Raw genomic sequence first — 57671 nt, forward strand, 5'->3', positions numbered from 1 at the left:
ACATATCACCGACGTCGCCGACAAGCCCGGTTGGGTCGATTGACACCAGTAGAGTACGAAGCAATCATAGAGCCAGCTGCACTCGCAGCATGACACTCACGCTGTCACCCTTCTTTGCATCAGTCCCGTCTTCCCGTGACGGTGCCGGGAATGTCGATCGACAGGCAGTGCTCATCCGGGCTAATGGGCATCACGACCGCGGCAAAGCAGGTGCTCTTCGACGGCCAGGAGGTCGTCGTCGGCGGTGGTGTCGAATCGGTCTCGCTCGTCCAGAACGACAAGATGAACATGTTCAGGGCAAAGGATCCGTGGCTCGAAGAGAACGTGCCCGGGATCTACTATCCGATGCTGGCCACCGCCGAGGTGGTGGCTGAGCGCTACGGCGTCAGCCGGGAGGCGCAGGACGAATATTCGCTGAGTTCGCAGCAGCGGACCGCGGCCGCGCAGGAAGCCGGCCGGTTCGACGATGAGATAGTGCCGCTGCCGACGACGAAGGTCGTCGTCGACAAGGAGACGAAGGAGACTTCGCGACATGACGTTCTTCTCGAAGCCGATGAGGGCAACCGTCCCACGACGACGCCGGAAAGTCTGGCCGGGCTGAACCCGGTTCTCGACCCTGGTGTGGCGTCAAAGGTTCCGAGCATCACCGCCGGAAACGCGTCTCAGCTCTCCGACGGTGCTTCCGCTTCGGTGGTCATGTCGAGCGATGAAGCCAGCCGGCGCGGACTCGAGCCGCTGGGCATCTACCGCGGCATGGCCGTGGCCGGCTGTGCGCCCGACGAGATGGGCATCGGTCCTGTGTTCGCCATCCCGAAGCTGTTGAAGACGCATGGCCTGTCGATCGACGACATCGGTTTGTGGGAACTCAATGAGGCCTTCGCCGTGCAGGCTCTGTACTGCCGTGATCGGCTCGGGATCGACCCGGAGAAGTACAACGTCGACGGCGGCGGCATCTCGGTTGGTCATCCGTATGGAATGACCGGCGCCCGCCTCGTCGGGCACGCTCTCATCGAGGGACGTCGTCGCGGAGTGAAGTACGTCGTCGTGACGATGTGCATCGGCGGTGGCCAAGGTGCAGCAGGTCTGTTCGAGGTCTGCTGAGGCATTCATTCAGTCAGTCAGCAAGAACTTTGCAAGGGTCGATCGCTTGAAGCGGAGAGACGGTGCGGCTGAAACTGCGTGGCAGTGCGGCTGAGGGCGAAGGGCCGACGATATTCGGGTCGATTCTGATCTGAATGCCGTCGGCCTTTCCTGAGTCCACCATCGGTATGGAGCCGGACTTCTTGGTGATGTTCAGCCGGTGTTGTGTGGAGGTCGCGGCATTGTTGTGCGTATGACGAATGCCCTGGGCAGCCGTGCAGAGACCGCCTTACAGGAGTCATCTCAGAATGGTGGGGACGCCGCCGGAGTTTCGGCTGATACCGCCTTGCGGGAGTCATCTCAGAACGGAGGGGGCTCACCGGAGTCCCAGAACCAGTCGCGCAGTTCGGAGCTGTCGTCCACTGCTTGCGTGGCGCCAGGTGCTTCGCCGGCATTGCACGTCGCAGTCTTGGGTGTGAATGCGCAGAGATCCTCGGCATCGAGTTCCCTCCAGCCTGGGGTTCCGTCGGCCGCGGCTGGTTCAGGGCATTTCCGCGCCTGCTTCCGATCGCCGGGGACAGGGTGAACATCGTCTGCATCGACGCTGCGGGCAGGTGGGGCCTCAGAAGCAGAACGACGCTCGGCGGCCGGTGCATCCTCATCGGCAGACAGACGCTCGGCGTCCGACTGATCCGGACTGAATCCTCGACCTGCCTGCGACTGGACACTGCCGAAGCCCTCAAGGAACAGCCGGGCATGTTCAACGCTGATGGGGTTATCCGGGGAGACGACCTCAACAGTGACGCCCTTGCGGAAGACGTACTCAAGGTGTCCAGGCTCGGACATCCGCACATCGAAGTTGCCGTTGGTCTTCTGCAGGTGGTGGGCTTTGCACAGGCAATGGAGGTTTCCGAATCGGGTGAGACCGCCTTGGCTCGGGTCGGAGTGATTGAACGGATCGATATGGTCGATCTCTGTGATCTCAGCAGGTTGAGTGCACCCGGGAAAGGTGCACGTCACGAACTGAGCGACGAGGGTTTTGCGAACGCTGTTGGGAACTGCGTAGGACGTTGCCCTTGCATCGACAGGCGTTCCGGTTGCCGGGTCGGTCAGTAGCCGGGTCCATGTGGTGGAGTAGCCGGCGACTCGCCGAGCCATATCGGCTGGGATGGGTGACCCGTCGGGGAGCATTCCCGCCAGATCGCACACATCGACTGAAGGCAGCGGTCCGTCAGACGCTGTCGGCTCAGCAGAGGCGGAGGGCGTTCGAGTTGAATGGGCGCCTGTAGGTACAGGAGCTGGCATCGTCGCGTTCCTGGGCACAGACTCTGGTGGCGTTGGGGCTGTGCTCGGCGAGATTGAGTCGGTTGGCGGTGGAGTCGGTGGCCCGGTAGGCGGAGGGGCAGGTGGCTGACCGGTTCGCGGCGGCGGATCGTCCTCATTCGACTGGAACTGGCTGAGCAGAGTCAGCAAAGGAACAGTGATGAAGGTGCTGGCCTGATTCGCCAGCCAATACTCGTTGGTCGGCATGTCGAGAAGGAACTCGAAGCTGATGCGGCGCTCGCCTGTATCGAGGATGGGATTGCCGAAAGCGTCTGCAGCGCCAGATACAGCGGCTTCGGTTCCTTCTGCGGCGGGGCGAGCTCCGCTGGCACGCGAACCGATGAGTGCCGAGAGGGCCGCAGATGCGTCGCAAGTCGTGGTGCGACTGCTGAGAATGGCCTCGAGGATCTGGGATTCGAAGATGCGGTCGGCCGGTCTGGTGGGCGCCCGGCGGCTGCACTCATCCGCTGGGGTGCTCGTTGCACGAGCGGACTCACCACGCGGTGCGGATGCCCAGCGGCTCGACTCGCTCTGCGCGGAGTCAGCCGAACCTCTTGGCACAGATTGCGCCGGTTCTTCGTACCCGCTCTTGTCCAAGTCGTCGAATACACGCTCGATATAGTCGAGCAGTGCTTCGCCTTCGTGCATCGGAGTGCCGTCAGGGCCTGCGAAGAGTCCGTCGAGTGAGAAGTCGGTGCTTGTCGCCGTGGCATCGGACTCGTTCGTGCTGATGATGCGCAGCTTCAACTGAGGGCGCGTGCGAGTGAGAATGTCGAACATCAGTGCAGAGACCGAGCGCTCCTCATCAAAGCAGTCTCCCGCCTGCAGCTGACTCGAGAATGCACTGGTGTTGTTCCTATGGACGGCCCGTGCGAAAGCGTCGAGCCTTCTGAAGCAGGCTTGAAGTTCCGGGGCCGGCCCGGTCAGCGTGAGGTAGGCAGTTCCATCATCACCGGTGCTGTAATCGACTCGACGACGCAGGGCGACGCTTTCCAAAGTGTCCTCGGGAGGCTGAATCACGGAGATCTGCAGGGCGATCGAGCGTTTGAACGTCTCGATCGTGATGTCGGCGCGCCTGTGGGCCAGATAGTCGTCGAACTCCGGCAGGTGCTCGAAGTGCAGGTCACGACACGCACGAGTCACACAATCGACGTGCTCAATCGTGAAGTCTCCATCTATGCAGCGCTTGAGGAACTTCGGCAGCCCGTGGGTGAGCGTCATCGACGAGGTCATGTGCCTGAGCGAATTGCTCGTCGTCGCGCCGAGGAGACCCGAATAGACGCCGGTTTCGGTCGGTTCGATGTTGCTGCGCAGCCATGTGAAGAATGTCAGTTTCGGGTCATAGCCGGGAAAATCAGGCAGGGGAGCGGGGGCGGCCAGCAGCTCCACGGCTAATTTCCGCACGCGACGCAGGCGACGTCCTGCCGCACGGTTCTTCTTTCGTCCCTTGCCTTTTCCGAACTTCGTCCCGGTTTCGGCTTCGACCTGGGCCAGAGCCAGTGACCAAGCCAGTGATTCTTCGCTGGTCCAGGTTCTGCGCGACGAGAACGAGTCGTCGGCGAGTCCAGCGCCAGTGGACACCCTGTCGGCGAATCCAGCGTCAGTGGACACCTTGTCGGCAAGTCCAGCGCCAGTGGGCATGTCGTGAGTCGTTATGGCTGTAGACACTTCGTGAGTCGCTGTGCCTTCGGTTGCCTTACCGGCAGCAGCGGCGCCTTTGGGTTCCTCGTCGCCGTCTGATTCAGCTTCGTTTTCGTCTGTTTCAGATGGACGGTGGCGGGCGGCGGTCTCGGTGAATGGCGCGAACTCATAGACCGAGTCGGGCTGACTCCCTTTGAGCCCGAGAGCGTAGGCAACGTCCTGAGCGACGACATGACTGGTGGCGACGAAGGAATTGATCTGTGCGAGGCTGCTCTGAGCATAGGCGCCCAGCAGAGCGACGAGCTCATTGTCCTCGGCGATTTCCAAACGACGCCCATGAGCCCGGCGGAATTGGGACAGGGTCTGGTGATCTGCTTCCGTTGTTGGAGCAGCAGGCAGGCTTGATGCCCGTCCGTCGTTGTCTCCGATGTCCTTCATCGGTCTTTCACCTCTCCACGCCTCTGTGGAAGTTGATCGTTGGGGAAGGTGCCTAACTCAATTATACGGTCTGACGATAGGAATCGATGTCACAATCCGATTACAAATAGAACGGAAATGAAGATCACGTCAATGCGTACTGATTGATGCTCTTCCGGATCAGTATCGATCTCTTTGTCCTTTGACTCTACAGTTCGCTACTGACACGACATTGCTGCCGGCTCCGCCCCTGCCCTACCGATCAGCCGGTCCCAGACCCGCAGGGCGAGTTCGTTAGAATCGAGGGCGTGGCAGCGATCGACAAAGACATTCTCTGTTTGGCCCTTCCCGCGCTCGGAGCACTGATCGCCGAACCCGTTTTCCTGCTCACGGACACGGCTATGGTCGGCCACCTCGGTGCCGGTGCGTTGGGATCGCTGGCGATCGCGTCGACGATCCTGCAGACGGTGCTCGGCCTGATGATCTTCCTCGCCTATGCGACCACTCCACGCGTGGCGAAGCGGATGGGATCGGGGGACCGTCCTGGCGCGATCACCGCAGGATTCGACGGGATCTGGCTGGCGCTGGGCACCTCGGTGCTGATCATCATCATCGGACTGCCCCTGCTGAGCACAATGATCGAGGCATTTGGGCCCGAGGCGGAGACCGCTGCCGGTGCCCACTCCTACCTGGCGATCTCGTGGTGGGGTCTGCCGTTCATGCTCATGGTCATCGCGGCCACCGGACTGCTGCGCGGACTCCAGGACACGAAGACCCCACTGGTCGTCGCGGCAGCCGGGTGCATCGCCAACATCGGCCTCAATGCGATCTTCATCTACGGCCTCGACATGGGAGTCGCGGGATCGGCGATGGGTACGGTCATCGCGCAGGCAGGCATGTGCGCGGTCTACCTCACCATCTCAATCCGCGCAGCCCGCCGCCTCCACGCCAGCATCCGCCCTGATTGGACAGGCGTGTTCACCTCGGCGAAGACCTCCGGATGGCTGCTGGTGCGCAATGCCTCACTGCGTGCAGCGCTCATCCTCCTCGTGTTCCTGGCCACGGCGATGGGCACGACGGACCTCGCCGCGATCCAGGTCGCCCAGAGCATCTTCTTCGCACTCGCGCTCGCCCTCGACTCGTTGGCCATCGCGGGTCAGGCGATGATCGGTCTCGAACTGGGTGCGAAGAACACCGAGGCGGTCATCGCGATCAACCGCCGCCTGTGCCTGTGGGGGATCGTCTTCGGCATCGTCGTCGGCATCGTCCTGTTCGCAGGCTCCGGAATCATCCCACGCGCCTTCGCCTCCGACCCCGCGGTGGTGTCGGCACTCGCCGCCCTCCTGCCGGTGCTGGCGCTGAGCATGCCGATCGCCGGGTACGTCTTCGTCCTCGACGGCGTGCTGATGGGAGCCGAGGACGCGAAGTACCTCGCTCTGGCACAATTGGTCGCTGTGATCGGATACGCGATTCTGCTCATCCCGATCATCAGCATCTGGCCCGGAGCTCCCGGACTCTGGGCCGGCTTCTGCATCGGATTCGTCGGTTTCCGCGCCCTGACCCTGGGCTGGCGAGTACGCAACCGGGCGTGGATCGAACGCGCCGTCGAGAAAGGAATCTCATGAACGCTGCCCACTCTGACGCTCATGATTCACAGAACTCCTCCGCCGAGGCGACCGACACCTCCCTGCGCGGACGGATCCGTCCGCTGCCGGCCGAGACCGACGACGAGACCTTCCTGCCGTTCCTCGACCTGTGCTTCAACTGGTCGATGGACAGACCCCGCATCGACATCGACGAGCTGGCCCACCGCAGCGATGCCGTCTTCTACTTCCGCGACTGGGGTCGCGACGGAGACATCGCCGTGGCCGCGCACGCCGAAGCTGATGCGCAGTCGCCGATCATCGGACTCGCCTGGGTGCGTCTGGCCGATATCGCCGATGTCGTCGGCAAGGTCGATGAGGGTGTCAGCGGAGACTTCGCCGCGGCGTTGGGCAAGACCGGCGCCGAGGTGGTCCGCAGTGAGGTCGTCCCCGACGGTTCCGCTGAGGACTCGGCAGACAGGCATGACCTGGCACCTGCCGATGACGGCGCTCCCTTCACCGGCTATGGCTGGGTGGCAGCGGACATTCCCGAACTCTCCGTGGCCGTGCTGCCCGAGCATCAGGGGCAGGGGATCGGCGGAGCACTCGTCGACACCGTGTGCACACTGGCACGGATGAGCGGATTCCCGGCGGTGAGCCTGTCCGTCGAGGACGGCAACACCGCCGCGAAGCTCTACACCGACCACGGCTTCGTCTCCGTGGGACGCAACGGAGACTCCGACGTGCTCGTGCGCCGACTCAAACGCGACTGATCCTCTCCTTCGCCGGATGTGCGGGGGTCCTCCGCAGGGTGCGCGGGCATCCTCCACGGGGAGCCCTGGCATCCTTCACCGGGTGCGCGGGCACGAATGTCCGTGATAGATGTGAGGGATCGACCGCGCACGGTCGACCAACTGATTTTCAATGACGAGGAGCACGCCCATGGTCACAGTTCTCACCCACGCCACGGTCTTCGACGGAACCCGCTTCCTGCCCGGAACCCGGGATGTCGTCATCGACGGTGGACGAGTCACCTCGGTGGCGGAAGGAGGGCAGGGATCACATGACGCCGCAGACGACCACATCGACTGCACAGGTAAGACGATCATTCCCGGAATCATCGACTGCCACGTCCACCTCACGAGCTCCGGGGCAGCTGCCAGCTCGAACTTCCACGACCCGTTCTCGCTGCAGTTCTTCCAATCCGTGGCGAATATGGAGGCCACACTCAAAGGCGGAGTCACAACCGTGCGGGATGCCGGCGGCACCGACCTCGGCGCGAAAATGGCCGTGGAGACCGGCGTGGTGCGCGGTCCGCGAATGACGATCGCGGTCAACATCATGTCCCAGACCGGTGGGCATGGAGACTTCCACCTCGTCTCCGGAGCGGACTCTCCGTTCCTGGCCCCGCACCCAGGCAGGCCCTCCGGGGTCGCCGACGGACTCGACGGCGTCCAGCGCACAACCCGCGAACTCCTGCGAGCCGGAGCCGACCACATCAAGATCTGCTCGACCGGGGGAGTGCTCTCACCCCGGGACGACCCGCGCCACTCCCAGTTCACGGAAGCGGAGATCGCCGTCATCGTCGCCGAGGCGGCCGCCCAAGGTGCGTCCGTCATGTCCCACGCCCAAGGTGCACCGGGGATCAAGAACGCTGTGCGCGCCGGCGTCCGATCGATCGAACACGGCATCTACCTCGACGAGGAGGCCATCGACCTCATGCTCGAACGCGGCACCTACCTCGTCCCGACCCTCCAGGCCCCGCAGGCCGTGATCAAGGCCGCCGAGGCGGGGGCGGGCCTGCCGCCCTCCGTCGTGGAGAAGGCCCGTCGCGTCATCGAAGCCCACCGCGAATCGATCGCCCGGGCCCACGCGGCGGGAGTTCCGATCGCCCTGGGCACCGACGCCGGAGTCGGTCCGCACGGCGAGAACCTCGAAGAGATCAGCCTGCTGGCCGAGGTGGGACTGACCACTGCAGAAGCGCTCGCCGCCGGAACGTCCGTCGCGGCCCGCCTGCTCGACGACAACCAGGTCGGTCACCTCAGCGAAGGCGGACTGGCCGACCTCGTCGTCGTGGACGGCGACCTGCGCACAGCAGACGTCCGCGGAATCGAGTCCCGAGTCAACGCTGTCTACCTCGAGGGCGAGCTCGTCTGATTCGCATCCGCGCCGAGGCGGTGCCGGGCATCTCTCGGCACTGCCTCGTGCGCGTGCGACGGCTGTGGCGGCAGAGACGGCCGCAACCGCAGAGATGGCTGCGACTGCAGAGAGTGAGATCCGTCTCGACCGATCGCCGGCTGAGGGAAACCTAACCTTACGGGTCTATGATAGGAGGGACCGAACCGTGAAGCCGCAGCACGTCAGTGCAGCGGGAATGCCCAGAAGGAGTGCGCCTCAACGATGAACCCGCTCGACTGGTCGTTTCCGATCGCCGTGACTTGGCTGATCATGTTCGGCATCATCATCTGCCGAGCCGGCGGCACCTTCCTCCTCGGCCGCTTCGCCCGCAAGGGAATCCGCAAGTTCGAGCGGGTCGAGAAGATCATGGCCGGACCGAAATACCGTCGTGCCGAGGATACGATCGACCGCTTCGGGGCGCCCGTCGTGGCGCTGAGCTTCCTCACCGTCGGACTGCAGACAGTGGTCAACCTCGCCGCCGGAACCACGGGGATGCGATACCGCCGCTACGTCCCGGCGCTTGTCGTCGGCGGATCGCTGTGGGCGCTCATCTACTCGACCGTCGGCTTCCTCGGATTCAAGGCGGTCGCCAAGGCCTACCAGGCCGAACCGGGACTGACCATGGGGCTGGGCCTCGTGTTCGTCGTCGCGATCGTCAGTCTGTTCATCGGACTGCGCAAGGATCGGTCCCTCGCCGAGGAGGCGGCCCCCACCTCGGCGAACTGACCGTCCCTCTTCGACTTCGTCAGCCTCACCCCGATTCGAGTTCCTCCTGTTGCCCTGTCTGGGGCAGTCAACGCCACTGTTCCGGACTTCCTCTGTCCGTCTGACAGCCCCTGGTCCGAAACGCTGGGCTGAGTTCAGTAGAGTGGAACAGCGTCAGCGTCGACATGACGAGACTGCTCGTCGACAGTGAGTAAAGGAGTCCCCGGATGGTCGTGGCCTGGTGGAGCATCATTCCGTTCGTTCTGCTGCTCGGGTGCATCGCAGTGCTCCCGCTCATCCCGGCCACGGAGAAGATCTGGGATCGCAACCTCGTCAAACTCATCGTCGCCCTCGTCCTCGGCGTGCCGATCGCTGTATGGTTCCTACTCAGCGGAGAGTCGACGACGGTCATCCACGCGCTGCTCGAGTACTTCCAGTTCATCATGCTCATCGGCAGCCTGTTCGTCGCCTCGGGCGGAATCTTCCTCGTGGGCGACATCAAGGCGACACCGCGGAACAACACGATCTTCCTCGCCGTCGGCGGAGCGCTGGCCTCGTTCATCGGCACCACGGGTGCGGCGATGTTGCTCATCCGCCCGATCCTCAACACGAACCAGGACCGCCGGCACCGCACCCACACGGTCATCTACACGATCTTCATCGTTGCGAACTGCGGTGGACTGCTCACACCGCTGGGTGACCCGCCGCTGTTCCTCGGCATGCTGCGCGGCGTGCCCTTCGAATGGACGTTCGGGCTCTGGCCGTACTGGCTATTCGTCAACGCCCTGCTGCTCGTCAGCTACTTCGCCCTCGACACGAAGATGTATGCGAAGGAACCGGCCGAAGCCTTGGCAAAGGACGCCGAATATGCGACGAAGCTCGGCCTGCGCGGCGCCAGCGGTCTGCTGTTCCTGGCGATCATCATCATCGCCGTCGCCTTCATCCCCTCGGTCGATATGCATGCCATCGAATCAGGGCATGCGACCACTTCGGACTATGTGCCGTGGCGTGAGGTCGTCATGTTCGTCTCTGCAGTGACCTCGTTCCTCGTCGGTGACCGCGGTGCCCGGTTCAACCTCAACAAGTTCACGTGGACGCCGATCCTCGAGGTCGGGGCACTCTTCATCGGCATCTTCCTGACCATGATGCCGGCCCTGCAGTACCTCAGCCAGATCGCTCACAAGATCCCGCTGAACGAGATCTCCCTGTTCATCTTCACCGGCGGTCTCTCCTCCGTCCTCGACAACGCCCCGACCTATGTCACCTTCTTCGAAATGGCCGCTCAGGTGCAGGGAGAGCCGAGAGTGGCCGGTGTGCCCGAGACCCTGCTCATCGCGGTCTCGCTCGGTGCTGTCATGGGTGGGGCCATCACCTATATCGGCAACGGTCCGAACTTCATGGTCAAGTCCGTCGCGGATTCGGCGAACGTGGCGATGCCGAGCTTCGGCGGCTACGTGTGGTGGTCGCTGCGCCGCCTGGCACCGATCCTCGCCTCGATGGTGCTCATCTTCATGACGGGCTCACTCTGGTGGATCCTGCTCGGAGTGCTCGTCGCACTCGTCATCCTCGGACAGGCAGGGCGAGATCTGCGCGCAGCGAAGGTCATGAAAGCAGACTGAACGGCAGTGCCCGGGACAGGTGAGCCACGCAGCCCGCAAGCCGCCGTCGGAGTCGGCCTCTACTTCACCGGCAACGGGGCCGTCTTCGCAGCTCTCCTGCCGTGGTATCCGCTGCTGGTCGACCGACTCGCACTGAGCTCCTGGCAGTTCGGGCTCGTCGTCGCCTGCTTCGCAGTCGGATCGCTGCTGTCCTCGGCCCTGCCCGCCGCGCTCATCGCCCGCTTCGGGGCCCACCGTGTCGTCATCGGCGGGACGGTGATGCTCGGTGTGGCCGCCTCGGCGACGGCCTGGTCGGTCAACGGTGTGATGATGGCGGTCTGCCTCCTCCTGCTGGGATGCTTCGATGCGATCGTCGATGTCGCTCAGAACGTCGTCGGCATCTCCGTCCAGGAACGGGCGGGTCGGACGATCCTGTCGTCGATGCATGCGCTGTGGAGCCTCGGCGGCCTGGTCAGCGGAGCCGCCGCGACCGCGGCCGCCAGCGGCGGTGCCGATATGCGGGTGTGGATGGCGCTGATCGGCATCGCCGCCGTGCTCATCACGATCGTGGGACGGCGTCTGATCGGCGGCTATGCCTCGCCGAGGCGGGTCGCCGATTCTGATGCGAACTCAGAAACCGATCTGGAATCAGAAACCGATTCCGAAGCCAGGGGACTGACCGACTCCGACTCTTCCCTCGATGGGAACGGGCGAGACCGAGCCGCGGGGCGTTCGAAACGGGCGATCCTCTCGGCGGCGCTGCCCTTGGCGATCGTGGCGATCTGCGGTGCCGCGGTCGAGGACATTGCGAACAACTGGGCGGGGCTGGCAGCGGTCGACTTCGCCGACGTTCCGACCGCCTCGGCGGGGATCGCCTTCAGCATCGTCATCGGCAGCCAATGCCTCGGACGCTTCAGCGGGGACCTGCTCGTGACCAGGTTCGGGGCCGGACGGATCGCTCGCCTCGGGGGCGGACTCATCGCCCTCGGCGGGATCGGCGTCGTCGCCGCCTGGGAGCCCGTTCTGCTGCTCGTTGCGATGGGAGCACTCGGTTTCGGGTCTGCGACGCTCGTGCCCGGTGCACTCGGAGCGGCCGGACGACTGCCCGGGCTCGGGCGGGCTGGGGGAGTGACGCTCGTGAACTGGCTTATGCGCGTGGGCTACCTCGGTACGAGCCCGTTGGTCGGCGTCGTCGCCACCGGCGCCGGGCTGCGATGGGGGCTGGGCATACTCGTGCTCGTCGGCATCCTGACGATGGTCTTTGCGCACCGCCTCGACGTCCGCCGGGCCTGAAACACAGGCAAGTTCGGCGGCTGCAGTGGCACGGCGGCTGGGCCGAAGCGGGGCAGGTGTGGAAAGAGCTCGGATACGAAAAATGTGCCGCACCTTCGTATCAACGAAGTGACGACACATTCGACTGCAAGTGGGTGGTACTCACTGGTGGTCGGGCTAGCGGGATTTGAACCCACGACCTCTTCACCCCCAGTGAAGCGCGCTACCAAGCTGCGCCATAGCCCGTTACCGTACTCCCTCGAGGGCAACGAGAACTAGCGTATACCGATCAGGGGCCAACTGCCAAAACCACGTTCCGTGACCTTCGAAAAGCAGGTATCATCCCAGGTAGATACCGAAGAAACGGGACTTGCGGATGCCTGACAGGGCACCTCGGTAACATTTCCGTTTCGTGATTGTTATGAACGTGGCCCAGGCGGCTATGCTTGGTACACCGACAAACTAGAGGAGTCGACATGGCAGATCTGGATTATCCAGTGTCTTTGCGGTACTCGCGCGACCACGAGTGGGTTGCGACCACGGATGACAACGCAGTAGTCCGTGTGGGTATCACTGATTTCGCCCAGGAACAGCTGGGTGACGTCGTCTATGTCGACCTGCCTGAAGCTGGGGATTCGGTCACCGCAGGGGAATCCTGTGGTGAAGTCGAGAGCACGAAGAGTGTCTCTGACCTGATTGCACCTGTGTCCGGAACCGTCACCGAGGTCAACGACTCGCTCGACGATTCACCTGAGACCGTGAACTCTTCGCCGTTCGAGGACGGATGGATGTATCTCGTCGAACTCAGTGAACCCGCACAGCTCGAATCGCTGATGGACAGCGAGGCGTACAAAGAGCTCATTCAGAGCGAGGAGGCGTAATGTCGCAGAATCACGATCAGAATCGTCCGACCCCCTCGCAGCCCTGGTATGACAACGGGCAGGTCCCGCAGTCGAAGAAGTTCCCGTTCGGGGCCAACGGCAACGGCGATGACGAGTCTGCGACTCGGATGAACCCTCAGATCGACCAGAACGGTCAGAGGAACACTCCTCCCTACGGCCAGCAGCCGGCCAGTGGAGCCCCACAGCACGGCAACGGCCAGAACTACGGCGGAACGCCTCAGGGCGGACAGCCGTACAGCAACGGTCAGCAGTTCGGCGGAACGCCTCAGGGCGGACAGCCGTACAGCAACGGTCAGCAGTTCGGCGGCACTCCGCAGGGTGGACAGAACTACGGTGCGTCCCAGCCTGCCGGTCAGCCCTATGTCGGCAACGGTCAGGGCAGCCAGGGGCAGCCGCAGCAGTATCAGCCGCAGAACTACGGCCAGCCGCAGAGCGGTCAGCCCCAGGGCGGTCAGGGTCAGCAGGCGTACGGTTCCAACGGTGCCGGCCAGTTCGCACAGCCCCAGGGCAGCCAAGGCCAGCAGCAGTACGGAAACTATCCGGAGCAGGGCGGGCAGCAGCAGTACGGTTCGAACGATGCCGGCCAGTACGGTCAGTTCGATCCCCACCAGCAGCAGGGCAGCCAGCCCGGCCCCGGTCAGTATGGCCAACCGCAGTCCGGCCAGCCGCAAGGCGGTCAGCCTCAGTCGGGTCAGCCTCAGTCGGGCCAGCCGCAGGGCGACCCGACGAACGGCGGTCAGGATCCGATGAACGATTCGGGCAGCCAGCAGTTCCACGGAATCCTGGATCCCCATACCGGCGAGATCCACCCGGTGCCCGACCTCGAAGGTCTGCAGGATGCCGATGCTCTGCTCGTCGTCGTCTCCGGACCGGACTCCGGTTCGCAGATCCTCCTCGACACCGATGTGGTCACAGTGGGCCGCAGCCCGAACGCCGACATCTTCCTCGATGACGTCACCGTCTCGCGCAAGCATGCCGAGTTCATCCGTACTCCCAGCGGTTTCACGCTGCGCGACACGGGATCACTCAACGGCACGTATGTGGGGCGTCAGCTCATCGACTCCATCGAACTGCAGAACGGAGCCGATGTGCAGATCGGCAAGTTCCGAATGATCTTCCAGCAGCGTCCGCGCTCCTGACCGGGGGATGATGTCAAAAGTTGAAGTCGAGGTTGTCGGCGTCCGCATCGAAATGCCCGCCAACCAACCGATTCTCCTGCTCAAGGCCAGCGAACCTGCCTACTACCTGCCGATCTGGGTCGGTGCGATCGAGGCCAATGCGCTGTCGATCGCACAGCGGGGGCTGACCCCGCCGCGCCCCATGGCACATGCTCTGCTGCTCGACGTCCTCGAGAAGTACGACGCCGAGCTGCAGGACGTGACGATCACCGGCAAGGATGGTCAGATCTTCCTGGCCGAACTGCACACGAACGACGGGAAGTCGATCTCCGCGCGCCCTTCGGACGCGGTGACTCTGGCGCTGACAGCGCACTGCCCTGTCTACGTCGACACACAATTGCTTGAAGAATCCGGAATCGAAGCCCCCGAGGCCGATGAAGAGGAAGTCGCTCAGTTCAGAGACTTCCTCGACAATGTCTCGGCCGAGGACTTTGAGACCGGCACCGAAAACCCATGAAAGTGAAACATTGAGTCTCCACACCGATCCGGTCCTGTCCGACAGAGAAATCGCCGCAGCCGGCGATGACAGTCTTCGCGGTCTCGATGACTGGCGCGAGATGGATCCGCAGCAGCAGCCGACCTATCTCGACAGCGCCGCGCTCGACGCAGTTCTCACCGATCTGCGCGACTCTCCGCCGTTGGTGTTCGCCGGCGAAGCCGATGTGCTCAAACAGCGTATCGCTGCCGCTTCGCGCGGCGAGGCCTTCGTTCTGGCCGGCGGCGACTGCGCCGAATCCTTCGACGGAGCCCAGGCGGATAAGATCCGGGCCCGCGTGCAGACGGTTCTGCAGATGGCGGCCGTGCTCACCTACGGCGGCTCGATGCCCGTGGTGAAGATCGGCCGCATGGCCGGGCAGTTCGCCAAGCCGCGCTCTGCCGATATGGAGACGCGCGACGGCGTCACCCTGCCGTCGTTCCGCGGCGACATCGTCAACGGCTACGAATTCACCGAGGAGTCCCGCCGCCACGATCCCGAGCGCCTGCTCAAGGCATACCATATCTCGGCATCCACGCTGAACCTCATCCGCGCATTCACCCAGGGCGGCTTCGCCGACCTGCGCTTCGTCCACGACTGGAACCGCGGTTTCCTCGCATCGAATCCCGGCTACCAGCGCTATGAACAGACCGCTGCCGAAATCGACCGTGCCATCCGCTTCATGGATGCCTGCGGAGCCGATTTCGATGCGCTCAAGACCACCGAGTTCTACGCCGCCCACGAAGCTCTGCTGCTCGAATACGAACGTGCACTGACCCGGATCGACTCGCGCACCGGTGACGCCTACGACGTGTCCGGCCACTTCCTGTGGATCGGTGAGCGCACTCGCGAGATCGACGGCGCCCACGTGGACTTCCTGTCGAAGGTGCGCAACCCCATCGGCGTCAAGCTCGGGCCCACGGCCACCGCTGACGATGCTCTGGCCCTGGCCGAGAAGCTCGATCCGGACGCCGAACCCGGACGTCTGACCTTCGTCACTCGGATGGGCGCCGGCCAGATCGGTGAGGCGCTGCCTGCACTGCTGAAGGGAATCGGCGATCGGCTGTCGCATGTGACCTGGGTCTGCGATCCGATGCACGGCAATACGATCACCTCGAACACCGGGTACAAGACCCGCCGCTTCGAAGATGTCATGGCAGAAGTCGAAGGCTTCTTCAACGCTCACCGTGATGCCGGCACGATCCCCGGCGGACTGCACATCGAGCTCACCGGTGATGACGTCACCGAGATCATGGGCGGAGCCACGGAGATCGACGACGAAGGTCTGCGTCGCCGCTATGAGACGCTCGTCGACCCGCGTCTCAACCACGATCAGTCGCTGGAGATGGCATTCCAGGTGGCCGAATACCTCACCCGCAGGAACTGAACGACACACTGAGGACAGAGACAGATTCGGTGGCCCCGCAGTTCAACTGCGGGGCCACCGTCATATTCGGCTGGTATGTCTGTTGGGCTGAGCCCGACATCGGTCGGACCAGGACACTTCAGTCCTTCTTGTCCTTCTTGTCCTTCTTCTTGTCGTCGTCCTTGGACTTCTCGTCTTTCTTGTCGTCCTTCTTGTCATCATCCGTCTTCTCCTTGCCCTTGGAGACACGGACGATGATGAGGGAATTGGCCGGCTTCGATTCCGTGCTCTTCGGGAACTGCGAGACGACCTTGCCTTTGGGCACGTCATCGGAGAACACTTCGTCCTTGCCGACACGGAATCCGCGCTTGGCCAGCGTCGCGTAGGCGGCGTCGAAGGTCAGTCCTTCGACATTGGGCACCGGCGTCGGCGCGACGCCCTTGGAGACGACGAGGTCGATCTTCTCGCCCTTCGACAGCTTCGTCCCGGGCTTCTTCGACGCCGAGATGACGGTGTCCTCGGCGTCTGTGTCGCTGTACTCCTCTTCGACCTTGCCGACCGCGAGGCTGACCTTCTTCAGCGCGTCCTCGGCTTCGGCGCGTTTCATGCCCTCGAGTTCGGGGACGGCGAACTTCTCCTCGCCCTTGGACACGACGACCGTGACCGTCGAATCCGGGGGCAGTTCGGAGCCGCTGACCGGTTCGGTGCCGATGACCTCGCCGACCGGAACGGAGTCGTCGAAGACTTCCTTGGGTTCGGCCTTGAGATCACTGTCCTCGAGCTGCGAGGTGACCTCGTCGACCTCCTTGCCGGCCAGCTGGCCCGGCACGATCGATGTCGGTGCAGGCAGGTTCGCGATGACGAGCCAGGCCACGAGTGCCAACACGGCCACGACGGCGACGAGCGAGGCGAGCACGCGACGACGGCGACGACGTGTCTTCGACGCCTTCGCCGAGGCGGGTGCGGCGAATGCCGCGACCGCGGCTTTGTCATCGTCGTCCGATTCGGCCGCGTCGCCGGTCCCATCCGCCGAGTCGCCACCGGATCCAGAACCTGAGCCGGAACCTGCTCCGCTCCCCGAGGCAACGCCCGCTGCGCCGACTCCGGCAGCAGCGCCGCCAGCACCGGCCGCCGCAGCGCCGACCTCATCGTCACTGCGATCGGTTGTGCCGGCGTCGTCCGACGATTCGGCAGGGGAACCCGGGGAATCGTCGGCGGTCGGTTCAGCATCGGAGCCGCTGTCGTCGGGGGAGTCATCGGAGTCGTTGTCAGTGTCGCGGGAGTCGTCGTCCTCCGAATCGTCGTCGGAGGTCACGGCGGCAGTGACGCCGCCGATTCCGGCAGCGGCAGCAGCGACTCCGGCTCCAGCAGCCGCACCTGACTGCGCGTGAGCACTGTCGTCATCGGCCGCCTCGGTGCCGGTATCGTCATCCTCACCCTCGAGATACGGGATCTCGTCCGTCCGAGACTTCTTCTCCTTCGGGACCTCCTCCCCGAGGTCGATGCTCGCGGTGAGCACGGGGGAGTGCTCTCCGGCAGCGATCGCCGGGTCGCCGAGGTCGAGCTCGGCTTCGCTCATCTCCGCACGCGCTTCGGCCAGCGCCAGGCGGAACTGGGCGGCATCGGCGGGACGGTCCTCGGGTTCCTTCGACGTCGCCCACAGAACGAGCGCGTCCAGGCGCGGACTCAACCGGGGCACGACGTCCGAGGGCGGCGGCACCGTGTCGTGGACGTGACGGTACGCGACCTGGATCGGCACATCGTCGGTATATGGCTGAGTACCGGTGAGCATCTCGTAGAACATGATGCCGACCGTGTACAGATCGGTGCGGGAATCGGCTCCGGCCCGGGTGACGAGCTCGGGCGCGACATAGCCGACGGTGCCGATCAGGGTCTTCGTCGTCGTCGCAGTGGTCACGGCACGGGCGAGACCGAAATCGGCGAGCTTGACCTGGCCATCCGTGCCCAGCAGCACATTGTCGGGTTTGAGATCACGGTGGATGATGCCCGTCGAATGCACCGCCTCTAAGGCGGCGAGGATCGCGTCGAGGACGACGATCGCCTGGCGTGGGGTGAAGGAGCCGCGGTGCTTGAGCTCACGGCGCAGAGTCACCGAGGGCAGGTGCTCCATGACGAGGTAGACGATATCGCCGTCACGAGCCTGATCATGGATGGCCACGAGGTTCGGATGGGTGAGGCGTCCGGCGTTGATGGCCTCCCGGCGGAAGCGTTCGACGAAAGTGTCATCGGAGATGAGGTGCTCGTGCATGACCTTGATCGCGATCTCGCGGTCGAGCCGCAGGTCGGTGCCGCGGTAGACCATGGCCATTCCGCCGCGGGCGATCTTGGCATCGATGCGGTATCGGTCGTTGAGCACCGTACTGATGAGGGGATCTCGGCGGGCGGTCACTGGGCCTCCTGCAAACGCGCACGCTGCAGCTGGACGGCGCGGACGAAGGCCTTCGTCTCCGGCAGCAGTCCGTCAGTGCGAACTGAGCGCAGGTCCTGGTAGTAGCCGGCGATGGCCTCGTTCTCGGATTCGGCTGTCTCGATGAGCCAGCCGAGGATGACGGTGCCGGCGACGATATTGTCTGCGATGTCGAGCAGGTCGAGTCCGCGGCCGACGATATCGGACGCCCAGCGACCGGAACGCGGGGTGACCTGCATGATGCCGATCGCGTTGCCGGCCGAGACCGTCGTGTGCTGGAATCCGGATTCCGCAGCGGCGACGGCCTGCATGAGGGCAGGATCGGCGCCGAGTTCGACCGCCACCGAGGCGACGAGCAGCTTCGCCTCCGCCGGGGCCGGATGGCGACGGTGCAGCAGAGTGTATTTGTTCAGCCGGGCTGCGTGCAGCACAGCGGGACGGATGCCCTCGACCTGTGCGCTGGCGGCGACGCGGGGGACATCACTCGGCGCTTCAGGGGCAGTGCGACGCGGACGGGCCTTCGACGGGCGCAGCAGAAGCAGCTCGCCGACCTTGATGAACGAGTCATCGCCCATGGCGTTGGCCTGCCGCAGGGTCGCCGGCGAGATTCCGTGCCGAGCGGCGACTCCCTGCAGGGTCTCACCGGGGGCGACGACGTGCGAGGGATCATCATCGGGCAGGTCGTTCTTCTCCGGCAGGGACAGCACCTGACCCTGGTGGAGGTTCTGACGCGGCGAGATGCGGTTGAGCTCGGCCAGTGCGGGCACGGAGACCCCGTGTTTGCTGGCCACACCGTAGAGGGTGTCGCCCTGCTTGGCCTTGTATGTGCGCCCACCGTGGGTGACGGGAACGGTCGCGCCCGCGGTGCCCGAGATCCACTGCGGCCCAGTGCCCGGAGCCGCTTCCTCGGATGCGCGGTCGGAGATATCATCGGCCTGATCATCGGGGGACGAGGACAGCCCGTCAGCGGACGGAGCCTGATCGTCGGACAGAGCCTGATCGTCGGACGGAGCCTGATCCTCAGCTGGCGAGGCGGAGTCCGAGCCTGATGATGTCGCCGAGGCGGCCGGTGCGTCCTCGTCGGGGGATTCGGTGGTGGGGGCCACCTCGGTGGGGGATTCGTTTTCGGGGTCGACCCGTTCGGCTCCTGGGATCGGACCGGTCGAATTCACCTTCGATGCAGCGCGGATGTCAGGAGCGGCAGTGACGGGTCTGTGCCGTCGCGGTCGTGTCATCTGTCACCTGTTGACTTCATGTCGAATGGGGAAGCTACGGTCCCCAGCCTAACGAGTGGGCGCGCTCGACCCGAGCATTCGGCACCGCATGGCGGGGTGTTTCTGCCGAATATTGCTACGCTTGAGGGCGTGAATACCGAAGAACTCGTCCAGGACTGGGCTCCTCTGCCCGATATCGCCGAAATGACCGGCCTGAGCATCACCCAGGTGCGTCGGATGCTCGAAGACGGAGTGATCTGTGCCATCAGGATCGGCAAGCCGAAGGTTCTGCGGGTGCCCTTGGCCTTCTTCAACGACGGCGAAGTCGTCAAACCTCTCAAGGGCACGCTCAGTACCCTCCACGATGCCGGGTTCGACGCCGAGGAGTCGATCGTGTGGTTGTTCACCCACGACGATTCCCTGCCGGGGCGTCCCATCGATCTGCTCCGCGCCGGCAACCGCAAGGAAGTGCGTCGCCGCGCGCAGGCCCTCGCCTTCTGATCCGTATTCCCTGATCAGGCCGCACGCTTCGTGTTCCCTGATCAGGGTTCCGTTCGCTGGGTGTGGGCGTCGTCGGCCGCTGAGTCAGCTGTTGCGGTAGCTGAGCGCTGTGGCGAATCCGTGCAATCGGGCATGAGCGAGTTCGCCGACAGCGGTGACCGTCGACGTGTCTTCCATCCAGGCGTCGATGACAGCGGTCGCCTGCGCGTGTTTGGCGTCGATGAACGATTCGACGGCGGCAAGACCGCCCGATTCGGTGATCATATCGACGCATTCGGCCACCTCGGCGTCTGTGAGATCCGGATCGCCCAGCCGTGAGGCGAGGACTTCGAGCTGGTCGGCCGAGATCCGGGCCGCGGTCTCGGCGATGAGGACGGTGCGCTTGCCCTCGCGGATATCGTCACCGGCGGGTTTGCCCGTGGCCTGTGGGTCACCGGCGATGCCGAGGACATCGTCGCGCAGTTGGAACGCCTGCCCGAGGGGAAGGCCGAAAGCGGAGATCTCCTGGAGCTGTCGACTGCCCGCTCCTGCCAGGGCCGCGCCGAGGAGGAGCGGCTGTTCGACCGAATACTTCGCGGACTTATAGCTCAGGACCTCCCATGCACGATCGGCGATCCGCTCGTCGTCGAGGGGAATGACCTCGGCGAGCACATCGAGATACTGGCCGACCATGACATCGCGGCGCACGGTTCCGCGCAGTTCGCGGGCCAGGCGGCTGCCGCCCAGGGCGTCCTGCGAACGTTCGAAGAGCTCTTCGCTCAGCGCCAGGCAGATATCGCCGATGACGATGGAGGCGGAGACGCCGAAGGAGGCGCCGTCGCCGTGGAACCCGAAGCGCTGATGGCGGGCTTCGAACTGCCGGTGCAGCGCCGGCTTGCCGCGACGGGTGTCCGAATTGTCGATGACATCGTCGTGGATGAGGGCGGCGGCGTGCAGCAGTTCGAGCGACCCGGCCGCCTGAGCCAAGCCCACGGTGACGCCCGCAGCGTCGGTCGTCGCGCTGGCAGCGGTCCCGGTCGTCGGGCTGGCAGAGGTCTCGGCAGCGGTGTCGGTCGCGCCGGCGCGGACGTCACCGCTGGCGAGCTGGAAGCCCCACCAGAGGAGGACGGGACGGATCCTCTTGCCGCCGCGGGTGAACTCGATGAGTGCTTCGCCGATCGCGGTCGCATCGGGTGAGATCGCCTCGAACTGGGCGGCCTTCTCGGCGATGAAGGTCTCGAGCTGGGCCGACACCTCGGCGGCGATGGACTCTGGGGAATCGAGAGACTCGATGAGGCCGGCGGCGGCTTCGGACGGGGCGGTCTTAGGGGAGTCGCCGGACGTCACTGAACTGTGTGAGCTCATGAACCGATGTTTCCGCCGACGGTCACGATCGAATTCGCCTTGTCTTCCGAATCCTCGGCGACCGTGACGACGAGGACGCTGTCATTGTCCTTGTGCTTGAAGTTGACCACGCGGGCGCTCTTCGTCTTGACCTCATCGCCGAGGCGCTCGAAGTCGGCCTTGCCGAGCTCCTTTTCGTAGAACGCGAAGATGTCCTTGGCCTCGGCCTTCGCGCGGACGACGAGGCTGACCTGCTCGGGCAGCTTCTTGTCCTTGTCGTTATGAGCCTTGACGATCGACGCCGAGAGCACCTCGGAATCCGGGTACGGCTTGATGTACTCGGGCAGATCCTTCACATCGTTCGACGTATCGGGATCTGAACCGGTGGCCTCCGTCGATGCTTCGGCCGATGCGGTCTCGGACTCGGTCGGAGACGCAGCAGCCGAGGTCTCCTGAGCGGCCGAAGTGGTCGATTCTGCGGAGTCTCCACCGTTTCCCGAACACCCCGCAAGAGCGAGAGCGGCGACGATGGGCAGTGTCATGACAGCGGTGCGCGATACCATGCTTCAAGAGTACCTGGACTGTTCGGCGGAGCCGAAAGGAACAAGCGCGAGGGGCAGGCGATGAGTCGGAAGCAGCTGGCACGATCCGGGGGTGATCTGAGCCGACTGGGCACGGACGACGCCGGTGCCACCATGCTCCACCTCGACATGGACTCGTTCTTCGTCTCCGTCGAGCTGCTCAGCCGTCCCCACCTCATCGGACGCCCCGTCATCGTCGGTGGACGCAGCGGCCGCGGAGTCGTCGTCTCGGCCAGCTACGAAGCGCGCGAATTCGGCGTGCATGCGGCGATGCCGATGTCGAGGGCCATGAATCTGTGCCCCATCGCCGAGGTGATCCCACCGTCCCATGGCCTGTACTCCTCGTTTTCCCGCCAAGTCTTCGACCTCGTCTCCGAGGTGACCCCCGATGTGCGGCAGGTCAGCGTCGACGAAGCCTATGTCGACGTCTCCGGTGCCGTGCGCCGTCTCGGATCCCCGGTGGAGATCACCACCCGGCTGCGGGCACAGATCCGAGAGCGCACTGGGCTGAGTGCCTCGGTGGGCATAGCCGTCAGCAGAGTTGTGGCCAAACTCGCTTCCGCCCGGGCGAAGCCGAACGGCCAGCTGCTTGTGCCTGTGGCCGCGACTCAGGAATTCCTCGACCCGATGCCGATCGAGGCTCTGCCCGGAGTGGGGGAGAAGACGCAGGAGGGATTCTTCCGCTACGGCATCCGGAGCATCGGCGATCTTGCCGCCGTCGATGAGGATTGGGCGGCACGTGTCTTCGGTGCCCACGGCCACCAGCTGTGGCGGGCCGCGCACGGCCAGGACTCCTCCGGATTCGACCAGCAGGCCAAGGAACATTCGATCAGCGCGGAGAACACCTTCGGCGAAGACATCTGGGACATCGATGTGCTCGAGCACGAACTGCTGCGCCTGGCCGACAAGGTCGCATACAGGGTCCGTGCGGAGGGAAAGGTGGCCACGAGCCTCGGACTGAAGTACCGCCTCGGCGATTTCACCACCCTGTCGAGGTCGGTGACACTGTCGGCTCCGACTGACCTGGCCCGTGAGATGTACGAGGGGCTGCGCCCGGCCCTGCGCAAGCTGCGCGAGCAGCGCGCCCAGGGAGTCAGGCTGCTCGGAGTCAGAGCAGCCGGCCTCAGCGACTTCGCCGTCACCGGACGGCAGGCCACCTTGGACGAACCGGAACATTCCGGACGCGAGGCCGAGGTGGCCCTCGACGAGGTGAGACGTCGGTTCGGCAGCGAAGCGATCTCTCAGGCCTCGCTTCTGCGCAGACGTCCCGAGGACTGAGGGCGGGTGAGCGGGAGCACAGTCTGAAGACCCAGTGGGAATCCGGCTCCTGACGGCCCCCGGAGATGTTTTTTCAAGCGTCAGAGACTATGATTGGGGGAAAGACTTGAGAAGCGAAACGGGGGTTCGAGATGCCACTCTCCGATCACGAACAGCAGCTGTTGGACCAACTGGAGAAGCAGCTGCGCAGTGAAGACCCTCGTTTTGCCCGGAATATCTCGGAAACCCAGGCTGCCGCCACGGGTCCCGGGTTCTCCGCCAAACGCTTCGTCCTCGGCATCCTCATCGCTCTGGCTGGACTCGCCGCGACGATCCTCGCGATCTCGCTCATCTCGAGCTCGACCTGGTGGATCGCCCTCGGCGTCGTCGGATTCGGCCTCATGGTCGCCGGAATGTACTGGGCGTTCAGCCGTCCCGGCCAGGTGCACACCACGCAGACCGACTCTCAGAAATCCGGAGCGAAGTCCAGCACTAAGGGCGGATCCGGGTTCATGAGCAGGATGGAAGACCGATGGGAGAAGCGCCAGCGCGGCGAATGACCCCGCTCTCTGCGATCAAGGCACTCTCAATATGAGAGTGCCTTTTTCAATGCCCGTCCGCGTGCTCGGGACCGCCGGTGCGGTCTTCGCCGGAGTCTTCGCCTTCGCCGAGGCGGCTCACTGGCGCTCCAGTCGCCGACGCCTGGGCGACTGGGAATGTGGGCACGGTCAGACCCGGAACGATCGTCGGACGAACCTCAGCCCGGAGGTCCTATCAACGGCGGGCAGCGACCAGATCATCGTGGTGCTCGGGTACGCCAACACCGGGCCGCGGCCGAACGGTATCAACCGCTTCCGCGCCCGTGCCGGTCTGCGGACGATCGACCCGGCGGCCCGATCGAGCCGTCTCATCTTCTGCGGGGGAGCCGTCACCGGTCGGACATCGGAGGCGTTCATCCTCGAACGCTTCGCCCGACAGGAGCTCGGATTCACCGGTCGATCCCTGCTGGAGACCCAGAGCACAACGACGTGGGAGAACATCACCAACGCGATTCCGCTCATCGACCGCGAACTCACTCCTGCCACGACGATCAGCATCGTCTCGAACTCCCACCATGCGGAGAAGGCCCGGGACCACCTGTGGCACATGCGACCGGATCTGGCACGTCGCCTCGTCCGCGGGGGAGACTACCGGTTCGGCGAACATCCGTTCGTCAGACCCATCGCCGCCGTGCGCGGACACTTTGCCCTGCACACGCTCGACCGAGAGAACGAACAGCAGGCAATCGGCCGCTGAAAGGGCAGGAGCGGCCCGGCGGACGCTTCCATGCGGCCCGGGCAGCGCAGAACCGGCCCAGACAGCGAAGAGGCGGCCCCTCGGGACCGCCTCTTGGCCTTCGACCAGCGCCTCTTCGCCTTCGACCCGCGTCAGTTCGGGCGAATGTCCCGCGTCAGTTCGGACGATCGATCCGCGTCAGCGTGGACGATTGAACAGGCTGGCCGGCCAGATCTTCGCGGAGATCCGGCTGCCCGGCGTGGCCCGCTCCGACAGGTCCGTGCTCACCTCATCGATGAGCGCGCGCACCTCGGAGTCGTCGAGAGACTCCGCCGCAGCACCGTAGCGCTGAGCTTCGAGTGCATCGACGAACGCCGACAGCGCGGAATCATCACGACCTGATCCGGTCGGTCCCGACGGGGCAGGACTGCTCAGACGCTTCAGCCGCTCATCCGAACGATCGAACGTCGAGGAGCCGGCAGCTCCGGCACCCTCTGCGGCGGCACCGGAACCGGCAGCCGCCTCGGCAGCGGACTTGCGCACGGGTTCACCGGTCTCCGGATCGGTCTCGGGAAACGCGGAGCCCGCAGCCGCACCAGTCGAGCTCAAGGCATCCGCAGATCCAGTCGCACCTGCCCCGGCAGCACCGGCTCCGGCAGCCCCGGCAGCACCGCCACCGGCGGCACCGGCAAGCACGAGTTCGTTGAAGCGCAGCGTCCGGCTGGAGTCAAGGCTCTGCCCGTAGTCGGTGGCCAGCGCCCGCACCTCAGTCCACACCGCTTCGAGGTCATGGGGGTCCTTCGTCCGGCGCGACCGCAGGATCGAACGCCAGATCGCCGGCAGTGCGGCAAGCAGCAGCAGGACGAGCACGACTGCTCCGATGCCGAAGACCGTGCTGAGATCGGAACCGGCCGGCTCAGCGGCTTCAGTGCTCGTCTCCTCTTCGGACGGCTCCTCGGAGCCGCCGGTCGGAGACGCGGATTCGGTCGGTTCCTCGCTCGGGCTCGCCGACTCCGACTCGTCGCTCTCATCCTCCTGATCGGCTCCATCGGCCAGAGTCCACTGCGGCGGATCGCCGGCAGGACCGCCTGGAGTGGGTTCGAAACGGACCCAACCGGCACCTTCGAAGTACAGTTCGGGCCATGCATGCGAGTCCTGCATGCTCACGTCAAAGCCGTTCTCGGCTTCATCTCCGCCGGCGAATCCGACACCGATGCGGGCCGGAATCCCCATCGTCCGGGCCATGATCGTCATGGCCGAGGAGAACTGGACGCAGTAGCCCTGCTTATCGGCCAGGAAGTCCGAGATCGCATCGCCGCTGGCCTGTTCGGGAGCATCGAGCGAATACTCGAAATCACCGCCGCGGAAGTACGCCTGCAGCATGACTGCGGCCTCCCACTGGTTCTTCGCATCGGCAGTGACCCGCTCTGCGGTCTCCTGGACACTGGTCGGCAGAGAATCGGGGACGGCGAGTTCGGTCTCGAAATCGCTCTCGGACACGGGAGTCGCCGACTGCAGATCCTCGACATCGGGATTCGGGGACAGATAGTCCATCGAATACTGCAGACCGCCGCTCTTCTCACCATTGCCGACTACCGTCAGAGTCTTCTCGTCGAAGATCCACCGACGATCCAAATCCTTCGGCTGCTGCGGAGCATACGGCGATGGCAGATACTGCTGGTCGTACTCGTCGCTGACGGCGACGCTGATCGTCTGCTCCTTGAAGTTCTTGTCCCGCGGCATCCCTTCGGGCCATGGCATGCCTTCGGTGGCGATCGCGAAGGGATCGAGGCTGAATGGGCTCGGCGCCCAGTTCTCACCGTCGAAATCATCGATCGACGTCAACCGGACCGGATCCGCGTCCTCATCCGTCGTCTGGAAACTGAACAGCGTCGAATCATCACGGTCCCCGAGGTTCTGACGCAGGTTGAGGAACGGGTTCGACACCGTCAGGTCGCCTTGGCCTTTCGATGCCCGATCGGGCAGGGTCGGCACCGGCGGCAGCAGAATGGGCAGACCGATGCCGATCGCCAGAGCCAGAGCTCCCGCCAGGACCGCCGTCATCCCGCCGCGCCAGCGGGTCGCCGGCAGATAAGGGCTGAGCATGAGCAGCAGGAAGGCCGCGAGGATCGCGACCACATGCCACCACCGCACTTCCTGAGAGGCGAAGTAGACAGGGATCATCCACAGCACGAGCAGCAGCACACCACCGACCTTCGGCGCCCGCAGATCCGAGACGAGACCGTCGATGAGGATCGTGATGAGGGTGAAGGCGATCGTGAGCATCGCAATGAAGCCCGGAGTGCTCGCCGCTGGGGGAGCAGTCGCGTAGAGGTCGCTGACTCCTTCGGAGAGCAGGTCGACGACGGTGCCGAAGGACCCGCCCGTCGGGATGAACCCGAGCAGCAGCGAATCCCCGGCGCAGACGACGAAGACCGCGATAAGACCGGCCACGCACTGAGCGATGACCGCAGTTCCGGTCGAACGCAGCGCGGGGATGGTGCGGAACACGGCACCGATGATGACGACGACGGCGACGGCGGCCAGCACAGGCGGCAGCCAGGCGAAGTCCTTGAACACGGCCGATACGGCGACAGCGGTCAGCGCCATGGCGACGAAGACGATGATGGCTTCGAGCCAGCCGGTGTCCGGACGCTCATCACTTGTCGACACGGGAGCCGAATGTCCCTGCGCAGGAGGTTCGGAATCGGCTCCGCCGAGGCGGGTGGGAGGAGTATCGACGCTCATCGACGCACCCCCTGCGGAGTCGAGGTCGCGCCACCAGGCGTGGAACTCGCGTCACCCGGGGCCGAGGAGGGACCGTCGGCTCCGGCGGTGCCTGGTCCGGGTTCGGCCGCAGTCCGACCGGTGCCGCCGCCGGAGCGCTTCGACTCGAAGGTCGTCCACGACTCCGGCAGATCCTCGCTGAGGCCGAGCATCGTCAGATCGTCGATCTCGCTGAGGGTGCGCAGAGTCACCGGCACACGGCGGGAGAAGTGCGAGGCGAGTTCCTTCCCGCGCTGATCCCCGACGGAGCAGATGACGATGTGGTTCGGGTTGTCGTGTGAGGGCAGTTCGACCCTGCCCGGACGCACGATGGCGGAGAGAAGACGGAGCTTGTCGATGTCGCGGGATCCTTTGAATCTGATCTGGTGTCCGGGAGCGACGACATTGACCTCGTAGTCTGCCCTGAGGAAGGCCGTTCCGGCTGCGGTCGCCGCGGCCAGCAGGAATTCGATTTCGAGATCGCTGGGCTCCTCGGCCCCCTCATCGGCGATGAGGTCGATGAGGATGAGCGCATAGAGGGTCTCCTCATCGGCTTCGTGTCGGACCATGAGCTCGCCGGACTTCGCCGTCGACGGCCAATGCACATGCCGCAGATCATCACCTGGCACGTACTCACGCGTGTGGAAGTCCCTTGTGGTGTGTCCGGTCCTCACCTTGCCGTCATCGAGGCGGGCGGGTCGGATCGACGAATCCTGGGGGATGCGCGCGGGCAGGATCGGCACGGACACGGCGACGGGGAAGACCCCGTGGGCCTTCTTCTTCATCTTCACCAGGCCGAAGGGGCCGAAGACGGTGATGAGCACCGATTCGATACCGGAGACTCCGCGCCGGTTGGGGGTGAAGGACGTGAGCACCGACTGCGAAGCCCCGTGGGCCAGGGCCGGAACGTCACCGGAGGTGGAGTCGCCGAAGCCCTCGGCCGGAACGAAGTCGATCGTCGCCGCCGGGATCGCGAGCTGGCCGATATTGGTCACGCGCGCCTCCAGCTCGACCTCCTTGCCCTCGGCCGCCAGCGGGTAGCGGTCACCGGCAGGGGACAGCGCCACCTCGTGCAGCGAGGTGCTCATCGCAATCGACATCCGCCGGGTGCCCCACAGGATGAGCAGCGCCGAGAGCAGGACCAGTCCGAGCAGCAGCAGACCTGCCGGAAGCAGTCCGGGCAGCGCGAAGCGGTAGGCCGTGATGGTCAGGGCCGCCCCGGCGAGGACGAAGATGATTCCCGAAGTGCTCAGTCGCATGCGGTCACTGGTTCGTCGAGACGGGCACGCGGGACAGCACTCGACCGACGAGGTCGGCGGCCAGGTCTGCGTCGTCGCCGTCGCGGGGGATGATGCGGTGGGCGAGGATGTACGGAGCCAGGGCCTGCACATCGTCGGGAGTGACGAAGGTGCGACCGGACAGCGCCGCACGGGCCTTCGCCGCACGCAGCAGGTGGACACCGCCGCGCGGAGAGCTGCCGAGCAGGATCGCCTGATCATTGCGGGTGGCATGGAGGATCGCCACGATGTATTCGCGCAGCTGTCGGCTCGCGGAGACATGGCGGACGATCGTGCGCGCCTGAGTGATCTGTTCGAGGTTCGTCACTGCGGCTGCGGTCTCGAGCGGATCGTTCTGGATCTGGTTGTCCAGCAGATCGACCTCGTCGGAGGTCGCGGGATACCCCAGAGAGATGCGCGTGAGGAACCGGTCACGCTGCGCCTCAGGCAGAGCGTAGGTGCCTTCCATATCGATCGGGTTCTGAGTGGCGACGACGATGAACGGCGTGGGCATCGGATAGGTCTGCCCGTCGATCGTCGCCTGTCCCTCCGCCATGCACTCGAGCATCGCCGACTGCGTCTTCGGGGACGCGCGGTTGATCTCATCGGCGATGACGATGTTGGCGAACACCGGGCCCTGCCGGAACTCGAAGTGACGAGTCTCCTGGTTGAACAGGTTCACGCCCACGACATCGGTGGGCAGCAGGTCCGGTGTGAACTGGATGCGGCGCACGGAACCGTCGACGACCTTGCCCATGGCGCGGGCCAGCAGAGTCTTGCCGACGCCCGGGACGTCTTCGAGGAGGACGTGCCCGCCGGCGAGCAGCGCGATGAGCGAGAGCCCGACAGCTTCATCCTTGCCTTCGAGGACCGAGTTCATCGCTGTGCGTGCCCGCGAGGTCAGATTCTGCACCCACTCGATGTGTTCGGCGCCGATCACGGAATTGGTCTGTGTACCTTCTTGGCTGGTCGACATACCCACCATTGTCCCTTAAAGCCGGCACCCCAGCCACACGAGCTTCTTTCAGCTTCGTCAGCGCAGTCTCCTCTCCGCTCCTCTTCCCTCCCTGAGGCGACCCCCACTCCACTCCCCACCCTCCTCCCCACTTCCCTCCACGCGGAGCCTCCACTTCCCTCCCCACTCGCCTCCACAGTGGTGCGGGGAATCCGCGACGATCCGCGGATTCGCGGGGATCCCAGTCGATTTCGATGCCCTCACCGAGCAGGCCCAGACCCTTCGTGGGGCTGTTGATCTCCCGTCATCCGACACTCCCGCGACGCGCCTTCGAGAAATTTTCCCCACTTTCCTCCACCTATCTGACCTGGAAAAACAGGCTGTTCAGCATTTCTGCCGGGCGAAGTGCTGGAATCCGTGGAGGGAAGTGGAGTACTGTGGTTGCTATCGGAGCCGATGGGTTTCGAAAGGGGTGAGACGACATGTTCTTGGGCACTCATATGCAGAAGCTCGACGACAAAGGTCGCCTCATCCTGCCCGCAAAGTTCCGCGAGGAGCTGTCGCCCGGACTCGTTCTGACCCGTGGCCAGGAGAACTGCCTCACCCTGTTCCCCACCACGGAGTTCGAAGCCGAGCACGAGCGAATCCAGAACGCGCCGAAGACGAATAAGGAAGCCCGCGATTACCAGCGTGTGTTCCTGTCGGCGGCATTTGCGGACCAACCGGACAAACAGGGACGCATCACGGTCCCGAACATATTGCGGCAGTACGCATCACTGACACGGGAAGTCGCAGTGATCGGCATGGGCAACCGAGTCGAGATCTGGGACGCACCGACCTGGGAGGACTACCTCGTCGGCGCTCAGCAGGCCTTCGCCGAACGCGAAGAGGAGGTGATTCCCGGAGTGATCTGATTCTGCTCGGGTTTGATCCTTGCCCGCCGTGCTCGAGTTTCGGGGAACTTCCCCGTTTCCGAAGCTCGGACGTCCTGACACACTTCCCCGGTGCCAGGGCCACGGCGGTCAAGGTTCTGGCTCCAGCAGCACACCCCCGACCACCCCCGTATGAAGGACCCACGAATGACAGCTCAGCACGTACCGGTGCTCCTGACGCGCGTGGTCGAACTCATCGGCGTCGGAGTCGCCGCTGCCCGGGAAGCCGGGCTCACCCCGGTCGTCGTCGACGGCACCCTGGGCATGGGCGGGCACGCCGAAGCCGTGCTGAGCGCCTTCGACGATGTCCACCTCGTCGGCGTCGACCGCGACCTGCAGGCCATCGACATCGCGACGGAGCGTCTGGCCCCGTTCGCCGACCGCACCGATATCGTCCACGCCGTCGACGATGAGCTACCCGAAGTCCTCGCCGACCTCGGCATCGACGCGATCAGCGCCATCCTGCTCGACTTGGGAGTGTCTTCGCTGCAGCTGGACGAGGACGATCGCGGCTTCTCCTACTCCCGCCCGGCGCCCCTGGACATGCGCATGGACCGCACCCAGGAACTCACCGCCGCGACGGTCCTCGCCACGTACTCCGAATCCGAGCTGCGCCGCATCCTGCGCGAATACGGCGAAGAGAAGATGGCCGGAAAGATCGCGAAGATCATCGTCACCGACCGGACCAGCACCCCGTGGGAGACCTCGGGCCAGCTCGCGGCCATGCTCTCGCGGGTGATTCCGCAGACGAAGAAGAAGTCCCACCCCGCCAAACGCACCTTCCAGGCGCTGCGCATCGAGGTCAACGACGAACTCGGAGTGCTGCGCACCGCGCTGCCCGCGGCGCTGGAGGCGCTGCACATCGGGGGAGTCGCCGTCATCGAGTCCTACCAATCGCTCGAGGACACGATCGTGAAGAAGACCCTGCGGGCGGCCACGACCGCCTCGGCGCCGCCGGACCTGCCGGTCGTCCCCGAGGAGCACCAGCCCTGGCTGAAGGAGATCATCCGGGGTGCCGAAATGGCTGATGAAGACGAAGCAGAGACCAACCCGCGGGCGGCGAGCGTCCGGCTGCGGGCAGTGCAGAAGATCAGGGAGGCACGATCGTGAAGAACACACAGGCGACCGTGGGCCAGCCCCACTTCACCGAACGCTTCCGCCGGCTCGAAGAGGCCGGTGGCCAGCAGGGCGGGGCGAAGCTGCGGCTGCTCAAATTCGAACTGCCGAAATCCCGTCTGCCCTTCTCGCTGCTGTGCGTGGGGATCCTTCTCGCCACCCTCGTGGCCGTGCTGCTGCTCAACATCTTCGTTGCCAACACCTCCTACAAGGTCGACCAGCTGACAAGTCAGAAGGAAGCACTCGCCGAACAGAAGGACCGCCTCGTCGAGGACAACTCTTACCGCGAGTCCCCACAGAACATCTCCCTGGCCGCCGAAGAACTCGGCCTCGTCCGCGATTCCTCACCGGAGTTCCTCGATGCGAGGACCGGAAAGATCATCGACGCCCCCGGCATCGATGTCAGCGGTGAGAAAGAGCCCACAGTCGTACCCGGCCCGCGCGCCGATACACGTGAAGACATCCGACCCAATCTACGATCGGATGAGAAGCTCCCGGTCGTCGGGGGCAGCCCGAGCCAGGACGTGGCGGCTCCGAGCCAGGAGGCGCCGAAGTAGTCCGAGCTCACCGGGACCAGGGAACGGCCTGACCGAAACATACGCCGACCACGCCAAGGACCGAGGACTCCAGCAATGGGCTCAGCCACAACCCGATTGAAGAAGAAGAGCAAGGGCGACGGCCCCAATCTGCGTCTGCGGATGGGCTTCATCGCCGCGCTGTCGGTTCTCGTCCTCCTCATCACCTCCGTCCGGCTCGTGTCGATCCAGGGCATGGACTCGATGAAGCTGGCGGAGAAGGCACTGTCCAACCGCCTCGTCACTCGCACTCTGCCGGCCGATCGCGGACAGATACTGGCCGCCGACGGCGCCGTGCTCGCCGACAGCGTCTCCCGCTACCAGCTCGTCGTCGACCAGCAGAACGTCGCCCAGTACAAGGTCGACGGCAAACTCGTCGGCGCGTGGGGTGCTGCCGAAGCGCTGTCGAAGCCCCTGAACACCGACCCCGGTCTGCTCTACCCGAAGCTCGTCGGTGAGAAACGCTGGAACCCCGTCGCCAAGGGACTGACCTCGGAGACATGGCGTGAGATCCAGAAGCTCGAAGTCCTCGGCGTCTCCGCCGAGGAGTACGCGGTGCGTTCATATCCTGCCGGCGGAATCGCCGGCAACCTCGTCGGCTTCCTCAGCTCCGACGGCACGGCACAGGCCGGACTGGAGACGGCCTATGACGAACAGCTGTCGGGCCAGGACGGCCAGCAGCAGTACGAACGCGGGGCCCGCGGAGAGATCATTCCGCTCGGGGAGAACAACATGAAGGACGCTGTCGACGGTCAGGGGCTGCAGACGACGATCGATCCCGCGACGCAGTACTACGCTCAGCAGGCCATCGAGGAACAGCGGAAGAAGCACGAAGCCGAATCCGCGTCGATCGTCATCAAAGAGATCAAGACCGGCCGCATCATCACCGCCGCGGACGCTCCCACGGTCGACCCTAACTCTCCCGGCAAGGTGGACGGCCCAGACCGCGGCTCGCGTATCTTCACCGACGTCTTCGAACCCGGTTCGACCGCGAAGATGGTCACCGCCGCAGCACTGCTCGATCAGGGGCTCGTCACTCCCGAGCAGGAGTTCACCGTCCCGGACAAGTGGAAGGCGCCGAACGACGAAGAGTTCCGCGACTCCCACGAACACCCCGACGAGAAGCTCACCTTCGCCGGAATCCTCGCAGAGTCCTCGAACACCGGCACCGTCCTCGCCGGAAAGGAACTCACCGAGGCACAGCGCTACGAATACATGAAGAAGTTCGGCTTCGGCTCCGGCTCCGGCATCGGCTTCCCGGCCGAGACCTCGGGCATCCTGCACCCGTACAAAGACTGGGACGGGCGCACGAAGTACACCGTGATGTTCGGTCAGGGTGTGGCCGCGAACGCGATCCAGACGACCGACGTCATCTCCACCATCGCCAATGGGGGAGTGCACGTGCCCTCGCGCCTGGTCGACGGAATGATCGAGCCGAACGGACGCACCGTCTCCACCCCGGCAGGGGACAAGGAGCGGGTCGTCAGTGAGAAGGCCGCCGATCAGACCCTGCGGATGCTCGAGGGAGTCGTCGCCGAAGGCACAGGCAAGTCCGCCCAGGTCTCAGGCTACCGAGTGGCCGGAAAGACCGGCACCGCCCAGGCGCCGGCAGCCGAAGGCGGAGGCTACGACGGCTACACCGCCTCCTTCGTCGGCGTCCTGCCGGCAGAAGACCCCGAACTGGCGATCTCCGTGACTTTGCAGAGGCCTCGGAACGGCTATTACGGTGGACAGGCCGCAGCCCCCGTCTTCTCCGATGTCGCGGGCTTCGCTATGCGGCATCTGAAGATCCCGCCGTCGACGCAGAAGCCCGACCTGCCCGCTCGAGAATGGAAATGATGCGTTTTTCACAGCTGCTGCCGATCGCGCCCGGCACCCTCCACGGTGACCCCGAGACGGAGGTCACCGGAGTCTCCCATGACTCGCGAGCGGTCTCACCAGGTCAGCTCTACGCGGCATTGCCGGGAGCGAACGTCCACGGCGCGAAGTTCGCCCCAGAGCTGATCCGTGCCGGCGTCAACGCCATCCTCACCGACGATGCCGGCTGGCAGCTCATCACCGACTCCCTTGCCGAGGACGAGGCAGACAGGGAGCTTCTGGCCGGAGTCACCGCACTCATCGTCGAAGCGCCCCGCTCCGTGCTCGGGTTCGTCTCCGCCGCCGTCTACGGGACCACCTCGGTGCCGGACCTCATCGGCGTCACCGGCACGAACGGGAAGACGACGACGACCTACCTGGCCGACGGAATGCTCGCGGCGCTCGGCCACCGCACCGCCGTCATCGGCACGGTCGCCATCCTCATCGCCGGTGACACCGTGCCCAGTGTGCGCACGACGCCGGAGGCCCCCGAGCTCCACGCACTGTTTGCGAAGATGCGCGCGGCCGAGGTCGACACCTGCTCGATGGAGGTCTCCTCCCACGCACTCAGCCAACACCGCGTCGACGGGGCACATTTCCGCGTCGCAGGGTTCACGAACCTGTCCCAGGACCACCTCGACTTCCACAACACGATGGAGGAGTACTTCGAGGCGAAGGCCCAACTGTTCACCCGCACGTTCTCCGACCAGGCAGTCATCGTCGTCGAAGACGAATGGGGTGAGCGGATGACGGAGGCCGCGCAGGTGCCGGTGCGCACCCTGGGACGCGACGAGCGCAGTCAGTGGCGCATCGAGCACACCCCGGGCGAATCGGAGTTCGTGCTCCGCCTCGGCGAGGGGGAGAGCATCCGACTGCGCTCACCGCTGCCCGGCGACTTCAACGTCACGAACACGGCGCTGGCGGCTTCGCTGCTCATCGAATCGGGCGTCCCGGCGGCAGAGATCGACGCCATCGGACGCAGCTTCGTGGCCACGGTGCCCGGGCGGATGGAGATCATCGACGTCTCCGGGCCCAGGGCTCTCGCCGAATCGCACTCGGAGGTCCTGCCGCGGGCCATCGTCGACTATTCGCACACCCCCGACGCGATTGCGAAGGCGCTTTCCACCCTGCACGCCGATTCCGACGAGCTGATCATCGTCTTCGGTGCCGGAGGCGACCGTGATCGCGGCAAACGCTTCGGAATGGGGCAGGCCGCAGCCCGTGAAGCCGATGTGATCGTTCTCACCGACGACAATCCGCGCACCGAGGACCCGGATGAGATCCGCGCGGCCATCAGACAGGGCATCGACGCCGAGGCGGATGCGGGCCGGGCGCGTGTGAAAAAGATCATCGATATCCCCGATCGCGGTGCCGCCATCGATGAGGCGATCGCGGGAGCGGACCCGTCCGCCACCGTGCTCATCGCAGGCAAGGGACACGAGACAGGCCAGACCGTGGGCACCACGGTCACCGATTTCGACGACCGGGCCAGGACACGCTCAGCGCTGTCCATGCGACTGGGCGGCGCACAACCAGGTAAAGTTCACAGATGATATGAAGCGACTGACTGCAGCCGAGATCGCAACCGCCCTGAGCGGCGAGTTGTACGGCATCGACCCCGAGACCCCATTGACCGCCGGTGTGGTGACCGACTCGAGAGAAGTCGGACCCGGCGATATCTACGTCGCCCGCCGAGGTGAGAGCTTCGACGGCATCGAATTCGCCGCTGCCGCCGTCGAGGCGGGCGCGGCCCTGATCATCGGCGAATCCGTCCCCACCGTCGACGGTGAGCCGCTGCCGGCCGTCGTCGTCGCCGATGCCACCGAAGCACTCGGCCAGCTGGCCAAGCACAGCATCGAAGGCCTGCGCGCCGACGGCGAGCTCACCGTCATCGCGATCACCGGCTCCGTCGGCAAGACCACGGTCAAGGACCTTGCCGCCGACCTGCTCGCCGGCGCCGCCGAGACCGTGTGGCCGCCGAACTCGTACAACAACGAGGTCGGGGTACCGCTGACGGCACTGCGGGCGGTCGAGACCACCCGCTTCCTCGTCCTCGAGATGGGCGCCAGGTCGATCGGCAACCTCGCCTACCTGACCAGCCTCATCCGACCCGATATCGCCGTCGAACTCGCCGTGGGCACCGCCCATTCGGGAGTCTTCGGTTCGATCGAGAACACCGCTCGGGCCAAGGCCGAACTCGTCGAATCCCTGACGGCCGGATCGACCGCCGTGCTCAACGCCGACGACACCCGCGTGTCCGCGATGCGCGAAGTCCTCGCCCCCGAGGTGACCACCCTGTGGTTCTCGCAGCGGGAATCCCTGCCCGAATGGGTCGACGCCGATGACGCGATCGTGCGCGGGACCTCCGTGAGCACGGACTCCTCCGGCCACCCGACTTTCACGCTCACTCTGCCGGGTGAAGAACCGCGAGACGTGCGCCTGGCGCTCATCGGCGAACACCATGTCGGCAATGCCCTGGCCGCCGCCGCCATCGCCCACGCCTGCGGAGTCACCACCAAGTCGATCGTGACGACCCTGTCGACCTCCTCGGCGGCCAGCCGCTGGCGGATGGAGCTCATCGACTCGCCCTCCGGTGTGACCGTGCTCAACGACGCCTACAATGCGAATCCCGAATCCATGCGGGCCTCGCTGAAGACTCTGGCCTCGATGGGCCGCGGTGACGAGGAGACCAGCCCGCGCCGCACCTTCGCCGTACTCGGCGAGATGCTCGAACTCGGGCCCGAATCCGTGTCCGCACACTCGGATATCGGCGAACTCGTCGTGCGTCTCAACATCACCCGCACCATCGTCGTCGGCGAGGGCGCGAAGCCGATCTTCAACGCCGCGAACCTCGAAGGCTCCTGGGGCAACGAGGCTGCCTGGGTGGCCACGACGGCAGAAGCGAGAGATCTGCTGAGCGCCGAACTCGCCCCCGGGGACATCGTCCTGTTCAAGTCCTCCCGAGACGCCGGTCTGCGCTACCTCGGAGACGAAATCGCCGGAGTATCGGGGGCCCAATGATTGCCGTACTGCTCGCAGCCTGCCTGGCTCTCATCTTCGCCCTCGTCGGCACTCCGCTGTTCATCCGGGTGCTCGTCAAGAAGGGATACGGCCAGTTCGTCCGTGACGACGGTCCGACCTCGCACGCGACGAAGCGCGGGACCCCGACCATGGGCGGCGTCGTCATCATCGGTGCTGCCGTGCTCGCCTATCTGCTCGGACACCTGTTCACCGGTTCCGTGCCCACGGCATCCGGTCTGCTCGTGCTGTGGCTGGCTGCGGGACTGGCGGTCGTGGGGTTCCTCGACGACTTCATCAAGATCAAGAAGCAGCGGTCCCTCGGGCTGCGCCCGATGCCGAAGCTCATCGGACAGGCCTTCGTCGGGATCTCGTTCGCTGTCCTCGCACTGCAGTTCCCGAACTCCTTCGGCGAGACCCCGGCCTCGACGAAGATCTCATTCATCCGCGACACGAACCTCGACCTCGCCTTCGGCTCCGCGATCCTCGGCCTCATCCTGTTCGTCATCTGGGCGAACCTCATCGTCACCGCTGTGTCGAACGCGGTGAACCTCACCGATGGTCTCGACGGTCTGGCCGCCGGCGCCTCCGTGGTCGTCTTCGCCGCGTATGTCGTCATCGGCACCTGGCAGTCGACTCAGAACTGCAACCTCATGTCCGAGGCAACGAACGCCTGCTACTACATGCGCGACCCCCGCGACCTCGCGATGGTCGCCGGCGCCATGGCCGCGGCCTGCTTCGGCTTCCTGTGGTTCAACACCTCGCCGGCGAAGATCTTCATGGGCGACACCGGTTCGCTGGCCATCGGCGGCGCCTTCGCAGGACTGGCGATCATGTCGCGCACCGAGCTGCTGCTCATCGTCCTCGGCGGACTCTTCGTCATCATCACCCTGTCGGTGATCATTCAGGTCGCTTCCTTCAAGACCACCGGCAAACGCGTGTTCAGAATGGCCCCGCTGCAGCACCACTTCGAACTCAAGGGCTGGGCCGAGGTGACGATCGTGGTGAGATTCTGGATCATCGCAGCCCTCTTCGTCATCGCCGGCATCTGCCTCTTCTATGCCGATTGGGTGGCCCGAGTTGGCTGATGAGCCCACCGCCTGCAAGGAGATCCCGGCCGCGCTGAGCGGACCGAGTTCGTCTCTGGCCGGGCTGCGCATCCTCGTCACCGGTCTCGGCGTGACGGGATTCCCCGCAGCCGTCCACCTCGGCGAACGCGGTGCCGACGTCATCGTCATCGACGGCGACGACACCGCTGATGTGAGTGAGAAGGCGCAGATCCTCGACGTCTTCGACGTCGACATCCGACGCGGACCCGAACATGTCGAAGCCCTGCCCGAAGGCGAGCTCGACCTCGTCGTCACCTCGCCCGGATGGCGTCCCGACCAGCCCGTGCTCGCAGCGGCCGCTGCGGCCGGAATCCCCGTCATCGGCGAAGTCGAACTCGCGTGGCGGATCCGCGGTGCCAATGACGCCAAATGGCTGGCCATCACCGGCACCAACGGCAAGACGACGACCACGACGATGCTCGAATCGATGCTGCTGGCCGCGGGGCTCAACGCCAAGGCCTGCGGCAACATCGGCACCCCGCTGTTGGAGGCGGTGCTCGAACCCGGGCTCGAAGTCCTCGCGATCGAACTCTCGAGCTTCCAGCTCCATTGGCAGGAATCGATGAGCTCCGATGCCGCCGTCGTGCTCAACATCGCACCCGACCACCTCGACTGGCACGGCAGCGCCGACGCCTATGCGGGCGACAAGGCGAAGATCTTCCACAATGCGAAGCTCGCCTGCATTTACAACTGCGCCGACGAGGCGACACTGCACATGGTCGAGGACGCCGACGTCGTCGAAGGAGCCAAGGCCATCGGCTTCACGACCGGTGTGCCTCGTCCCGGAGAGCTCGGCGTCGTCGAGGACTTCCTCGTCGACCGGGCCTTCATCCCTCAGCGCTACTCCTCGGCCGCCGAACTCGCCTCACTCGACGACGTGGCGGTCGCCACCGGCGTCGCCGGATCGCGTCCCGCCCCGCATCAGGTCGCCAATGCTCTGGCCGCAGCCTGTCTGGCACGCGCCATCGACGTGCCGGGCCAAGCGATCTCCGCCGGACTGCGCAGCCACTCGCTCGGAGCCCACCGCATGGTCACCGTCGCCGAAGCTGACGGCATCCGCTGGGTCGACGACTCGAAGGCGACGAACACCCATGCCGCGAATGCCTCGCTGGCTGCCTTCGACTCGATCATCTGGATCGCCGGGGGACTGCCGAAGGGCGCCGACTTCACCTCACTGTTCGCCGATCACCGCGACCGACTGAAGACGCTCGTGCTCATCGGCTCCGATGACGCGGCCTACCGCGAGGCCATCGCAGCGACCATTCCCGACCTCGACGTCATCAGGGTCGAACCGGCCCTGGTCGTGGATTCCGGAGTGCCGAAGCGCCGGGGTGAGGCCGTCGCCGCGGCAGCCGTCGAGGCCGCCGCAGGGGTGGCCGAAGCCGGAGACACCGTGCTCCTGGCCCCAGCCGCCGCGAGCATGGACCAATTCCTGAACTACAACACTCGCGGCGAACTGTTCACCGAGGCCGTCAACACGCACCTGGAGCGTTGAGATGGGACGGCAGACCACCGCGAAGGCGGATGAACGTCGCCGCCGCAAGAATGCGAAGACGACTGTTTCCACATCCGCTGCGGCGACGTCGAAGGACGCCGGGGTGAAGACCGGGACCACGCCCTCCGGCGTGAAGACCACCGCGAAGGGTCCCACCGCGAAGGGTCCCACCGCGAAGTCCAACGCGAAGGCTCCTGCCGCGAAGACACCGAAGTCTGGCTCCAAGAGATCCGCTCCGACCAAGTCTGCCGCGAAGACTCCGAAGTCTGCCGCCGAGGGTTCCGGCTCGACCACGGCCGGCGGGACGACCGCCTCGGCGCTCAGGAAGGCGTGGGATCATCTCCGCGGCGATATCGCCGGTCTCTCCGCTCATCCGCTGACGACCTACTTCCTCATCCTCGTCTCCGTGCTGCTGCTCACGGGTCTGGGCCTGGTCATGGTGCTCTCGGCCTCGTCGATCACCTCCTACGCCGGAGGAGAAGGCTCCTCCTTCGCCTACTTCAACAAGCAGGCACTGTTCGCCGGGGTCGGTCTTGCCCTGATGATCACCGCGAGCCTCATGCCGCTGCAGTTCTGGCGCAGACTCGCCTGGCCGGCGCTGTTCGTCGGACTGATCCTGCAGGCTGCCGTCTTCGTGCCGGGCTTCGGCAAGGAAGCGAAGGGCAATGCGAACTGGATCGGCTTCGCCGGATTCCAGATCCAGCCCTCTGAGTTCCTCAAGGTCGCCCTCGCCCTGTGGCTGGGCTTCATGCTGGCGCAGAAGTTCGGCAAGATGACGACCTTCGGCCACGCTATGATCCCGGTCGTGCCCGGGGTGCTTGCCGCCGTCGGCCTCGTCGTCGCCGGCAACGATCTGGGCACCGCTCTCGTCCTCATGGCCATGGCCGTCGTGTGCCTGTTCATCGGCGGTTTCCCGATGAAGTACTTCCTCCTGCTCGGCGGTGTGCTCGCTGCGGCCGTCACATTCTTCGTACTCACCTCTCAGAACCGTCTCGACCGCATCCAAGCAATGCTCACCGGCCACGCCGACCAATCCGCAGCCGACACCATGGGACAGGCATGGCAGTCCAACCACGGGCTGTTCTCGCTGGCCTCGGGCGGATGGCTGGGAGTCGGCCTCGGCGCCAGCCGCGAGAAATGGTCGTGGCTGCCCGAAGCGCACAACGACTTCATCTTCGCGATCATCGGCGAGGAACTGGGGCTGCTCGGCAGCCTCATGGTCATCCTCATCTTCGCCGTGCTCGGCTACGGCATGGTGCGGGTGATCATGCGCTCAGAGAACCTCATGGTCCAGGTCGCCACCGCCGGCTTCTTCGCCCTCATCATCGGCCAGGCTGGAATCAACGTCGCCGTCGTCACCGCACTGCTGCCCGTGATCGGCCTGCCCCTGCCGTTCGTCTCCTACGGCGGCTCCTCGATCATCGCCTCGTTCCTGGCAGTGGGGGTGCTGCTGTCGTTCGCCCGCTCGGAACCCGGCGCCGAGGCGGCCATCGCCGCCAACAAGGATCGCCTGCGATCCTCATTCGCCGTGCTTGCCCGCAAGAGAAGGAAATGAGATGACCACCATCCTCTTAGCCGGTGGAGGCACCACCGGACACATCTCGCCGATGCTGGCGATCGGCCGTGAGCTGCGCCGGCAGCACCCCGATTGGGACGTCGTGGCCTTGGGCACTCCCGACGGACTCGAAGCCGATATCGTGCCCCGGGCCGGATTCGAACTGCTCACCATCGACAAGGTGCCCATGCCCCGGTCGATCAGCCCCGCACTGCTCAGATTCCCGGGTCGCTTCCGATCCAACATCTCCGCAGTCAGGCAGATCATCTCCTCCCGCAGAATCGATGCCGTCGTCGGCGTCGGCGGCTACGTCTGCCCACCGGCCTTCCTCGCCGCCAAACAGGCGAAGATCCCGCTGATCGTCCACGAAGCCAACGCCAAGCCGGGAATGGCCAACCGCCTCGGCGCGCGACTGACCACACCCGGACGGGTCGGGATCACCTTCCCGGACACCGTGCTGCGAAACTCGACTCTCGTCGGCATGCCCATGCCCACCGAGATCACCGATCTCGACCGCAGAGACGACGCGCAGCGGGCATCGTTCCGTGCCGATCTCGGGCTGCGCGACGACCGTCCTGTGCTCGTCGTCACCGGTGGTTCCTCGGGTGCGCAGAAGATCAACGAAGCCTTCTCGGCCACCGCGACCGCCTGTCAGGACGCCGGCATCCAGGTCCTCCACATCACGGGAGCCGGAAAGGGCGAGACTCTGCGCGAGGTCGTCGCCGAGCTCCCCGACTACCACGTCGTGGACTACGTCGACGGAATGCACCGGGCCTACGCGGTCGCCGATCTGCTCGTCGCCCGCTCCGGAGCCGCCACGGTCTCCGAAGCCACAGTCGCCGGAGTGCCGGCACTCTATGTGCCCCTGGCGATCGGCAACGGCGAACAGCGTCTCAACGCCTCCGGAAGCGTCGCCGCCGGGGCCTCGCTCATGGTCGACAATGCGGAGTTCTCCCCGACGACGGTCGTCGAGACCATCCTCCCGCTGCTCGCAGACGAATCCCGACTCGCCGATATGAGCGCAGCGGCACAGAAGCTGAACTACCCCACCGATGCCGCGGCCCGCATGGCCGCCATCGTCAACCGCGCGCTGGAAGGCTGACAATGACCTCTGCGAACACGAGCCCTGCGAACATCGTTCCCGTCGGTGAACTCGGAGCCGTCCACTTCATCGGCATCGGCGGCTCGGGGATGTCCGGAATCGCCCGGATCATGGTCATGAACGGAGTCACCGTCTCCGGATCGGATGCGAAGGAATCCAATGTCGTCGATGTGCTCCGCACCTTGGGCGCCACCGTCACGATCGGGCATTCGCCCGACAACCTCGGCGAGGCCGATACCCTCGTCATCTCCTCAGCCATCCGCAGGGACAACCCCGAACTCGTCGAAGCCCAGCGTCGGGGACTGCGCATCCTCCACCGGTCCGGCGCCCTGGCCTCGCTCATGGTCGACCGGCGGGCCGTGGCCGTGGCCGGAACCCACGGAAAGACCACGACCACGTCGATGACCACCGTGGCACTCCAGGCCTGCGGAGTCGATCCGTCCTTCGTCATCGGGGGAGTGCTGTCGACGACGGGCACGAACGCTCACCTTGGCACCGGAGACGTGTTCGTCGCCGAGGCCGACGAATCCGACGGATCGTTCCTCCTCTACGAACCGGCCATCGGCATCCTCACGAACGTCGAGGCCGACCACCTCGACCACTACGGAACACCGGAGAAGGTGCGCGAAGCCTTCATCGAATTCTGCGACGGCATCCAGTCCCGCGGCGGCACCATCATCGCCTGTTCCGATGACCCGGGTTCCCACGACGTCGCCCTGCACTCACGCAGTCAGGGAGCCGATGTCGTCCTCTACGGCACCTCCGACGATGCCGATGTCGTGCTGCGCGACCTCGACTCCGGAATCGGCTCGTCCTTCGTCCTCGACCTGCCCGGGCGAGACGAAGAGCTGCAGGTCGAACTGCGGCAGCCGGGACTGCACAACGCACTCAACGCCACCGCCGCGATCGCCGTGGCGCACAGCCTCGGTGCCGACGTCGAACGCGCGGCCACCGGACTCGCCGGATACGGCGGCACCCGCCGCCGATTCGAAGAACGCGGCATCGCAGCCGGAGTGCGAGTCATCGACGACTATGCCCACCACCCCACCGAGGTGCGCGCCGTGCTCAGCGCCGCCCGCGGAGTCGTCACCGACGAGGGACGCGTGTGGGCGATCTTCCAGCCGCATCTGTACTCGCGGACGATGGAGTTCCGGGAAGAATTCGGCCATGCCCTCGGCCTGGCCGATGAGGTCGTCGTCCTCGACGTCTTCCCCGCCCGCGAAGATCCCGTGCCCGGAGTCACCGGTGCGCTCATCGCCGACCGGGTCCCGCACGAGAATGTCACCTTCTTGGAATCCTTCGCCGAGGCGGTTCCATTCGTCGCCGCCCGAGTGAAGCCCGGCGACCTCGTGCTCACCGTCGGCGCCGGTGACGTGACGATCCTCGGACCCGAGCTGCTGAGCGCACTGGAGAGCTGAGGTCGATGGTGCCGCTTCCCCCGGCCAGGGCCGGTGACAACTCCACTGCGGATCTCACCGGAGTCATCCGGGCCCGTCGTCGGCAGATCTGGCGCCGCCGACTCTATGCCATCGGCATCGTCGCAGCACTCATCGCCATCGTCGCCGTCGCCTGGTTCTCACCTCTGCTGTCCCTGCAGAAAGTGCAGGTCAGCGGCAGTCGGCTGGTCGACGCCGACCGGGTCAGCGACTTCGTGCGCGACAGTCAGGGCGGCAGACCGCTGCCACAGGTGCGCCCTGGTGCGGTCGAGAAGTCCGTGCTCGAGGAGTTCCCGAAAGCCGAAGCGGCCTCCGTCCACTATGCCGGTCCCCGGGCACTGAAGATCGAGATCACGGATCGCACCCCCGTCATCGCGATCGAAGGCGAGTCCGGCTACCGTCTCTACGACTCCGCGGCCGTCGACCTCGGAACAGTCGACACGGCGCCGAAGGACCTCACCGTGCTCAGCGGCGGCGGACATCAGCCGGACAGAGAGACCGTGTCCGCGGTGATCCGCTTCATGGGCGACCTGCGGCCGGAGCTGCGTCGCCAGCTGGTGACGCTCGAAGCCAAAGACTCCATGAGTCTGAGAGGACGCCTCGACACAGGCGAACAGAAAGCCGCGGTCGTGTTCGGCGATGCTTCCGACTCCAGCCTGAAAATGCGCACCGCCGCCCAACTCGCCGCCGAAGGCCGCACCGAGATCGATGTCTCGGTGCCCTCGGTGCCCGTGACCGACTGAGTCCCGGACTGACCGGGCGTCAGACCGCCCGGGCGTCGAGCACCGTCCGAAACTCGAACCGTCCGAAACTCGAACAGACCGGGCCTCGAATCGACCGAACCTCGAACCGACCGAACCTCGAACCGACCGAGACTTGAATCGATCGAGCCTCGAACCGTCCGGGCGCCCTGACTGTGCGACCTCCGTGGCCGCCCCACATCGGGCAGTCGGCAGGATTGCCTCCGTTTGGCCCCGACACACCGGGCGCAGAGTTTGGCCGAAGTCCGACACTCCGGGGAGAATGGTTGCAGTGATGTTGCCCCGCCCAATAGCCTCAGGGCAGAGAACACAGACCGATTGCACACGCAGACCCTGCGTGACCGAAGCGCTTGAGACGAGGAACCGACTTGGCTGAATTCCCACAATCCGGAGCGGATATCAAGGTTGCCGGAACCGGCGGCGGCGGTGTCAACGCTGTGCAGAGGATGATCGACGTCGGCCTGCGCGGCGTGGAGTTCATCGCAATCAACACCGATGCTCAGGCACTCGTCCTCTCCGACGCCGATGTCAAGCTCGAGATCGGCCGTGATCAGACTCGAGGACTCGGCGCAGGAGCCGACCCGGAGATCGGGCGGAAGGCCGCCGATTCATCCGAAGACGCCATCCGCGACGCCCTCGAAGGTGCGGACATGGTCTTCGTCACCGCCGGCGAAGGCGGAGGCACGGGAACGGGCGCGGCTCCCGTCGTCGCCCGGGTGGCCCGTTCGCTCGGCGCACTGACCATCGGCGTCGTCACCCGCCCATTCACCTTCGAAGGACGTCGACGGTCCGCGCAGGCAGAAGCCGGAATCGCGGCACTGCGCGAAGAGGTCGACACCCTCATCGTCATCCCCAACGATCGTCTGCTCTCGATCTCCGACCGCAGCGTCTCCGTCGTCGAAGCGTTCCGCTCCGCCGATGAGGTCCTGCGTTCCGGTGTGCAGGGCATCACCGACCTGATCTCGGTGCCGGGTCTGATCAACCTCGACTTCGCCGACGTGAAATCGGTCATGCAGGACGCCGGAACCGCGCTCATGGGCATCGGCGCCGCAACCGGAGACGACCGCGCCGTACAGGCCGCCGAATCCGCCATCGCGTCCCCGCTGCTGGAAGCCAGCATCGACGGAGCCCATGGAGTGCTCTTCTGCATCACCGGCGGCGGCGACCTCGGGCTCTTCGAGGTCAACGAGGCCGCGCGTCTGGTGCAGGAGGCCGCGCACCCAGAAGCGAACATCATCTTCGGTGCCGTCATCGACGACAACATCGGTGACGAATGCCGCGTGACCGTCATCGCTGCCGGCTTCGACAACTCGTCTCCGAACGCGGAGACCGCCGGATCCGATCAGATCCCGGCACCGATCCCGGCCGCTCCGGCGGAGACCGAGACCGAGTCGCCTGTCATCGCCGAATCCGAGACCGAGTCTCCGGAGGGCGACGAGCCGGCAGCGCCCGCCCGCCGCAGCGAGGAACATCAGATTCCCGCTTCGCTGCCGAGCGAGCGCAGCAGCTCGAACATCGACTCCGACCTCGACATCCCGGACTTCCTCAAGTAATATGCTGCGCTCGAGGTTCGTCATCCCGGGCAGGCGCACCGCTCATGTCGCCTTCACCGACCGACACGGCGGCTATTCGAGCGGGGACTTCTCCTCGTTCAACCTCGCCCGTCATGTCGGAGACGATGACGAACTCGTCGCAGCCAACCGAGCCGCTCTCGCTCAGGTCATCGGCCTGAGCGGAGAGCGGCTCTCGTTCGTCTCCCAGGTCCACGGCACCGATGTGCACACCCTCACCGATGAGGCACAGCTGCGGCAGGCACCGGTCGAAGCCGATGCCCAGATAACGACTGCGCCCGGGATCGGGCTGGCGATCATGGTCGCCGACTGCACCCCGATCATGCTCGCCGATGCCGAAGCCGGGGTCATCGCCGGCGTCCATGCGGGTCGCCCGGGCATGGCAGCGGGCGTAGTCGGAACGACCGTCGCCGCCATGCGCGAGGCCGGGGCGCAGGACATCCACGCGGTCATCGGCCCCTCGGTCTGCCCCCGCTGCTACGAAGTCCCCGCCGAGCTGAGAAGTCAGGTCGCAGCGATCGAACCGACGGCCGCCTCGGTGTCGGTGACCGGCACACCGGCACTCGACGTCGCCGGAGCCGTCGCTGAACAGCTGGGCCGGGCAGGCGTGACCATCGATCATTTCTCACGCACCTGCACGAAGGAGTCCGAGGATCTCTTCTCCTACCGCCGGCAGAAGCGCACGGGACGGTTCGCCGGGATCATCTGGCTGCAGGAAGAAAAGACCGCGACACACCCATAGGACTCACCAGCCCAGATGCTCGGGTGCGATAGTTTGGGCCTCAGGTGAGCAAGTGCCGAAGTCCGAGGAGCTTTAGACATGTCAGCAATCAAGAAGACGCTGGAATACCTGGGTTTCGTCGAAGAAGAGGACGAGACCGCGGAGCGCACCGACCGTCGTGAACCCGCCCACCGGGATCGTGAAGTCGTCGAGACCTTCGACGACGTCGACCAGTACGACGAACCGGCAGCAGCGGAAGAGCGGACTCCGGCCCCGGTGACATCCATCCATCCGTCACCGATCCGTCCCGTAGACACCCCGGCGCCAGGAACCTCAATGAATCGCATCAGGACCATCCATCCCCGCAGCTACAACGACGCCATGGTCATCGGTGCCGCCTTCCGCGAGGGAACTCCGGTGATCATGAACCTCTCGGAGATGGACGAGAACAACTCCAAACGCCTCGTCGACTTCTCCGCCGGCCTGATCTTCGGCCTCCACGGATCGATCGAACGCGTGACGAACAAGGTCTTCCTGCTGACTCCCGAGAACATCGAGGTCGCAGGCGAGAACGAAGCCGATTCGGACACCCAGGCGAGCTTCTTCAACCAGAGCTGAACGTGCCGGAGAATCTCTCAACTCGTCCTCAGCTGGAGCCGATAGGCTGAAGCGTCGGAACGCAAGCAACAACGAAAGGCGCGGGGGACCCACTTGAATATCGTGTTCGGTCTTATCAGTGTCGTACTGAGCATCTACGTCTACGTACTCCTGGCCAGGGTCGTACTCGACCTGGTCCAGGTGTTCTCCCGCGATTGGAGGCCGTCCGGCTTCCTGCTCATCCTCGCCGAGTTCGTGTACACACTCACCGACCCGCCGGTGAGGCTGCTGCGCAAGGTGATTCCGCCGCTGCGCCTGGGGCAGGTCTCGCTCGACCTCGGATTCATCGTTCTGCTCATCGGCGTCCAGATCATCGCCGGGGTCTTCCGCAGCCTGGCGATTGCCAGTTGATCTGCTCTCGCACGCCCCTGCCCGATCCTCGCCATCACGGTGATCTCAGCTGCTGGGTCGCTGCGAATGAATGCTGGGGAAAGCTTTAGGAATGCCCTGATCGGTTACCGATATTCGATTGCATGATTACCGGATAAATGGTGAATATGCTCACCGGAATTGGCTGTTCGTGTGCCCGGCTTGTTAGCCTCGGATACGGAGAACTTCGTCATTGAATGCGAGACACGCCATTACTGCGGGACAAAACTGCAGGTGTTACGCTAATGTGACGTTGAAGCCGTCCTTCGGGGCGGCAGCGTAATGAATGTAGATCGACCGAAGGTGACCTCATGGCGCTCACGCCTGAAGACGTAGTAAACAAGCGGTTCCAGCATGTGAAGTTCCGCGACGGGTACGACCAGGACGAAGTCGACGATTTCCTTGACGAGGTCGTCGTTGAGATTCGCCGTCTCTACCAGGAGAACGACGAACTGCGTCAGAAGCTCTCCACCGCCGAACAGCGTGTGAAGGAACTCGAAGCCGGCGGTGCCTCCGCCGCTCCGGCCCAGGACATCGACGCCACTCAGGCGATGCCCGCCGCGGTTCCTGCACCCGAGGAGAAGGAAGAGGCTCCGGCACCGGCCGAGGCACCTGCCGCTCCGGCACCGGTCGAAGAGACCCCTGCCCCGGTCGTCAAGGAAGCCGCTCCGGCTCCCCAGGAGAGCTCTGCTGCACCGGCGATGGCCGTCGGCGGAGCCGCAGGAGCGGGGCTCGGTGCTGCCGCAGTCGGCGGCGACGGAGACGCTCATGGTCTCATCGCTCTGGCTCAGCGCGTCCACGACGAACATGTTGCCGAAGGTGAGCGCAAGCGCGACGAGCTCATCAAGGGTGCCGAGAAGGAAGCCGCCGACATCGTCGGCAAGGCCGAATCCAAGCGCGACGAAACGCTGTCGACCCTCGAGTCGCAGAAGTCGACCCTCGAGCGTTCGATCGACCAGCTCTCGAACTTCGAACGTCAGTACCGCACGCGGCTGAAGAGCTACCTCAACGATCAGCTGCGGGACCTCGAGAACTCCACGAGCCTGGCTCCGGAGACCCTCGACGGAAACAATCCGCTGGGCGGTTCGTCGAACCACAAGCTCTGATACTCAAGCTCCAGCGACCGAGGTCCGGGAACTCTGCGGGGTACCCGGGCCTCCGTCATGTCCGCGCAGTGCAGAAGCCCACGGCTGAGTCCGGCACGGCCGGCGGTGGGCTAGAATGAACCAAATGAACGATCCTGCCACACGGGTGAAGAGACCTCGTGCCGCCATGATGGCTCTGCTGTTCGCAATCGCGGCGACCGTGCTCGTGATCGATCAGTTCACAAAATTCCTGGCCGTCGCCCTCCTCGAGGGGCAGCCGCCGGTGCCCGTGATCGGCTCTCTCGCCGGCTTCACCTTCTACCGCAACCCCGGAGCCGCACTCGGACTCGGATCGAACGTGACGTGGATCTTCCCGATCATCGCCGTCGGCGTGTTCATCGCTGTCCTCGTGATCTCACGCAGACTGGGGTCACGCGCTTGGGCGATCGGCCTCGGTCTGCTCTTGGGCGGACTCTTCGGCAACCTCGTCGACAGGCTCTTCCGCGAACCGTCGTTCCTGCACGGAGCCGTCGTCGACTTCATCGATCTGTCCCTGTTCATCTGCAATGTCGCGGACATCGCGATCTCCGCCGCCGCAGTGACCCTCGTCATCGTCAGCCTCAAGGGCATCGACATCGACGGATCGGACTCCACACGTGTGAAAGAGGACTCTCATGACTGAACGTTCCATCCTCGTCCCTGAGGGACTCGACGGTCAGCGTGTGGACGCTGCTATGTCGAAGCTGCTCGGTCTCTCCCGCACCGCGGCAGCAGATATCTGCGCCGACGGGGGAGTGGAGATGTCCGGGCGCCCGGTCATCAAATCCGATCGTGTCATCGCCGGTGAACGGCTCGACATCATGCTGCCCGAACCCAAGAGGCCCCTCGAGGTCGTGCCCGACCCCGTGCCGGGAATGCGCATAGTCCACGATGAGGATGCCTTCGTCGTCGTCGACAAACCGGTCGGTGTGGCCGCGCATCCGGCGCTCGGCTGGACCGGACGCACCGTCGTCGGCGGACTCGCCGCGGCGGGCTTTCGCATCGCGACCTCGGGTGCGCCCGAACGCCAGGGCATCGTGCAGCGACTCGACGTCGGCACCTCCGGGCTGATGGTCGTGGCCAAGAGCGAATACGCCTACAGCGTGCTCAAACGCGCCTTCAAAGAACGCACGGTCGACAAGACCTACCATGCGGTCGTCCAGGGTCTGCCCGACCCGGTGCTCGGCACCATCGACGCCCCGATCGCCCGTCACCCGAAGCACGACGGGCTCTATGCTGTGCGAACCGAAGGCAAGAACGCGATCACCCACTACGAGGTGATCGAAGCCCACCGTCGTGCCGCGCTCGTCGAGATCCACCTGGAGACCGGACGCACCCACCAGATCCGCGTCCACTTCTCTGCCACCAAACACCCCTGCGTCGGCGATCTGCCCTATGGCGCCGACCCGGTCCTGGCGAAGGACCTCGGCCTGGAACGCCAGTGGCTGCATGCCGTCAAACTCGGCTTCCACCACCCCGACACGCAGAAGTGGGTCGAATTCGAAAGCGGCTATCCGGAGGATCTGCAGACCGCGCTCGACCGCATCCGACCGAACTGAACGCCGCGTCGAAGGTGCGCGGAGCAACAGTCTCCGAAGCCTCCTGAAACGCAGCTGATGGACTAAGCTGGGGGCGCACCACCGGCAACTTCAGGAAGGCGGCGCCCAGTGCCGAATGAGGACTTCGTCCACCTCCACGTCCACACCGAATACTCCATGTTGGACGGTGCGGCCCGGCTGGCCGATCTGATGGCGGCGACGAAGGCATCGGGGATGTCCGCGATCGCCACGACCGACCACGGATATCTGTTCGGAGCCTTCGACTTCTGGTCTCAGGCGACCGCCGCCGGAATCAAACCCATCATCGGCGTCGAAGCCTATGTCACCCCGGGCACCGACCGCCGCGACAAGACACGCGTGAAGTGGCGCACCGACGAGTCACAGAAGAGCGACGACCTCTCCGGCGGTGGTCTCTACACACATATGACCCTGCTGTCGCGGAACAACACGGGCATGCGGAACCTCTTCAAGGCATCGTCCTATGCCTCTCTCGACTCGGTGACCGCGAAATGGCCGCGGCTGGACCAGGATCTGCTCGAGACCTATTCCGACGGACTCATCGCCACCACCGGCTGCCCGTCGGGGGAGATCCAGGTGCGTCTGCGCCTTGGCCAGTACGAAGAGGCCAAGGCAGCGGCCGGGAAGTACCGTGAGATCTTCGGTGCGGACAACTACTACGTCGAGCTCATGGACCACGGTCTCTCGATCGAGAAGCGAGTAACGAAGGACCTCATCCGGCTGTCGAAGGAGCTCGACATTCCGCTGGTGGCCACCAACGACCTCCACTACACGCATGAATCGGATGCGAAGGCGCACGAAGCGCTGCTGGCCATCCAATCCGGTTCCAAACTCATCGAGCCCACCTATGATCAGGGCGGTTCGCGCTTCGCCTTCTCCGGCTCCGGCTACTACCTCAAAACGCCTGCGGAGATGCGGTCCCTGTTCAAAGAGTTCCCCGAAGCCTGCGACAACACTCTCGAGATCGCCGAGAAGTGCGAAGTCTCCTTCGACACCTCGGCGAACTATATGCCGAAGTTCCCGTGCCCTCCTGGCGAGGACGAGACCTCATGGCTGATCAAGGAGGTCGCGAAGGGCCTGGACTATCGGTACCCGGGCGGTGTTCCCGACGATGTCCGCAGACAGGCCGACTACGAACTCGACATCATCATCTCGATGGGCTTCCCCGGCTACTTCCTCGTCGTCGCCGACTTCATCAACTGGTCGAAGGACAACGGCATCCGTGTCGGGCCCGGCCGTGGTTCGGGTGCCGGTTCGATGGTGGCCTACGCGATGCGCATCACCGACCTCGATCCGCTTCAGCACGGGCTGTTCTTCGAGCGCTTCCTCAACCCGGACCGTGTGTCCATGCCCGACTTCGACGTGGACTTCGATGATCGTCGCCGCGGCGAGGTCATCGACTATGTGACCGAGAAGTACGGCGATGAGCGTGTGGCGATGATCGTCACGTACGGCACGATCAAAACGAAGATGGCGCTGAAGGACTCCGCCCGCGTGCTCGGCAAACCCTTCTCGATGGGTGAGCGGCTGACGAAGGCGCTGCCGCCGGCGGAGATGGCCAAGGACATTCCGCTCAAGGACATCGAGGACCCGGAGTCCAAGCGCTATAAGGAAGCCGGCGAGTTCCGCGAATTCGTCGACACCGATCCGGAAGCCCGAGAGACCTTCGAGACCGCGAAGGGTCTGGAAGGTCTGAAGCGGCAGTGGGGTGTCCACGCCGCCGGCGTCATCATGTCCTCGGACCCGATCATCGACGTCATTCCGATCATGCGTCGGTTCCAGGACGGTCAGGTCATCACGCAGTTCGACTATCCGACCTCTGAGGGCCTCGGGCTCATCAAGATGGACTTCCTGGGCCTGCGGAACCTCACGATCATCTCCGACGCGGTGGAGAACATCAAGGCCAACCGGGACTTCGACCTCGACCTCGAACATCTGACCCTCGACGACCAAGGTGCCTACGAGCTGCTGTCCCGTGGCGACACCCTCGGCGTGTTCCAGCTCGACGGCGGTGGCCTGCGTGCCCTGCTGCGACTGATGAAGCCCGACAACTTCGAAGACATCTCGGCGACCATTGCGCTCTACCGTCCGGGCCCGATGGGTGCCGATTCTCACACGAATTTCGCACTGCGCAAGAACGGTCTGCAGGAGGTCACCCCGATCCACGCGGAGCTCGAGGAGCCGCTCAAGGAGATCCTCGACACCACCTACGGTCTCATCATCTACCAGGAGCAGGTGATGGCGATCGCGCAGAAGGTCGCCGGCTACTCGCTCGGCCAGGCCGATATCCTCCGTCGTGCGATGGGCAAGAAGAAGAAGTCCGAGCTCGACAAGCAGCAGGTCGGCTTCTTCGGCGGAATGAAGGAACGCGGCTATTCCGAGGCCGCAGCCCAAGCCCTGTGGGACATTCTGCTGCCGTTCTCGGACTACGCGTTCAACAAAGCACACTCCGCCGCCTACGGACTCGTGTCCTACTGGACGGCCTTCCTCAAGGCCCACTACACGGCCGAATACATGGCGGCCCTGCTCACCTCGGTCGGTGACAACAAAGACAAGCTCGCAATCTACCTCAACGAGTGTCGTCGGCTCGGCATCACCGTGCTGCCGCCGGACGTCAATGACTCGGCCCTGCACTTCACCCCGGTCGGCACCGATATCCGCTTCGGCATGGGCGCGGTCCGCAATGTCGGCGCCCATGTCGTCGAAGGCATCGTCGAAGCCCGCAAAGAGAAGGGCGCCTACACCTCGTTCACGGATTTCCTCGACAAGGTGCCCAGCCACGTATGCAACAAGCGCACGATCGAATCGCTCATCAAGGCCGGCGGCTTCGACTCACTCGGGCACAGCCGTCGCTCCCTCGTCGAAGTCCACGAAGAGGCCGTGGACTCCGTCATCGGTGTCAAGCGGCAGGAGGCCAATGGACAGTTCGATCTCTTCGCCGGGCTCGGCGGAGGAGACGACTCACCTGGATTCTCCGTGACCATCCCCGACCGTCCGGAGTGGGAGAAGAAGGAGAAACTGTCGTTCGAACGCGACATGATCGGCCTCTACGTCTCCGACCACCCGCTCAACGGACTCGAAGGCGTCCTGGCCGCCGAATCCGAGGCCTCCATCGCCGAGGTGGTCGATCCGGAATCGCACCGACACGACGGATCCCAGGTCAAGGTCTGCGGAATGATCACGCAGGTCACACGGAAGGTGTCGAAGAACTCCGGACGTCCCTATGCGATCGTGACCGTGGAGGACCTCGAAGCCGAGATCGAAGTGATGTTCTTCGGTGACACCTACGAACCCGTGGCGAGCCTGCTGGCGACCGACCTCGTGATCTCCCTGACCGGACGCATCCGCACCTCCGATGACCGTCCGACCTCACTGATGGCGATGTCGATGACGATTCCCGATGTCACCGACCCCAACGATCGCCCGCTCAACCTGACCATGCCGATGGAGAAGGCGACCGAGGAGATGGCCACGAAGCTGCGACGGATCCTCGAATCCAACAAGGGTCAGACCGACGTCCACATCACCCTGTCCCAGCCGGGACGGCAGACGGTGATGCGTCTTGATCGGTCGATCCGGGTCGACCCGAACCCGAGCCTCTACGGAGACCTGAAGGCGCTGTTGGGCTCCCGCTGCCTCAGCGTCTGAGTCTCAGCTGCATCCCCGCTCACATCTGCTGAGCGGCTGCAGGCAGCGTCTCGCGCAGGCTGTTTCGGTACACCCTTCTCTGAACCGCCCACGTTCTTCGGTGAGCAGTTGAGAGAAGGGCACACCGTTTCGCTGATCGTGCCGTTCGTCCGCACTTCGGGCCGGAAGCCTCCGGTGTTGCTGCGGAGACTAGAATGGTGCGGGTGAACATTCTGGACTTCCGTGGTGAGACCCTCAACAAGCGATTTCTGGCACAGAAGCTGCCGCGAGCCGCCGAGACCCATGCCGATATCGAACGTCGCGTCGCCGAACTGCTCGACACCGTCGCCGCCGACGGAGCGGCCGCGGTGAAGGACTTCACCGAACGCTTCGACGGAGTGCGGCCCGAGGCGCTGCGCGTACCTGAATCGGCGCTGGCCGAAGCCGCGGCCGAACTCGATCCCACGGTCAAGTCCGCGCTCGTCGAATCCATCGCTCGGGCCCGGCAGGTCGCCGCCGACCAGCGCCCCGCCGATGTCCGCACTCAGCTGGCCTCCGGTGCCTTCGTCACCACCCGCCACCTGCCGGTCGAACGCGTCGGACTCTATGTGCCGGGCGGACTGGCCGTGTATCCTTCGACGGTGATCATGAACGTCGTCCCGGCGCAGACAGCCGGTGCGCACTCACTGGCGATCGCCAGCCCGCCCCAGAGCAGCGGTCTGCCGCACCCGACAGTGCTCGCCACCGCACACATCCTCGGCGTGGGCGAAGTCTGGGCGATGGGCGGAGCACAGGCAATCGGCGCCATGGCTTTCGGCTTCGACGACGGAGAGGAACTCGAACCCGTCGACCTCATCACCGGCCCCGGAAACGCCTACGTGGCTGCGGCGAAGTCCCTCGTCCGCTCCCGCGTCGGCATCGACGCGGTCGCCGGGCCTACGGAGATCATCATCCTCGCCGACGACCAGGCCGATCCGCGCTTCGTCGCCGCCGATCTCATCAGCCAGGCCGAACACGATGAACTGGCCGCCTCGGTGCTGGTCACGAACTCTCCCGAACTCGCCGAGGCGGTGCAGCGGGAGCTGGATGTGCAGGTGCCGTCAGCGCAGCACACCGAACGGATCTCCACGGCTCTGGCCGGAAGACAGTCGGCGATCGTGATCGTCGACGACCTCGACGCCGGGATCACCGTGGTCAACGGCTATGCCGGTGAGCACGTCGAGGTCCACACAGCCGATGCCGCAGCGGTCGCGGCACGGATCACGAACGGGGGAGCGATCTTCCTCGGCGATTGGGCACCGGTGTCACTGGGTGACTACTGTGCCGGGTCGAACCATGTGCTGCCCACGATGGGCACCGCCGCTCACGGTTCGGGTCTGGGCGTGCACTCATTCATCAAGGTCAGCCAGGTCATCGACTATGACCGGGAGGCCCTGTCCGAGGTGGCCGAACACATCGGCGTCCTCGCCTCCAGCGAACAGCTGCCGGCCCACGGCCGAGCTGTCGACATCAGGTTCGAGGAGTAGATATGCGTTGTCCGTTCTGCCGTGAGTCCGATTCGCGAGTCGTCGATTCGAGGACCAGTGAAGACGGCGCCGCTATCCGCCGGCGCAGACAATGCCGTCACTGCGGCCGCCGCTTCACCACGATGGAGGCCACGAGCCTGTCGGTGATCAAACGTTCCGGAGTCACCGAGGAGTTCTCCCGGCAGAAGATCATGTCGGGTGTGCGCAAAGCCTGCCAGGGACGCCCGGTCAGCGACGATGATCTCGCGAAGCTCGCGCAGCGGGTGGAGGAGAACATCCGGTCGCGCGGAATCGCCGAGATCGACGCCGACGAAGTCGGTCTGTCGATTCTCGAACCGCTGCGTGAACTCGACCAGGTGGCCTATCTGCGCTTCGCCAGCGTATACCAGGGATTCGACTCGCTCGAAGACTTCGAGGCCGCGATCGATTCGCTGCGTGCCGATGCGCTGCTGCAGTCCGGTCAGACCCGCGAACCCACCCCCGAAGACTTCGCCGACTGAGCGTATCGGAGCGTCCGTGTGACCGGATTCTGAGACCGCTGAGATTTCCGTCAGAAATCTTCGTCTCGAGTACCGGCGTACAGAAATAGTTGTGTAGTATTGAACGTGCGCGCTTCGGCGCGCGGCCGCTTGCGGTTCGGAGGGGAAGCCGAACCCAAGCGGCCTTTCACATTCACCCCACGGCCAAGATTCCCACCCTTGCTACCTGACGGCGGCTCTGCAACCTCGCGCAAGGTTGCAGAGCCGCCGTCAGGTAGCAATTTGGGAGGGGCGGTCAGCCGGCCCGGCGGACCGCCTCGGCGGAGAAGAGTTCGGTCAGCTCCGTGGACATGGAAGCCAGGACGCGCAGTCGTTCCGTCGTTCGTGTCAGCGCCACATAGAGACCTCCGACGCCTGCCTCGCTGTCCGCCGGGGCGATGCGGCCGGGTTCGACGATGATCACCGAATCGAACTCAAGGCCTTTGGCCTGCTGAGGGGTGATGAGGGCGATCTGATGGTCCAAACCCGTGACCGAGCGTCCGAAGTCAAAGTCCACGATCACCTCGGCGATGGGCTCGATGAGCTCCTCATCAGCGATGACAGCGATCTTCCCACCTTCGGCGGCGGAGACCTCGGCCGCAGCCGCCGCAGGGAGGGCAGCCAACATCTCCGACTCGTCTGCGAAGGAATCCAGCTGCGGATCCGAACCTCCCTGGCGCACCGACTCGACGAGTTCGAGCTGAGGGAAATGCCGATGCAGGTACCGGTTGGCCAGATCCATCACCGACTGCGGGGTGCGGTAGGAGACCGTGAGCACCTGAAGGGCGAAACGGTCCCCGACGAACTCGGACAGGATCGACGACCAGGTGCGGGCACTGTCGACCTGCGAGGACTGGGCGAGGTCGCCGACGACGGTGGCCGACTTCGACGGCACACGGCGGAAGAGGACCCGCCACTGCATGGCAGAGAGCTCCTGCGCCTCGTCGACGACGAGGTGGCCGTACGTCCACTCCCGGTCCTCGAGGGCGCGTTCGGCCAGGGTCATCGCCGGTCCCTGCTCCTCCCAGCGGGACGCGAGCATCTCGGCCGAGACCATTCCGCCGGTCTCGGTCATATCGACGACGGCTTCGGCGTATTCGCGGGCCGAATCGTCCCGGGCCTGGGTCTGCTGCGGAGCGGAGCCGAGAAGCTCGGCCAGCTCATCGAGCAGCGGCACATCCTCGACCGTGAACTCATCGCGACCCTGCTCGAGCAGAATCGTCTGCTCGGCCGGGCTGAGGAGCCTGCGCGCGGCGGCCTGAAGCTTGTGCGGTCTGCCCAGAAGGGCCCGCAGGGCCGCGCCGGGGGCGATGGGGAACCAAGCGAGGTTGAGGGCGCGACGGACGTCGATTGAAGAGCGCAGATCCTCGAGCAGCTCGGGCAGCCGGTCTCCGGCCGAATCCATTCCCATCTCCCGGGCAAGATCCTCGGCGAGGGTCTTCAACAGCCCGGTGACGAAGCCGGTGCGAGCGGCATTGTGGGGATCTCCGCTGCGACGGGCCCGATCGCGCGCGGACTGGACGTCGCGGCGACGCAGCACGATCGTGTGCGAACGCACCCGCATCTCGACGTCGTGGTCTGGGATGCGCTGGTAGTTCGCAACGTGGTTCTTCAGCACTCGGGCCATGACGGAGCGGCCCTTGATCTCGGCGACGGCCGGTGCATCGGTGGCATCCGTCTCGAGTCCGGGGTAGAGCTGGCCCGGGGTGAGCAGGACGGCCCCGGTCTCG

At 65.0% G+C, this 57671-nt stretch carries 46 protein-coding genes and 1 tRNA gene (1 of these 47 running past the window's edge); 37 read left to right on the forward strand and 10 right to left on the reverse strand.

The genetic code is table 11. The features are described 5' to 3' along the window. The first annotated feature begins 114 nt into the window (after positions 1–114). Positions 115–1101 carry an acetyl-CoA C-acyltransferase gene (locus tag EB835_RS12255; protein ID WP_276606003.1) on the forward strand — a complete coding sequence of 329 codons (987 nt, stop codon included), beginning with the start codon at positions 115–117 and terminating at the stop codon, positions 1099–1101. A 339-nt stretch (positions 1102–1440) separates the two neighbouring features. Here the strand turns inward: EB835_RS12255 and EB835_RS12260 are convergent, their stop codons facing one another. Beyond that, entirely contained in the window at positions 1441–4482 is a 3042-nt protein-coding gene (locus EB835_RS12260; RefSeq protein ID WP_135809759.1) for an HNH endonuclease signature motif containing protein, read from the reverse strand. A 287-nt stretch (positions 4483–4769) separates the two neighbouring features. On the opposite strand from EB835_RS12260, the gene EB835_RS12265 reads away from it, so the two are divergent. The 6 genes from EB835_RS12265 (at position 4770) to EB835_RS12290 (ending at position 11818) form a co-directional block, all read left to right on the forward strand. Beyond that, the gene (locus EB835_RS12265; protein WP_135809760.1) at positions 4770–6086 is read left to right on the forward strand and encodes an MATE family efflux transporter; all 1317 of its coding nucleotides are present in this window, start codon (positions 4770–4772) and stop codon (positions 6084–6086) included. After that, positions 6083–6817, forward strand: a complete 735-nt coding sequence (locus EB835_RS12270; RefSeq protein ID WP_135809761.1) for a GNAT family N-acetyltransferase — start codon at positions 6083–6085, stop codon at positions 6815–6817. Before EB835_RS12265 ends, EB835_RS12270 begins: the two co-directional genes overlap by 4 nt. Before the next feature lie 169 nt (positions 6818–6986). Then, positions 6987–8201 (forward strand): metal-dependent hydrolase family protein, encoded by a 1215-nt coding sequence (locus EB835_RS12275; protein ID WP_135809762.1) that lies wholly within the window; start codon positions 6987–6989, stop codon positions 8199–8201. A gap of 243 nt (positions 8202–8444) precedes the next feature. Beyond that, on the forward strand, positions 8445–8948 hold the full coding sequence (locus tag EB835_RS12280) for a DedA family protein (protein WP_135809763.1): 504 nt from the start codon (positions 8445–8447) through the stop codon (positions 8946–8948). Positions 8949–9154: 206 nt separating this feature from the next. Next, positions 9155–10546: a sodium:proton antiporter gene (locus EB835_RS12285; RefSeq protein WP_135809764.1), complete on the forward strand. Its 1392-nt coding sequence runs from the start codon at positions 9155–9157 to the stop codon at positions 10544–10546. Between the two features lie 6 nt (positions 10547–10552). After that, positions 10553–11818, forward strand: a complete 1266-nt coding sequence (locus tag EB835_RS12290) for an MFS transporter (protein ID WP_135809765.1) — start codon at positions 10553–10555, stop codon at positions 11816–11818. Positions 11819–11966: 148 nt separating this feature from the next. On the opposite strand, the gene EB835_RS12295 is transcribed toward EB835_RS12290, so the two are convergent. After that, a tRNA-Pro gene (locus EB835_RS12295) sits at positions 11967–12043 on the reverse strand. Between the two features lie 230 nt (positions 12044–12273). Here EB835_RS12295 and gcvH point away from each other — a divergent pair. Genes gcvH through EB835_RS12315 form a run of 4 tightly spaced genes read left to right on the forward strand, consistent with a single transcriptional unit; the run spans position 12274 to position 15739 of the window. Next, positions 12274–12678, forward strand: a complete 405-nt coding sequence (gene gcvH, locus EB835_RS12300; protein ID WP_135809766.1) for a glycine cleavage system protein GcvH — start codon at positions 12274–12276, stop codon at positions 12676–12678. Next, the gene (locus EB835_RS20855; RefSeq protein WP_135809767.1) at positions 12678–13838 is read left to right on the forward strand and encodes an FHA domain-containing protein; all 1161 of its coding nucleotides are present in this window, start codon (positions 12678–12680) and stop codon (positions 13836–13838) included. The genes gcvH and EB835_RS20855 overlap by 1 nt, the downstream gene beginning before the upstream one ends. A gap of 10 nt (positions 13839–13848) precedes the next feature. Beyond that, on the forward strand, positions 13849–14334 hold the full coding sequence (locus tag EB835_RS12310; protein ID WP_135809768.1) for a bifunctional nuclease family protein: 486 nt from the start codon (positions 13849–13851) through the stop codon (positions 14332–14334). Positions 14335–14344: 10 nt separating this feature from the next. After that, positions 14345–15739, forward strand: a complete 1395-nt coding sequence (locus tag EB835_RS12315) for a class II 3-deoxy-7-phosphoheptulonate synthase (protein ID WP_135809769.1) — start codon at positions 14345–14347, stop codon at positions 15737–15739. Positions 15740–15857: 118 nt separating this feature from the next. Here EB835_RS12315 and EB835_RS12320 read toward each other — a convergent pair whose 3' ends face one another. Then, positions 15858–18128 (reverse strand): protein kinase domain-containing protein, encoded by a 2271-nt coding sequence (locus tag EB835_RS12320; RefSeq protein WP_135809770.1) that lies wholly within the window; start codon positions 18126–18128, stop codon positions 15858–15860. Continuing rightward, complete coding sequence (locus EB835_RS12325; RefSeq protein ID WP_135809771.1) at positions 18125–19381, reverse strand: LysM peptidoglycan-binding domain-containing protein; 1257 nt, start codon at positions 19379–19381, stop codon at positions 18125–18127. Before EB835_RS12325 ends, EB835_RS12320 begins: the two co-directional genes overlap by 4 nt. A 129-nt stretch (positions 19382–19510) precedes the next feature. Between EB835_RS12325 and EB835_RS12330 the strand changes: the two genes are divergently transcribed. Beyond that, positions 19511–19861: an Rv2175c family DNA-binding protein gene (locus tag EB835_RS12330; RefSeq protein ID WP_135809772.1), complete on the forward strand. Its 351-nt coding sequence runs from the start codon at positions 19511–19513 to the stop codon at positions 19859–19861. An 84-nt stretch (positions 19862–19945) separates the two neighbouring features. Here the strand turns inward: EB835_RS12330 and EB835_RS12335 are convergent, their stop codons facing one another. Both EB835_RS12335 and EB835_RS12340 read right to left on the reverse strand, forming a co-directional pair. Then, the gene (locus EB835_RS12335; protein WP_240688718.1) at positions 19946–21205 is read right to left on the reverse strand and encodes a polyprenyl synthetase family protein; all 1260 of its coding nucleotides are present in this window, start codon (positions 21203–21205) and stop codon (positions 19946–19948) included. After that, the gene (locus EB835_RS12340; protein WP_240688719.1) at positions 21202–21747 is read right to left on the reverse strand and encodes a hypothetical protein; all 546 of its coding nucleotides are present in this window, start codon (positions 21745–21747) and stop codon (positions 21202–21204) included. Before EB835_RS12340 ends, EB835_RS12335 begins: the two co-directional genes overlap by 4 nt. Before the next feature lie 60 nt (positions 21748–21807). Here EB835_RS12340 and dinB point away from each other — a divergent pair, with 60 nt between their 5' ends. From dinB to EB835_RS12355, 3 genes are all read left to right on the forward strand, one after another. After that, positions 21808–23043, forward strand: a complete 1236-nt coding sequence (gene dinB, locus EB835_RS12345; protein WP_135809773.1) for a DNA polymerase IV — start codon at positions 21808–21810, stop codon at positions 23041–23043. Positions 23044–23174: 131 nt separating this feature from the next. Beyond that, positions 23175–23582: a DUF3040 domain-containing protein gene (locus tag EB835_RS12350; protein WP_135809774.1), complete on the forward strand. Its 408-nt coding sequence runs from the start codon at positions 23175–23177 to the stop codon at positions 23580–23582. 31 nt (positions 23583–23613) lie between these two features. Then, positions 23614–24318, forward strand: coding sequence for a YdcF family protein (locus tag EB835_RS12355; RefSeq protein WP_205749934.1), 705 nt, complete (start codon positions 23614–23616; stop codon positions 24316–24318). Between the two features lie 177 nt (positions 24319–24495). Here EB835_RS12355 and EB835_RS12360 read toward each other — a convergent pair whose 3' ends face one another. The 3 genes from EB835_RS12360 to EB835_RS12370 are packed head-to-tail and all read right to left on the reverse strand — an operon-like array spanning position 24496 to position 29316. Then, positions 24496–27045, reverse strand: a complete 2550-nt coding sequence (locus EB835_RS12360) for a transglutaminase TgpA family protein (protein ID WP_135809775.1) — start codon at positions 27043–27045, stop codon at positions 24496–24498. Further along, positions 27042–28322: a DUF58 domain-containing protein gene (locus tag EB835_RS12365; RefSeq protein ID WP_135809776.1), complete on the reverse strand. Its 1281-nt coding sequence runs from the start codon at positions 28320–28322 to the stop codon at positions 27042–27044. The genes EB835_RS12360 and EB835_RS12365 overlap by 4 nt, the downstream gene beginning before the upstream one ends. A gap of 4 nt (positions 28323–28326) precedes the next feature. Continuing rightward, positions 28327–29316: an AAA family ATPase gene (locus tag EB835_RS12370; protein WP_135809777.1), complete on the reverse strand. Its 990-nt coding sequence runs from the start codon at positions 29314–29316 to the stop codon at positions 28327–28329. A 461-nt stretch (positions 29317–29777) separates the two neighbouring features. Between EB835_RS12370 and mraZ the strand changes: the two genes are divergently transcribed. From mraZ to nrdR, 22 genes are all read left to right on the forward strand, one after another. Continuing rightward, positions 29778–30209 carry a division/cell wall cluster transcriptional repressor MraZ gene (mraZ, locus tag EB835_RS12375; RefSeq protein WP_135809778.1) on the forward strand — a complete coding sequence of 144 codons (432 nt, stop codon included), beginning with the start codon at positions 29778–29780 and terminating at the stop codon, positions 30207–30209. 165 nt (positions 30210–30374) lie between these two features. Beyond that, complete coding sequence (gene rsmH, locus EB835_RS12380) at positions 30375–31337, forward strand: 16S rRNA (cytosine(1402)-N(4))-methyltransferase RsmH (protein ID WP_135809779.1); 963 nt, start codon at positions 30375–30377, stop codon at positions 31335–31337. Next, positions 31334–31900 carry a cell division protein FtsL gene (locus EB835_RS12385; protein ID WP_135809780.1) on the forward strand — a complete coding sequence of 189 codons (567 nt, stop codon included), beginning with the start codon at positions 31334–31336 and terminating at the stop codon, positions 31898–31900. The genes rsmH and EB835_RS12385 overlap by 4 nt, the downstream gene beginning before the upstream one ends. A gap of 75 nt (positions 31901–31975) precedes the next feature. Next, on the forward strand, positions 31976–33757 hold the full coding sequence (locus EB835_RS12390) for a peptidoglycan D,D-transpeptidase FtsI family protein (RefSeq protein ID WP_135809781.1): 1782 nt from the start codon (positions 31976–31978) through the stop codon (positions 33755–33757). Beyond that, a complete protein-coding gene (locus EB835_RS12395; protein WP_135809782.1) occupies positions 33757–35328 on the forward strand; it encodes a UDP-N-acetylmuramoyl-L-alanyl-D-glutamate--2,6-diaminopimelate ligase in 1572 nt (523 codons plus the stop codon). Before EB835_RS12390 ends, EB835_RS12395 begins: the two co-directional genes overlap by 1 nt. A gap of 1 nt (position 35329) precedes the next feature. Next, entirely contained in the window at positions 35330–36796 is a 1467-nt protein-coding gene (gene murF, locus EB835_RS12400; RefSeq protein WP_135809783.1) for a UDP-N-acetylmuramoyl-tripeptide--D-alanyl-D-alanine ligase, read from the forward strand. Then, a complete protein-coding gene (gene mraY, locus EB835_RS12405; protein ID WP_135809784.1) occupies positions 36793–37881 on the forward strand; it encodes a phospho-N-acetylmuramoyl-pentapeptide-transferase in 1089 nt (362 codons plus the stop codon). The genes murF and mraY overlap by 4 nt, the downstream gene beginning before the upstream one ends. Next, a complete protein-coding gene (gene murD, locus EB835_RS12410; RefSeq protein WP_240688720.1) occupies positions 37874–39397 on the forward strand; it encodes a UDP-N-acetylmuramoyl-L-alanine--D-glutamate ligase in 1524 nt (507 codons plus the stop codon). Before mraY ends, murD begins: the two co-directional genes overlap by 8 nt. Position 39398: 1 nt before the next feature. Then, positions 39399–40952 carry a putative lipid II flippase FtsW gene (gene ftsW, locus EB835_RS12415; protein ID WP_135809786.1) on the forward strand — a complete coding sequence of 518 codons (1554 nt, stop codon included), beginning with the start codon at positions 39399–39401 and terminating at the stop codon, positions 40950–40952. Position 40953: 1 nt separating this feature from the next. Next, a complete protein-coding gene (gene murG, locus EB835_RS12420) occupies positions 40954–42054 on the forward strand; it encodes an undecaprenyldiphospho-muramoylpentapeptide beta-N-acetylglucosaminyltransferase (RefSeq protein WP_135809787.1) in 1101 nt (366 codons plus the stop codon). Positions 42055–42056: 2 nt separating this feature from the next. Continuing rightward, on the forward strand, positions 42057–43472 hold the full coding sequence (gene murC, locus EB835_RS12425) for a UDP-N-acetylmuramate--L-alanine ligase (protein ID WP_135809788.1): 1416 nt from the start codon (positions 42057–42059) through the stop codon (positions 43470–43472). A gap of 5 nt (positions 43473–43477) precedes the next feature. Beyond that, positions 43478–44233, forward strand: coding sequence for a cell division protein FtsQ/DivIB (locus tag EB835_RS12430; RefSeq protein WP_135809789.1), 756 nt, complete (start codon positions 43478–43480; stop codon positions 44231–44233). 386 nt (positions 44234–44619) lie between these two features. Further along, positions 44620–45804 carry a cell division protein FtsZ gene (gene ftsZ, locus EB835_RS12435; RefSeq protein WP_135809790.1) on the forward strand — a complete coding sequence of 395 codons (1185 nt, stop codon included), beginning with the start codon at positions 44620–44622 and terminating at the stop codon, positions 45802–45804. A 1-nt stretch (position 45805) separates the two neighbouring features. After that, positions 45806–46564, forward strand: a complete 759-nt coding sequence (pgeF, locus tag EB835_RS12440; RefSeq protein WP_135809791.1) for a peptidoglycan editing factor PgeF — start codon at positions 45806–45808, stop codon at positions 46562–46564. 78 nt (positions 46565–46642) lie between these two features. Further along, positions 46643–47161, forward strand: coding sequence for a cell division protein SepF (gene sepF / locus EB835_RS12445; protein WP_135809792.1), 519 nt, complete (start codon positions 46643–46645; stop codon positions 47159–47161). Positions 47162–47254: 93 nt separating this feature from the next. Beyond that, on the forward strand, positions 47255–47551 hold the full coding sequence (locus EB835_RS12450) for a YggT family protein (protein WP_135809793.1): 297 nt from the start codon (positions 47255–47257) through the stop codon (positions 47549–47551). A 329-nt stretch (positions 47552–47880) separates the two neighbouring features. Continuing rightward, positions 47881–48675 carry a DivIVA domain-containing protein gene (locus EB835_RS12455; protein ID WP_135809794.1) on the forward strand — a complete coding sequence of 265 codons (795 nt, stop codon included), beginning with the start codon at positions 47881–47883 and terminating at the stop codon, positions 48673–48675. Positions 48676–48799: 124 nt separating this feature from the next. Further along, entirely contained in the window at positions 48800–49336 is a 537-nt protein-coding gene (locus tag EB835_RS12460) for a signal peptidase II (RefSeq protein ID WP_135809795.1), read from the forward strand. Next, positions 49329–50252, forward strand: a complete 924-nt coding sequence (locus tag EB835_RS12465; RefSeq protein WP_135809796.1) for an RluA family pseudouridine synthase — start codon at positions 49329–49331, stop codon at positions 50250–50252. Before EB835_RS12460 ends, EB835_RS12465 begins: the two co-directional genes overlap by 8 nt. A 108-nt stretch (positions 50253–50360) precedes the next feature. Continuing rightward, complete coding sequence (gene dnaE / locus EB835_RS12470) at positions 50361–53918, forward strand: DNA polymerase III subunit alpha (protein ID WP_135809797.1); 3558 nt, start codon at positions 50361–50363, stop codon at positions 53916–53918. Positions 53919–54112: 194 nt separating this feature from the next. Next, positions 54113–55423, forward strand: coding sequence for a histidinol dehydrogenase (hisD, locus tag EB835_RS12475; protein ID WP_135809798.1), 1311 nt, complete (start codon positions 54113–54115; stop codon positions 55421–55423). 2 nt (positions 55424–55425) lie between these two features. Continuing rightward, complete coding sequence (nrdR, locus tag EB835_RS12480; RefSeq protein WP_135809799.1) at positions 55426–55923, forward strand: transcriptional regulator NrdR; 498 nt, start codon at positions 55426–55428, stop codon at positions 55921–55923. A 274-nt stretch (positions 55924–56197) separates the two neighbouring features. Here the strand turns inward: nrdR and EB835_RS12485 are convergent, their stop codons facing one another. Then, positions 56198–57671 carry the 3' portion of a HelD family protein gene (locus EB835_RS12485; protein WP_135809800.1) on the reverse strand. The gene runs 758 nt beyond the window's last position, so only the last 1474 of its 2232 coding nucleotides appear in the window; its start codon lies off the right edge, out of view; the stop codon is at positions 56198–56200.

The sequence above is a fragment of the Brevibacterium sp. S22 genome, from assembly GCF_004745485.1.
GTDB lineage: Bacteria > Actinomycetota > Actinomycetes > Actinomycetales > Brevibacteriaceae > Brevibacterium.

Excerpts from the sequence above, each read along its gene's own strand:
- EB835_RS12260 (WP_135809759.1), bottom strand. The coding sequence starts at position 4,482 with ATGAAGGACATCGGAGACAACGACGGACGGGCATCAAGCCTGCCTGCT.
- EB835_RS12270 (WP_135809761.1), top strand. The coding sequence starts at position 6,083 with ATGAACGCTGCCCACTCTGACGCTCATGATTCACAGAACTCCTCCGCC.
- EB835_RS12275 (WP_135809762.1), top strand. The coding sequence starts at position 6,987 with ATGGTCACAGTTCTCACCCACGCCACGGTCTTCGACGGAACCCGCTTC.
- EB835_RS12280 (WP_135809763.1), top strand. The coding sequence starts at position 8,445 with ATGAACCCGCTCGACTGGTCGTTTCCGATCGCCGTGACTTGGCTGATC.
- EB835_RS12285 (WP_135809764.1), top strand. The coding sequence starts at position 9,155 with ATGGTCGTGGCCTGGTGGAGCATCATTCCGTTCGTTCTGCTGCTCGGG.
- gcvH (WP_135809766.1), top strand. The coding sequence starts at position 12,274 with ATGGCAGATCTGGATTATCCAGTGTCTTTGCGGTACTCGCGCGACCAC.
- EB835_RS20855 (WP_135809767.1), top strand. The coding sequence starts at position 12,678 with ATGTCGCAGAATCACGATCAGAATCGTCCGACCCCCTCGCAGCCCTGG.
- EB835_RS12310 (WP_135809768.1), top strand. The coding sequence starts at position 13,849 with ATGTCAAAAGTTGAAGTCGAGGTTGTCGGCGTCCGCATCGAAATGCCC.
- EB835_RS12325 (WP_135809771.1), bottom strand. The coding sequence starts at position 19,381 with ATGACACGACCGCGACGGCACAGACCCGTCACTGCCGCTCCTGACATC.
- EB835_RS12335 (WP_240688718.1), bottom strand. The coding sequence starts at position 21,205 with ATGAGCTCACACAGTTCAGTGACGTCCGGCGACTCCCCTAAGACCGCC.
- EB835_RS12340 (WP_240688719.1), bottom strand. The coding sequence starts at position 21,747 with ATGGTATCGCGCACCGCTGTCATGACACTGCCCATCGTCGCCGCTCTC.
- dinB (WP_135809773.1), top strand. The coding sequence starts at position 21,808 with ATGAGTCGGAAGCAGCTGGCACGATCCGGGGGTGATCTGAGCCGACTG.
- EB835_RS12350 (WP_135809774.1), top strand. The coding sequence starts at position 23,175 with ATGCCACTCTCCGATCACGAACAGCAGCTGTTGGACCAACTGGAGAAG.
- EB835_RS12355 (WP_205749934.1), top strand. The coding sequence starts at position 23,614 with ATGAGAGTGCCTTTTTCAATGCCCGTCCGCGTGCTCGGGACCGCCGGT.
- EB835_RS12360 (WP_135809775.1), bottom strand. The coding sequence starts at position 27,045 with ATGAGCGTCGATACTCCTCCCACCCGCCTCGGCGGAGCCGATTCCGAA.
- EB835_RS12365 (WP_135809776.1), bottom strand. The coding sequence starts at position 28,322 with ATGCGACTGAGCACTTCGGGAATCATCTTCGTCCTCGCCGGGGCGGCC.
- EB835_RS12370 (WP_135809777.1), bottom strand. The coding sequence starts at position 29,316 with ATGTCGACCAGCCAAGAAGGTACACAGACCAATTCCGTGATCGGCGCC.
- mraZ (WP_135809778.1), top strand. The coding sequence starts at position 29,778 with ATGTTCTTGGGCACTCATATGCAGAAGCTCGACGACAAAGGTCGCCTC.
- rsmH (WP_135809779.1), top strand. The coding sequence starts at position 30,375 with ATGACAGCTCAGCACGTACCGGTGCTCCTGACGCGCGTGGTCGAACTC.
- EB835_RS12390 (WP_135809781.1), top strand. The coding sequence starts at position 31,976 with ATGGGCTCAGCCACAACCCGATTGAAGAAGAAGAGCAAGGGCGACGGC.
- EB835_RS12395 (WP_135809782.1), top strand. The coding sequence starts at position 33,757 with ATGCGTTTTTCACAGCTGCTGCCGATCGCGCCCGGCACCCTCCACGGT.
- murF (WP_135809783.1), top strand. The coding sequence starts at position 35,330 with ATGAAGCGACTGACTGCAGCCGAGATCGCAACCGCCCTGAGCGGCGAG.
- mraY (WP_135809784.1), top strand. The coding sequence starts at position 36,793 with ATGATTGCCGTACTGCTCGCAGCCTGCCTGGCTCTCATCTTCGCCCTC.
- ftsW (WP_135809786.1), top strand. The coding sequence starts at position 39,399 with ATGGGACGGCAGACCACCGCGAAGGCGGATGAACGTCGCCGCCGCAAG.
- murG (WP_135809787.1), top strand. The coding sequence starts at position 40,954 with ATGACCACCATCCTCTTAGCCGGTGGAGGCACCACCGGACACATCTCG.
- murC (WP_135809788.1), top strand. The coding sequence starts at position 42,057 with ATGACCTCTGCGAACACGAGCCCTGCGAACATCGTTCCCGTCGGTGAA.
- EB835_RS12430 (WP_135809789.1), top strand. The coding sequence starts at position 43,478 with ATGGTGCCGCTTCCCCCGGCCAGGGCCGGTGACAACTCCACTGCGGAT.
- pgeF (WP_135809791.1), top strand. The coding sequence starts at position 45,806 with ATGCTGCGCTCGAGGTTCGTCATCCCGGGCAGGCGCACCGCTCATGTC.
- sepF (WP_135809792.1), top strand. The coding sequence starts at position 46,643 with ATGTCAGCAATCAAGAAGACGCTGGAATACCTGGGTTTCGTCGAAGAA.
- EB835_RS12455 (WP_135809794.1), top strand. The coding sequence starts at position 47,881 with ATGGCGCTCACGCCTGAAGACGTAGTAAACAAGCGGTTCCAGCATGTG.
- EB835_RS12460 (WP_135809795.1), top strand. The coding sequence starts at position 48,800 with ATGAACGATCCTGCCACACGGGTGAAGAGACCTCGTGCCGCCATGATG.
- EB835_RS12465 (WP_135809796.1), top strand. The coding sequence starts at position 49,329 with ATGACTGAACGTTCCATCCTCGTCCCTGAGGGACTCGACGGTCAGCGT.
- hisD (WP_135809798.1), top strand. The coding sequence starts at position 54,113 with ATGGTGCGGGTGAACATTCTGGACTTCCGTGGTGAGACCCTCAACAAG.
- nrdR (WP_135809799.1), top strand. The coding sequence starts at position 55,426 with ATGCGTTGTCCGTTCTGCCGTGAGTCCGATTCGCGAGTCGTCGATTCG.